Source organism: Kiritimatiellales bacterium, assembly GCA_041656295.1.
Lineage (GTDB): Bacteria > Verrucomicrobiota > Kiritimatiellia > Kiritimatiellales > Tichowtungiaceae > Tichowtungia.
The window spans coordinates 1-57,671 of the sequence record JBBADV010000014.1 but is presented as its reverse complement, the minus strand read 5'-3'; the positions used below and the strand labels follow the sequence as shown (position 1 = coordinate 57,671).

47 protein-coding genes, 3 tRNA genes and 1 riboswitch (1 of these 51 running past the window's edge) are annotated in these 57,671 nt (G+C 50.9%); of the genes, 26 read left to right on the top strand and 24 right to left on the bottom strand.

Annotated features, from left to right (window positions below; genetic code table 11):
• Positions 1-705: the 5' portion of an AGE family epimerase/isomerase gene (locus tag WC959_09465; protein ID MFA5689357.1), read on the bottom strand. It extends 450 nt beyond the left edge of the window; the window shows 705 of its 1,155 coding nt (coding positions 1-705); it begins with the start codon at positions 703-705; the stop codon falls past the left edge of the window.
• A 108-nt stretch (positions 706-813) separates the two neighbouring features.
• Between WC959_09465 and WC959_09460 the strand changes: the two genes are divergently transcribed.
• On the top strand, positions 814-1,905 hold the full coding sequence (locus WC959_09460) for a LacI family DNA-binding transcriptional regulator (protein MFA5689356.1): 1,092 nt from the start codon (positions 814-816) through the stop codon (positions 1,903-1,905).
• Between the two features lie 84 nt (positions 1,906-1,989).
• Here the strand turns inward: WC959_09460 and WC959_09455 are convergent, their stop codons facing one another.
• Positions 1,990-2,169 carry a hypothetical protein gene (locus WC959_09455; protein MFA5689355.1) on the bottom strand — a complete coding sequence of 60 codons (180 nt, stop codon included), beginning with the start codon at positions 2,167-2,169 and terminating at the stop codon, positions 1,990-1,992.
• A gap of 31 nt (positions 2,170-2,200) precedes the next feature.
• A riboswitch (TPP riboswitch) is annotated at positions 2,201-2,409 on the bottom strand.
• A 216-nt stretch (positions 2,410-2,625) separates the two neighbouring features.
• Between WC959_09455 and WC959_09450 the strand changes: the two genes are divergently transcribed.
• Both WC959_09450 and WC959_09445 read left to right on the top strand, forming a co-directional pair.
• Positions 2,626-3,612, top strand: coding sequence for an IS30 family transposase (locus tag WC959_09450; GenBank protein MFA5689354.1), 987 nt, complete (start codon positions 2,626-2,628; stop codon positions 3,610-3,612).
• A gap of 84 nt (positions 3,613-3,696) precedes the next feature.
• Entirely contained in the window at positions 3,697-5,151 is a 1,455-nt protein-coding gene (locus tag WC959_09445; GenBank protein ID MFA5689353.1) for a trypsin-like peptidase domain-containing protein, read from the top strand.
• Here WC959_09445 and WC959_09440 read toward each other — a convergent pair.
• The 4 genes from WC959_09440 to lysS form a co-directional block, all read right to left on the bottom strand.
• Positions 5,143-5,754 carry a DUF2062 domain-containing protein gene (locus tag WC959_09440; protein ID MFA5689352.1) on the bottom strand — a complete coding sequence of 204 codons (612 nt, stop codon included), beginning with the start codon at positions 5,752-5,754 and terminating at the stop codon, positions 5,143-5,145. The genes WC959_09445 and WC959_09440 overlap by 9 nt on opposite strands.
• A gap of 5 nt (positions 5,755-5,759) precedes the next feature.
• On the bottom strand, positions 5,760-7,670 hold the full coding sequence (gene speA, locus WC959_09435; protein ID MFA5689351.1) for a biosynthetic arginine decarboxylase: 1,911 nt from the start codon (positions 7,668-7,670) through the stop codon (positions 5,760-5,762).
• Between the two features lie 158 nt (positions 7,671-7,828).
• Positions 7,829-8,527: a hypothetical protein gene (locus WC959_09430; GenBank protein ID MFA5689350.1), complete on the bottom strand. Its 699-nt coding sequence runs from the start codon at positions 8,525-8,527 to the stop codon at positions 7,829-7,831.
• A 418-nt stretch (positions 8,528-8,945) separates the two neighbouring features.
• The gene (gene lysS, locus WC959_09425) at positions 8,946-10,391 is read right to left on the bottom strand and encodes a lysine--tRNA ligase (GenBank protein MFA5689349.1); all 1,446 of its coding nucleotides are present in this window, start codon (positions 10,389-10,391) and stop codon (positions 8,946-8,948) included.
• A gap of 164 nt (positions 10,392-10,555) precedes the next feature.
• Here lysS and pyrB point away from each other — a divergent pair, with 164 nt between their 5' ends.
• Positions 10,556-11,641 (top strand): aspartate carbamoyltransferase, encoded by a 1,086-nt coding sequence (gene pyrB / locus WC959_09420; GenBank protein ID MFA5689348.1) that lies wholly within the window; start codon positions 10,556-10,558, stop codon positions 11,639-11,641.
• A 62-nt stretch (positions 11,642-11,703) separates the two neighbouring features.
• Positions 11,704-12,630, top strand: coding sequence for an ornithine carbamoyltransferase (argF, locus tag WC959_09415; GenBank protein MFA5689347.1), 927 nt, complete (start codon positions 11,704-11,706; stop codon positions 12,628-12,630).
• Positions 12,631-12,667: 37 nt separating this feature from the next.
• On the opposite strand, the gene WC959_09410 is transcribed toward argF, so the two are convergent.
• Together WC959_09410 and WC959_09405 are read right to left on the bottom strand one after the other, a co-directional pair.
• Positions 12,668-12,898, bottom strand: a complete 231-nt coding sequence (locus WC959_09410) for a hypothetical protein (GenBank protein MFA5689346.1) — start codon at positions 12,896-12,898, stop codon at positions 12,668-12,670.
• 15 nt (positions 12,899-12,913) lie between these two features.
• Positions 12,914-13,228, bottom strand: a complete 315-nt coding sequence (locus tag WC959_09405) for a hypothetical protein (GenBank protein ID MFA5689345.1) — start codon at positions 13,226-13,228, stop codon at positions 12,914-12,916.
• A gap of 95 nt (positions 13,229-13,323) precedes the next feature.
• Between WC959_09405 and miaB the strand changes: the two genes are divergently transcribed.
• The 7 genes from miaB (at position 13,324) to WC959_09370 (ending at position 20,629) form a co-directional block, all read left to right on the top strand.
• The gene (gene miaB / locus WC959_09400; GenBank protein ID MFA5689344.1) at positions 13,324-14,640 is read left to right on the top strand and encodes a tRNA (N6-isopentenyl adenosine(37)-C2)-methylthiotransferase MiaB; all 1,317 of its coding nucleotides are present in this window, start codon (positions 13,324-13,326) and stop codon (positions 14,638-14,640) included.
• Between the two features lie 18 nt (positions 14,641-14,658).
• A complete protein-coding gene (prmC, locus tag WC959_09395; GenBank protein ID MFA5689343.1) occupies positions 14,659-15,591 on the top strand; it encodes a peptide chain release factor N(5)-glutamine methyltransferase in 933 nt (310 codons plus the stop codon).
• Positions 15,592-15,768: 177 nt separating this feature from the next.
• The gene (locus tag WC959_09390) at positions 15,769-17,088 is read left to right on the top strand and encodes a hypothetical protein (protein MFA5689342.1); all 1,320 of its coding nucleotides are present in this window, start codon (positions 15,769-15,771) and stop codon (positions 17,086-17,088) included.
• Positions 17,089-17,221: 133 nt separating this feature from the next.
• The gene (locus WC959_09385) at positions 17,222-17,992 is read left to right on the top strand and encodes an ABC transporter permease (GenBank protein ID MFA5689341.1); all 771 of its coding nucleotides are present in this window, start codon (positions 17,222-17,224) and stop codon (positions 17,990-17,992) included.
• Complete coding sequence (locus WC959_09380) at positions 17,989-18,759, top strand: ATP-binding cassette domain-containing protein (GenBank protein MFA5689340.1); 771 nt, start codon at positions 17,989-17,991, stop codon at positions 18,757-18,759. Before WC959_09385 ends, WC959_09380 begins: the two co-directional genes overlap by 4 nt.
• Positions 18,752-19,678, top strand: coding sequence for an MlaD family protein (locus WC959_09375; protein MFA5689339.1), 927 nt, complete (start codon positions 18,752-18,754; stop codon positions 19,676-19,678). The genes WC959_09380 and WC959_09375 overlap by 8 nt, the downstream gene beginning before the upstream one ends.
• A 222-nt stretch (positions 19,679-19,900) precedes the next feature.
• Positions 19,901-20,629, top strand: coding sequence for a hypothetical protein (locus tag WC959_09370; protein MFA5689338.1), 729 nt, complete (start codon positions 19,901-19,903; stop codon positions 20,627-20,629).
• Between the two features lie 20 nt (positions 20,630-20,649).
• Here WC959_09370 and WC959_09365 read toward each other — a convergent pair whose 3' ends face one another.
• Positions 20,650-21,051 carry a hotdog fold thioesterase gene (locus WC959_09365; protein MFA5689337.1) on the bottom strand — a complete coding sequence of 134 codons (402 nt, stop codon included), beginning with the start codon at positions 21,049-21,051 and terminating at the stop codon, positions 20,650-20,652.
• A gap of 64 nt (positions 21,052-21,115) precedes the next feature.
• On the opposite strand from WC959_09365, the gene WC959_09360 reads away from it, so the two are divergent.
• Genes WC959_09360 through WC959_09350 form a run of 3 tightly spaced genes read left to right on the top strand, consistent with a single transcriptional unit; the run spans position 21,116 to position 23,279 of the window.
• Entirely contained in the window at positions 21,116-21,619 is a 504-nt protein-coding gene (locus WC959_09360; protein ID MFA5689336.1) for a GtrA family protein, read from the top strand.
• A gap of 10 nt (positions 21,620-21,629) precedes the next feature.
• Positions 21,630-22,490 carry a hypothetical protein gene (locus WC959_09355; GenBank protein MFA5689335.1) on the top strand — a complete coding sequence of 287 codons (861 nt, stop codon included), beginning with the start codon at positions 21,630-21,632 and terminating at the stop codon, positions 22,488-22,490.
• A 12-nt stretch (positions 22,491-22,502) separates the two neighbouring features.
• Positions 22,503-23,279, top strand: a complete 777-nt coding sequence (locus WC959_09350; GenBank protein MFA5689334.1) for a DUF1961 family protein — start codon at positions 22,503-22,505, stop codon at positions 23,277-23,279.
• A 19-nt stretch (positions 23,280-23,298) separates the two neighbouring features.
• On the opposite strand, the gene WC959_09345 is transcribed toward WC959_09350, so the two are convergent.
• On the bottom strand, positions 23,299-23,913 hold the full coding sequence (locus tag WC959_09345) for a hypothetical protein (protein ID MFA5689333.1): 615 nt from the start codon (positions 23,911-23,913) through the stop codon (positions 23,299-23,301).
• A 408-nt stretch (positions 23,914-24,321) separates the two neighbouring features.
• Between WC959_09345 and era the strand changes: the two genes are divergently transcribed.
• The 5 genes from era to WC959_09320 all read left to right on the top strand — a co-directional run bounded on the left by era (position 24,322) and on the right by WC959_09320 (position 27,865).
• Positions 24,322-25,236: a GTPase Era gene (era, locus tag WC959_09340; GenBank protein MFA5689332.1), complete on the top strand. Its 915-nt coding sequence runs from the start codon at positions 24,322-24,324 to the stop codon at positions 25,234-25,236.
• Positions 25,237-25,541: 305 nt separating this feature from the next.
• Positions 25,542-25,880, top strand: coding sequence for a hypothetical protein (locus WC959_09335; protein MFA5689331.1), 339 nt, complete (start codon positions 25,542-25,544; stop codon positions 25,878-25,880).
• Positions 25,881-25,930: 50 nt separating this feature from the next.
• Positions 25,931-26,677, top strand: coding sequence for a hypothetical protein (locus WC959_09330; GenBank protein MFA5689330.1), 747 nt, complete (start codon positions 25,931-25,933; stop codon positions 26,675-26,677).
• A gap of 30 nt (positions 26,678-26,707) precedes the next feature.
• A complete protein-coding gene (locus WC959_09325) occupies positions 26,708-27,517 on the top strand; it encodes a hypothetical protein (GenBank protein MFA5689329.1) in 810 nt (269 codons plus the stop codon).
• Between the two features lie 261 nt (positions 27,518-27,778).
• Positions 27,779-27,865 (top strand) — tRNA-Leu (locus tag WC959_09320).
• 139 nt (positions 27,866-28,004) lie between these two features.
• On the opposite strand, the gene crcB is transcribed toward WC959_09320, so the two are convergent.
• The 7 genes from crcB to WC959_09285 all read right to left on the bottom strand — a co-directional run bounded on the left by crcB (position 28,005) and on the right by WC959_09285 (position 36,181).
• Positions 28,005-28,388 (bottom strand): fluoride efflux transporter CrcB, encoded by a 384-nt coding sequence (gene crcB / locus WC959_09315; GenBank protein MFA5689328.1) that lies wholly within the window; start codon positions 28,386-28,388, stop codon positions 28,005-28,007.
• Positions 28,389-28,484: 96 nt separating this feature from the next.
• Positions 28,485-28,778 carry a hypothetical protein gene (locus tag WC959_09310; protein ID MFA5689327.1) on the bottom strand — a complete coding sequence of 98 codons (294 nt, stop codon included), beginning with the start codon at positions 28,776-28,778 and terminating at the stop codon, positions 28,485-28,487.
• Between the two features lie 3 nt (positions 28,779-28,781).
• The gene (locus WC959_09305) at positions 28,782-31,631 is read right to left on the bottom strand and encodes a type I restriction endonuclease subunit R (protein MFA5689326.1); all 2,850 of its coding nucleotides are present in this window, start codon (positions 31,629-31,631) and stop codon (positions 28,782-28,784) included.
• Between the two features lie 57 nt (positions 31,632-31,688).
• Positions 31,689-32,279 carry a four helix bundle suffix domain-containing protein gene (locus WC959_09300; protein MFA5689325.1) on the bottom strand — a complete coding sequence of 197 codons (591 nt, stop codon included), beginning with the start codon at positions 32,277-32,279 and terminating at the stop codon, positions 31,689-31,691.
• A 156-nt stretch (positions 32,280-32,435) separates the two neighbouring features.
• The gene (locus tag WC959_09295; GenBank protein ID MFA5689324.1) at positions 32,436-32,885 is read right to left on the bottom strand and encodes a hypothetical protein; all 450 of its coding nucleotides are present in this window, start codon (positions 32,883-32,885) and stop codon (positions 32,436-32,438) included.
• A gap of 120 nt (positions 32,886-33,005) precedes the next feature.
• The gene (locus WC959_09290) at positions 33,006-34,208 is read right to left on the bottom strand and encodes a restriction endonuclease subunit S (protein MFA5689323.1); all 1,203 of its coding nucleotides are present in this window, start codon (positions 34,206-34,208) and stop codon (positions 33,006-33,008) included.
• Positions 34,209-34,594: 386 nt separating this feature from the next.
• Positions 34,595-36,181: a type I restriction-modification system subunit M gene (locus tag WC959_09285; protein ID MFA5689322.1), complete on the bottom strand. Its 1,587-nt coding sequence runs from the start codon at positions 36,179-36,181 to the stop codon at positions 34,595-34,597.
• A gap of 245 nt (positions 36,182-36,426) precedes the next feature.
• On the opposite strand from WC959_09285, the gene WC959_09280 reads away from it, so the two are divergent.
• From WC959_09280 to WC959_09260, 5 genes are all read left to right on the top strand, one after another.
• Positions 36,427-39,615 (top strand): DEAD/DEAH box helicase, encoded by a 3,189-nt coding sequence (locus tag WC959_09280; GenBank protein MFA5689321.1) that lies wholly within the window; start codon positions 36,427-36,429, stop codon positions 39,613-39,615.
• 146 nt (positions 39,616-39,761) lie between these two features.
• Positions 39,762-41,774: an ATP-dependent zinc metalloprotease FtsH gene (ftsH, locus tag WC959_09275; GenBank protein ID MFA5689320.1), complete on the top strand. Its 2,013-nt coding sequence runs from the start codon at positions 39,762-39,764 to the stop codon at positions 41,772-41,774.
• 608 nt (positions 41,775-42,382) lie between these two features.
• Positions 42,383-43,054 carry a TetR family transcriptional regulator gene (locus WC959_09270; GenBank protein MFA5689319.1) on the top strand — a complete coding sequence of 224 codons (672 nt, stop codon included), beginning with the start codon at positions 42,383-42,385 and terminating at the stop codon, positions 43,052-43,054.
• Complete coding sequence (locus WC959_09265) at positions 43,047-44,192, top strand: efflux RND transporter periplasmic adaptor subunit (protein ID MFA5689318.1); 1,146 nt, start codon at positions 43,047-43,049, stop codon at positions 44,190-44,192. Before WC959_09270 ends, WC959_09265 begins: the two co-directional genes overlap by 8 nt.
• 3 nt (positions 44,193-44,195) lie before the next feature.
• A complete protein-coding gene (locus tag WC959_09260) occupies positions 44,196-48,770 on the top strand; it encodes an efflux RND transporter permease subunit (GenBank protein MFA5689317.1) in 4,575 nt (1,524 codons plus the stop codon).
• Positions 48,771-49,367: 597 nt separating this feature from the next.
• Here WC959_09260 and WC959_09255 read toward each other — a convergent pair.
• The 6 genes from WC959_09255 to WC959_09230 form a co-directional block, all read right to left on the bottom strand.
• Positions 49,368-50,438 (bottom strand): choice-of-anchor Q domain-containing protein, encoded by a 1,071-nt coding sequence (locus tag WC959_09255; GenBank protein ID MFA5689316.1) that lies wholly within the window; start codon positions 50,436-50,438, stop codon positions 49,368-49,370.
• Complete coding sequence (locus WC959_09250; protein MFA5689315.1) at positions 50,369-52,819, bottom strand: InlB B-repeat-containing protein; 2,451 nt, start codon at positions 52,817-52,819, stop codon at positions 50,369-50,371. Before WC959_09250 ends, WC959_09255 begins: the two co-directional genes overlap by 70 nt.
• Positions 52,820-53,315: 496 nt before the next feature.
• Positions 53,316-54,107 (bottom strand): hypothetical protein, encoded by a 792-nt coding sequence (locus WC959_09245; GenBank protein ID MFA5689314.1) that lies wholly within the window; start codon positions 54,105-54,107, stop codon positions 53,316-53,318.
• A 46-nt stretch (positions 54,108-54,153) separates the two neighbouring features.
• On the bottom strand, positions 54,154-55,335 hold the full coding sequence (locus WC959_09240) for an aminotransferase class I/II-fold pyridoxal phosphate-dependent enzyme (protein ID MFA5689313.1): 1,182 nt from the start codon (positions 55,333-55,335) through the stop codon (positions 54,154-54,156).
• On the bottom strand, positions 55,304-55,783 hold the full coding sequence (locus tag WC959_09235; protein MFA5689312.1) for an Lrp/AsnC family transcriptional regulator: 480 nt from the start codon (positions 55,781-55,783) through the stop codon (positions 55,304-55,306). The genes WC959_09240 and WC959_09235 overlap by 32 nt, the downstream gene beginning before the upstream one ends.
• Positions 55,784-55,902: 119 nt before the next feature.
• Positions 55,903-56,730, bottom strand: coding sequence for a TorF family putative porin (locus WC959_09230; protein MFA5689311.1), 828 nt, complete (start codon positions 56,728-56,730; stop codon positions 55,903-55,905).
• Positions 56,731-57,051: 321 nt separating this feature from the next.
• Here WC959_09230 and WC959_09225 point away from each other — a divergent pair.
• A tRNA-Pro gene (locus WC959_09225) sits at positions 57,052-57,128 on the top strand.
• Between the two features lie 128 nt (positions 57,129-57,256).
• On the opposite strand, the gene WC959_09220 is transcribed toward WC959_09225, so the two are convergent.
• Positions 57,257-57,341, bottom strand: a tRNA-Leu gene (locus WC959_09220).
• Between the last annotated feature and the right edge of the window lie 330 nt (positions 57,342-57,671).

The following is a 57,671-nucleotide window of genomic DNA, read 5'->3' as shown; positions in this document are numbered from 1 at the left end:
TTCGATCACGTGTCCCGGAATGCAGATCCGGCCCCACGGTGAATCGGTGAAGGTACCTTGCAGCGACACATATTCCAGCACCGCATTTTTTTCAGGGATATAAAAATCGGTTAGAATTTCACGCGCCAGCGCTGCGCCGGCTTCAAAAATATCCTTTCGTCCGGCGGCCGTTCCGAGCCGGGAAAAGACGTATGAAAACAGCATTCGGATTCCCAGCACTTTCATTCCCGGCGGAATGGAGTAGGGCGCTGTTCCATAGCCATCCGGAATTTTCAACCGGGCTGAAACAGTTTCAAATGTCTCCAATGCAAGTTGAAGCGCCTGCATATTGCCGGTTGCTTTGAAGTATTCCCTCAGTCCCAGTATGACGAATCCATCAACATAGATACTGATGTCGCGCTCAAGAACAGTTCCGTTTTCATCCAGCCGGTACATCCAGCATCCCTGATTATCGCGTCCGTGTGTGGAAATATAATTAAAAATATGACAGGCAAAATGCAGCCAGTCAGGATTCTTTTCAATGCGGTTATAAAGAGCTGAAAATGTCCACAGCGCACGGCCCTGCGACCAGAGATATTTATCATGATTTACCGTGCGGCCGTTATCGTCCATTACATTACTGATTCCACCGTAAATGTGATCGATCGAGCGATCCATCCAGAATGGAATGATCTGTTCCAAAAGATATTCTCGATATTGACTCATGTTTTTCTTGTATGAGATAGTTAAATACTTGATTTGAGTATTATTTACGCGGTGAAGTCTAGGTAAAACAGATAAATTAATCGAGTAAAATATAGAAGAAAGAGTGAAATGAGCAGACCGACGATCTATACAATTGCCAGGCAATGCGGTGTTTCGCATGCGACAGTTTCTCTGGCGCTCCGGAACAGCTCTCTCGTCGCAGAAAAGACCCGGAAACGGATTCAGGCGGTGGCCGATGAGGTTGGATTCCGTCCGAACCGACTGGCGCTCAGTTTAAAAACAGGCAAAAGCAGAGTGATCGGATTTGTGCTGCCGAACTTTACCTATCCTTTTTATTCCTTAATCGCAGAATACGTTTTTCAGGAAGTGTCCCTCTTAGGATATCAGGTTCAGTTCGTGTTGAGCGGAAGCGATGTCAATCAGGAGTCCGATGCCATTGTTGAGTGTATGGACGCCAGGGTTGACGGAGTTATTATCTTCAGCGTGATTCCAACCAGAGAAAAAATTCCGCGCGGGCATGCGCTGCGAATGATTCAGAAAAAAAATATCCCATGCGTTACCGGTAACTATGTACTCGGGTTTCCTGGAGTTTCTTTGGATCACCATCAGGCATCGTTACTGGCAACCCGTCATCTGCTTGAACTGGGATATGAGGATATCCGGCTGTTGCAGCTCGGCGGAGATAAAGGGGCGCCGGTAATTCGTCACTCTGCATCTGAACAGTCTATTGAGGGCTTCCGGCAGGCATTAAAAGAAAAAGGCATCAAATATGATGCGTCAATGCTGATGTCACGGGCCATCAGGCATGAGGAAATAGTGAGAACTCTGCCTTCCGGCAGCGATGCGAACAGGGTGATGTTTATTGAATACGGACAGTATGAAGCGCTCGGAGTTGAAATGGCAGAACAGGCACTGGCAGAAAAAAAAGGACGGATGGGAATTGTCTTCGGCCACGATGCCATGGCCTGTGCCGTCTGGCGCTACTGTATAAATAAAGGGATTCGCATCCCTCAGGATGTCGGGCTGGTCGGACGCGGCGACATATTAACCTATATGATGCCTCTTACGACAATTGGATGGGACTATAAAGAACAGGCGCGCCGGCTGGTTTCTCTACTCGTCAATGACGTTGATTCATCCGGTAAAAATGAATTTGTCCGGCTTGAACCTTATCTTGCTGTAAGGGAATCAACCGGGTGAGGCAGATTCCATTGCAAGCATTGGTGACGTACACAAAAAACCGGACAGTATTCTGTCCGGTTTTTGTTCCTGAATTCCTGAGAGTTATTCCGAATGACTTTTCTGCAGCATGCGCATACGTTTGATGCGGAGTTTGGCTTCGGCTCTGCGTTTGGCGGGCATGGTTTTGATGGGGTGTTCGTGCTGCAGCAGTTCGCCGAGCAGGGCGGTGATACTGCCGTTGCCGGAATGTTCGTGGCTTTCGCCGTTTACTGTTATGAGCATAAAAAAACTCCCTCGTTCATAAAAGGGAGTTCTGCCAATGCGCGTCACTCCCTTTCGCCGGTACTAACCGGATCAGGTTCTGCGGGTATTATCTCAGCGCCACGAATACATTTAAAATTCGAAGCACGGAACTCGAAACAAATCCAAAATTCAAATCATCAAAACTTCAATTATTCGAATTTCAGGCTTCGGGATTCGTGCTTCCTGCCGTCAGGCAGGCGGGCACCCCGGGAACTGACGAGAAGACTGCCTGAACCGGCGCATGAAAGTAAAGAAAGAGCGCGCAAAATTTTTCTTCGGCGGTTACACGGTAGATTGTAAAAGCAAGTGTCCGGTTGGAGGCGTAGAAATTCCATGCCAGAATGAACCTTTCTTCATTCAACGAAAACAAAGGAAAGGAACACCGGCATGGAACAGGCAGAGCGTAGCACACCTCACCCGCGAAAAGGAAAACATTTGAACCAGGAAGAACGCATTCAGATTGAAGTGCTGTTGCGCGGCGGCGCAACAGCACTTCACATTGCCGAGTTGCTGGGGCGGTCGGAACGTACCATCCGGCGGGAACGGCGGCGCGGCTGGCTGACCTATCGTACCGGACGCGATTCTGCCGAAGAGCGTTATAATGCGGTACGGGGGCAGACGGTGTATGAACAGCGACGCAGAAAACCGGCGTCCGCCGCTGTCGATCCGCAGCTGGCGGCGTTTCTGGTGGAGCAGATTACGGTGAAGCGGTGTTCTCCGGCAGTGGCGGCATACCGGATGAAAGATGAGCCCTATGCAGTCTGTATGAAGACGATTTATAATCTGATTGATCACGGCAGGGTTCCCGGGGTGAGCCATGAATCGTTGTGGGAAAAGAGAATGCGTAAACGCCGGTACCGCCCGGTGCAGCGCATCCGTAAGCGCGCGGTGACTCCGGGACACAGTATTACGGACCGGCCGCCGGCGGTTGAAACCCGGACTGAGTTCGGTCATTGGGAAATCGACCTGATCGTCAGCGGGAAAGGCGCACTGCTTTCATTAACCGAACGCAAAACCCGGCGGTTGATCCTGCGGAAACTGAGAAACCGGAGTCAGGCGGCGGTGATTGGTGTACTCAATGACATCGAGCGACAGACGGGAGCTGAGGCGTTCCGGTGTATATTTAAAAGCATCACTTCGGACAACGGAGGAGAACTGCTTGATTATGCCGGAATGGAACGTTCCGCCGTCACCGGAAATCGGACGCATCTGTATTATGCCCATCCGTACAGTGCGTGGGAACGCGGCGGCAATGAGAATACCAACCGGTTCATCCGGCGGTTTATTCCAAAAGGAAGAAAACTGGGACGCATCAGCAGAAAACTGCTTCATGAAATCGAACGATGGATTAACACCTATCCACGTAAGATCCTGAATTTTGAAACAGCGGAAGAACGGTTCAACCAGGAAATCGCGGCATGAATCAAAAAGCTCCAACCGGACACTTGCTTTTACAATCTACCCTTCGGCGGTTACACTGTAAAGATCAGAGTTTGAAAGGACAGTATGAGAAAGCTGATTTCAGGAATTGCGGTATTTATTTTTGTAATAATCCAAAGCTCCAGTGCGGTGGATGCGCGTCAGGCGATTGTAAAAATATATACAACCTATTCATCGCCATTTTATTATACGCCGTGGAATATGTCCGGTCCGATGACAAAAACCGGTTCCGGCTGCGTAATCGCCGGGGAAAAAATTCTGACGAATGCGCACATTGTCAGCGACGAAACATTTATTCAGGTGCGGCGCTACGGCGATGCGCGCCGGTTTCGTGCGCACGTTCTGTTTGTTTCACACATGGCCGACCTCGCGCTGCTGGCGGTGGAGGATGAAACATTTTTTGACGGTATTGAGCCGCTGGAAATCGGCGGACTGCCGGAAACACAGGCGGAAGTGACGGTGCTCGGGTTCCCAACCGGCGGTGATATGCTCAGTACAACGAAGGGTGTAATTTCACGCATTGAGCACCAGAGTTATGTGCACAGTTCGTTCGCATTTCTCGCCGGTCAGATTGATGCAGCCATTAATCCTGGAAATTCCGGCGGACCGGTTTTGTCGGATGGAAAAATTGTCGGCGTGGTGATGCAGGGACTGCCATCTGCTGACAATATCGGCTACATGGTTCCGTCGCCGGTCATTAAACATTTCTTTACCGACATTGCCGACGGCCGGTTTGACGGTATCCCTGATCTCGGCCTTCGCACCGCCAAGATGGAGAATCCGGATTTAAAACGGAAATACGGCATGACGCCGGAAATGACCGGCGTGCTTGTGCAATATATTGTGCCCGGTTCGGCATGTGCCGGAATTTTAAAAACCGGCGATGTGATTTTTGAGATTGATGGGCTGCCGGTGGCCGACGACGGAACGATTGAGTTCCGCCCAAACGAACGGACCTCATTTTCGTATCCGGCAGAACTTTGTCAGGTGGGTGGAACGATACCGCTGAATATATTCCGTGCCGGCAAAGCACTGGATGTTACGATTCACTTTACACGCGCAGTTGATTCTGAAGTTCTCGTTGTGCGCGAGCAGTACGACGTTCAGCCGGACTATTATATTTTCGGCGGTGCAGTGTTTGTTCCGCTTACCAAAAATTATTTGCATTCATGGAATGACTGGTATGCCAAAGCGCCGAAAAATCTGGTGTACGCTTTGCAATATCAGGATCGTATTGAAGAGGACGAACAGGTGCTGGTTCTTATTCGCATGCTCGCTGACGACGTAAATATCGGCTATCACAGCTGGAACAACTGGATTGTCGAATCCGTTAACGGTATGCGTGTTAAAAACATGAAAGAACTCATCGCTGCCGTCGAGCAGAGCACCGGTGAATTCATTATATTTGCCGACAGCCGCAACAGCGAAATTGTACTCGACCGGGAGAAAGCCAAAGCCGCTGCTGCCGGCATTCTGCAACGTTACCGGATTCCTGCCGACCGCTCTGGAAATTTAAAGTGAATGATCCAGTTTTGTGAACGTGTCGCGCGGGGTATCACCGGACTGAACAGAAGGTTTGATATGCAGTTTCTTTTTTTGAATCCGCATACTGCGTGCGGTGCGGAAACGGTGTACGGCAAAAATGACGAGCGGATAGCCGATCAGTGAACAGGCAAGCGCAACGATGAATCCACCGAGAAACAGCGGCGGCAGAATACCGCGCCCCAGCTGCAGCGCTTCATACAGTATGGTGCGTGCTTCATCATAATTTTCCCACGTCAGATGATGTATGCAGTAGCTCAGAAACCGGCGCAGCGGTTTTTCATTGACCGGTGATTTTAGAATATGTGACCCGATCCAGTAGGTGAACGAATACACCGGCAACGCAGTCAGCGGATTCGTAATCCACACGGTGATCATCGCCGAAATTTTACTGCCGCGCAGTGCCAGTGCCAGCAGAAATGCCAGCATCATCTGCACGCCGAACAACGGCGAAAGTCCGACAAACAGTCCGATACAGAAGCCGAGCGCAATCTGCTCCGGCGTCGCATGCTGATAAACGGCAATGCGCAGATAATCTCTGATGCTGCGCGTACGTTTTTCATTTTTTTCCGGCAGTACCATCTACATCAATTTTCCCGCTCAAAATAGGTGTAGCCGCGCAGACCGCTTTCATAGGCATCCATAATTGCACGGCGTTCGCGCGCAGTCATACGCCCGCTTTTCACTGCGTTCTCCGCCATTTCACGCACACGGCGCACCATTTCCTTCGGTTCATATTCAACATAGGTTAACACATCAGCAACCGAATCGCCTTCAATTTCGCGCGCGTAATGAATGTGGCCGTCGGCATCAATGCGCACGCTGACAACATTTGTATCGCCCAGCAGATTATGGAGGTCACCGAGCGTTTCCTGATAGGCGCCGACCAGGAATACACCGAGAATATAATCTTCATCGTCTTTCAGTGCGTGCACCGGCAGTGTCCGGCGCACGTCGCGCAAATCAATAAAGCGGTCAATCTTGCCGTCGCAGTCGCAGGTGATGTCGGCGAGAATTGCTTCGTGCGCCGGTTTTTCCTGCAGGCGGTGAATCGGCATAATCGGGAAAAGCTGATCAATCGCCCACGAGTCCGGCAGCGATTGAAAGAGGCTGAAGTTACCGTAATAGACATCCGCGAGCGCATTCGAAAGGTGTTCGAATTCGTCCGGCACATATTTCATGGTTTTGAGCAGCCCTGTAATGCGGGTGAGGATGTGCCAGTAGATTTGTCCGGCCAGCGCGCGGTCGCGCAGTGATGCGCCGCCGCGTTTAAAAAATGCGTGCACTTCATCACGGTAATAAATCGCATCGTGATAGCACTCCTGCACATTTTTTACGGTCATATTCCGGTAGGTATCCATCAGATTGTGCAGCAGTTCGTGTGCATCCTCCGGCAGCGTTTCAGGCAGCGGATGCGTTTCAAACCGGCTGACGTCGAGTACATTAAAGAGCAGAATTGAATAATACGCCACAATGGAACGGCCGGACTCGGTGATGATGTCCGGATGCGGCGCGCCGGTTTCAGCGAGTACGCTCAGCAGTTCTTCAACGATTGCAGAGCAGTATTCTGCGGTAGAATAGTTGCAGCTGCTGGTAAAGTTGGTATGCGAACCGTCGTAATCCACCGCGAGTCCGCCGCCGAAATCAATCACGCCCATCGGTGCGCCTTCGGCCAGAAGTCCGGAGTAAATCCGGCTGCCTTCTTTCACCGCTTCGCGAATATCGCGGATGTTCGGAATCTGCGAACCGAGATGATAGTGCAGCAGTTTTAGGCAGTCGAGCTTACCGGCGTTGCGCAGCCGGTCGACCACATCAATCGCCTGCGCAGTGTTCAGTCCGAACACGCTGCGCTCGCCGCCGGATTCCGCCCAGTGCCCGCCGGCCTGCGTGGAAAGTTTCATGCGGATGCCGAGGATCGGTTCAATGCCCAGCTTCTCCGACCGCTCCAGAATCAGATCCAGTTCTGACGGCATTTCGACCACGAACACGCACTGGATTCCCATCTTCAGCGCGTACAGTCCGAGGTCGACAAACTCCTCATCTTTATACCCGTTGCAAATCAGATACGCATCCGGATCGCGCAGGAATGAAATTGCGGCGATCAGCTCCGCTTTACTGCCGGCTTCGAGTCCGTGATGATACTGCTCGCCGAACCGGCAGATCTCTTCCACGACCTGCTGCTGCTGATTCACCTTGATCGGATAGACGCCGCGATAGGCGCCGTTATACCCATACGCTTCAATCGCCGTTGCAAAACTTTCATGCAGGCGTTGAATGCGCGCATCGAGGATATCGCTCAGGCGCACCAGCACCGGCAGATCAAACCCGCGGTCCTGAATCCCGCGCGCGACATCATACAGACTCACCGACGCACCGCCGTTACCGGCCGGATGCACCGCCACTTCGCCCTGATCCGATACGCTGAAATATCCGGCGCCCCAGCTCTCCACACCGTAAAGTTCCGCCGATTTTTCCACCGACCATGTTCCGTTTTTCACCAGTTCCGGCCCTCCATAGCACACAGTTTTCTCACTCTGTATTTTTCAATTGAAGCGGCGAATATTTCAATAAAAGAGCACCGGTTACAATGCAAATACGCCAGAAGCCGGGAAAATTTCCCGGCTTCTGCAGTTCTGCGCCCACTGAAAGACCGGCGCTACATTTTAGTGAAAAACCGGCGGTAAAGCCCGAAAACCGCTCCGGCGGCAATCACTATCAAAGCGGTCGCCGGTTCGGGGATTGCAAAAGCTGTCAGTGCCAGTGAATCCGGCAGATTCTGGATCACAGTCATTGTCCCGCCATTCCAGGATACATTCAAATCCCCGGTGCTTTCCGCGGTTCCGTCCGCCAGCGGAGTAAAGATTCCGCCCAGCCAGTAAAACATCGCCAGGTCAATTCCGCCTAAATCAAATGTCGTCGCACCGGACAGAATTTCCTGATCTGTCCCGTAATACCCGAGTGAAATAAAAAAGCCGAATGATTCTTCGCCGCCAAAATCCGGTATATAATTCTCTTCTTCCGCGGAATCTTCCGGACCGCAGCAGTCTGCTTCTTTTTGTCCGACCGACCGCTGTCTGAGTTCGGTATTGCCGTCCCATCCTCCCGTGGTTATTTCATGAAAGAATGCCTCGACCAGATTGCCCAGCCACCCGCTGTTCCACTCTGTTATATGATCACCCAAATAAATCATCTCAACGGCCGGCATAAGAAATCCCGGTTCTTCACTTACATTTTTCCCGTTCACAGTTAATTCGGGAAAGTTTGTTACACCCCAGTTTAGAGTTGCCGCCGGCACACTAAGCACTGTTGCAGCACCGCAGAATAAAATAAGGCTTCCTAATTTTTTCCGTCTCATCTTCTCTCCTCTCTGAATAATAAATGGCAATTTATTCGATTTTGCGATTATGGTTAGGTAATGGATGAAAGCAAGTGGAAAAGCAATAAATTGAGTTGAAAGCGCAGAGGATTTTCTTATGGAAAAGATGGTTATAAACATTCCAGGTTAAAAACCGCCGGCGACATTGTATTTTCCATTGCACCGGGAAATTATAATCCGGCAGAAACGCTGTTTTTCCTGAACTGAATCAAACACCGTATAAATACTCTGTTCCGGCGCAAGCAGGTTGTCCGTACCGGCTTGTGCATTCAGCCAGCTATGTTCCGTTTTCCACCGTTAATTTTTTATGAATTGCAAAAGAGTAGAGTAGAGAAAAAATTTAAGCGGTACTTACCTTCGTGTTTTTTGTGCCTTATATCTTCTTTCGCGGTAAATGTTAGTCACTGACTGTTTTTATTCTCGGTTTCAGTTGCGGGAAAAGAATGACGTCGCGAATCGCATCCGAGCCGGTGAGCAGCATCAGCAGCCGGTCAATGCCGATGCCCATTCCGCCGGTCGGCGGCATGCCGTATTCGAGCGCCGCCAGAAAGTCCTGATCAATTTTCGACTGGTCACCGCCGCACTGCGCTTCAAACCGCCGGCGCTGTTCAAAAGCATCATTCAGTTCGCTGTACGCCGGCGCAATTTCTTTGCCGCCGATAATCAGTTCAAACACATCCACCCATGCCGGATTGTCGGCGCACGGATTGGCGAGCGGCACGAGATACGCCGGCAGGCGCGTCACAAACGTTGGTTGAATCAGCGTGCCCTCAATGGTCTTGTCATAAATTTCGTGCGTAATTTCGGCAAAATTCATCTCCGCCTCCAGCGCGACACCAAGCTCCGCCGCCTTCGCGCGCGCGCTGTCGATAGATTGCTCGAACCAGCCGGCGCCGAGTTTTTCTTTGATCAGATCGCAGTAGGCGATCTCTGTCCACGGCGTTTGCAGATGAATCTTATGGCCGTTCCAGGTGACCTCTGTGCGGTTGAAAATTTTCTCCGCCAGATGCACCACGAGATTCTGTACCAGCTCCTGCATCGAGCGCATATCGCCGTACGCTTCATAAATTTCCAGGACCGTGAATTCCGGATTGTGCGTGCGGTCAAGCCCTTCATTACGGAAATTCCGGTTCAGTTCAAACACCTTGTCCATGCCGCCGACAATCAGCCGTTTCAGATACAATTCCGGTGCAATGCGGAAATACATATCCGCACTCAGCGCTTTATAGTGCGTTTTAAACGGGGTTGCCGCCGCACCGCCGGCAAGCTGCTGGATCATCGGCGTCTCCACCTCATCATAACCGCGCGCGGCGAGAAACGCGCGGATTTCACTGAGCATTGCCGACCGTTTTTTAAACAGATCCATCACGTCCTCATTCGCGATCAAATCCAGTTCGCGCTGCCGGTAGCGCGTTTCAATATCCTGCAGGCCGTGAAACTTTTCCGGCATCGGCAGCAGCGATTTGCTCAGCAGTTGCCACTCCGTTACACGAATCGTCTGCTCCTGCGTCTGCGTAATAAACGTTTCGCCGGAGACGCCGATAATATCGCCGAGGTCGAGCAGTTTAAATGCATCGAACGCCGCTTCGCCGATCAAATCCTTTTTCAGCATCAACTGAAAGCGCGCCGAGCCGTCGGAAATATGTGCAAACGCCATTTTTCCCATTTTACGCATCGCCATAATCCGGCCGGCGGCACGCACCGTTTGACCCTCTGCAAACGTTTTGTGGAGTTTGTCCAGCGTCGCCGTGCGCTGAAACGCCGTGCCGTATGCCGGATATCCGGCGGCCGCAAGTTTTTCCATATTCTCAATCCGCTGACGGCGGTATTCATTATCCTGCATCAAAATTCTCCCAGTCAAAAACAGCATACCTTAATTGTGAAATGCCGGTGGCGCAATGCGGAAATCATAGCGTATACCCGCTGCCGGTTATAAAGTTTTCTCTTTTTTTGACTTCCGGCGGGTTTTAAGGCATAAAACGCCGGAAGTCACGAAAGCGAGGGCAGATGAATCAGCAGTGCGGTTTAAAGGGTATGGCGTGGGAAGAATTTTCCGGGCTGACGTCGGTAGAGAAAGCGCCGTACTTTACACGCAACGGCCGGTCGTTCCACGCTCTGGTCGCACAGCAGTTTTCACGGCCGATGCTGGAGAGTCTCTGCTCGCTCGCTACCGAAATCCGCATGATTGCCAAAACACGCGAGGGGGCGGGCTTTCTGCAAAAGCAGCTGTTCGACAAACGCGCAATGCTCTATTTTGCTCAGCCGTCCACGCGCACCTATCTTTCCTTTGCGGCGGCGTGTCAGGTGGTCGGACTGGATTGCATGGACGTGCGCGATTCATCGACATCCAGCGAAGTGAAAGGCGAGTCGCCGGAAGATACCGTGCGCACCTTCAGCTCCTATGCGGATATGATTATCATGCGCCATCCCGCCGGCGGGTTTGCGGAACGGATTGCATGGATGCTGTCGAACACCTCCCGGCCGGTTCCGGTGATTAACGCCGGTTCCGGTAAAGACCAGCACCCGACCCAGGCGCTGCTGGACATTTACACGCTCGCACGCAGTTTTGAAAATGCCGGCGGCATCGACGGTAAAACGATTGCGTTTGTCGGCGATCTGAAACGCGGCCGTACCGTGCGGTCGCTGGCATGGCTGCTCACGCAGTATCAGGATGTCAAAGCATTCTTTGTGGCACCGCCGGAGCTGCAGATCGGCGACGATATTCTCATGCAGCTCACCGCCGCCGGCATGAAATATGAGATCTGTTATGAGTTTGACAAGGTGATTCCGGAAGCCGACGCAATTTATCTGACGCGCATTCAGGACGAGTGGGATACGGATAATGAAAGCTGCGCCATCGATACGAGCAGCTATCACTTTACCAAAGAGCATTTGACTGTTCTGAAACCGACCGGCGTAATTATGCACCCGCTGCCGCGCCGTGCCGAAATTGATCCCGCCGTGGACAACGATCCGCGTGCCGTTTACTGGCGGCAGGTGCGCAACGGCATGTGGATCCGTTCCGCGCTGATTCTTAACGTGCTCGGTTGTGATCAGGCGGTAAGAGAGAAGGCTTTAGACTTCAGACGTTAGGCCTTGGAAAACTTGAAATCTAAAGCCTAAGGACTAAAGTCCAAGGCCTTCTGGAGGTAATAATGAGACACTTAATTTCACTGAAAGACTGGACGCCGGCGGAAATTCTCGACGTACTGAAACTCGCCGGCGCAGTCAAAGCGGCGCCGGAAAAATATCAAACTGCACTGGCGCATAAAACACTGCTGATGATTTTTGAAAAACCGAGCCTGCGCACGCGGCTTTCGTTTGAAATCGGTATGACGCAGCTCGGCGGTCATGCGATCTATTATGACATGGGCACGTCGCCGATGGGCGGCGGCAAAGAAACCATCGAAGATTCAATCCGGGTCATCAGCCGCATGTGCGACATTGTGATGGCGCGTCTGTTTAAGCATGAGGATTTATTGAAGATGGCAGAATACGCCACAATTCCGGTGATTAATGCGCTGACGGATGACAGTCATCCGTGCCAGATTCTGGCTGACCTGCAGACGATTCAGGAAAAAAAAGGCCGGTTGAAAGGGCTGAAACTCGCCTATCTCGGCGACGGTTTTAATAATGTTACGCATTCGCTGATGCACGGCTGCACTAAAGTCGGTATGAGCATCAGCATCGGTTCGCCGGAAGAGCAGATGCCGGCAGTGGAAGTGATTGAATCGGCAACCCGGTTCGCCGGCGAATCCGGTTGCGAACTCGTCGTTACTGACGATCCGGTGGAAGCCGTTAAAGATGCCGATGTGGTTTATACGGATTCGTGGATGAGCTATCACATTCCGAAAGAGGAAGAGGCCGTGCGCATTAAACTCTTCACACCGTATCAGGTCACCGGCGAACTGATGCGGCACGCCAAGCCCGATGCAATTTTTATGAACTGTCTGCCGGCCATGCGCGGTTATGAACAAACCGCCGAAGTGATCGACGGCCCGCAATCCGTTGTCTTCGACGAAGCCGAAAACCGTCTTCACGCCCAAAAAGCTGTGATGCTCACGCTTTGCGGGAAAGCGTGATAATGTAGGACAGGCTGGAAGCCTATCCTACATTGAGTTATTCTATTTTATTTAGTTGAGCCTTACACGTTGAACAGAAAATTTTTGCAACATCATCTCGATAATCCTTAATATCATAAGGTGCTCCGCATTCAGGACACCTTGTTCGACCGTCATTAATAATGACTTTGTCTGGAGCTGTGAATTCTTGTTTTTTATCAGGATTAGGATGTCGAAACAGCGAAATTGTGAATCTTGCTAAAAAACCTGTTATTAATTTTGCAATCATTTGATTCCTTCAATGTTACTCAATAATTTTCATTTCCATACTCCAACCACCTCGAGAAGTTTTTACTCCTTTGTGATCACGTAATGATTCAAGTATAAAAATAATTCGTCCAGCCCATGGGTCATTTTCTTTGATTTCAAACGAAACGATTTTTCCTCCGAAAAATGATGGTTCCATCTGTTGTTCATGAAAATATATGTCTGCACCTATAAATTCAGGCGCTCGTCCAATTGATATGTTCCAGAATCCGCTTTTATATGTAGAAGATCCTTTTTCAACGGGACATGGTCTGAGCTTTGGATCTTTCTGAATTAGGTGTATAGCTTTCATCTTGTCCCAATTTGTTTCTGGTAAAATAACGGCAATCCATCTACAACAGAATTCTTTGAAGCTCAATCTATAAGACAAAAAAGATTTTACAAAAAATGACTGGAACATATCACATTTGGACGATTGGATGTCAGATGAACGAGGCGGACAGCCGGCATCTGGCGTCGCAACTTGAAGCGCTGGGTTTTGTTGAGACGCGTAAAGCGGATGACGCGGATATTGCGGTGCTGAACACCTGTGTGGTGCGTCAGCAGCCGGAAGATAAAGCGGTGGCAAAACTGACGGCACTCGGCGGCGTGAAAACGGCGCGCCGGCGCGGCATGATTATTGCTCTGATGGGCTGTATGGTCGGTAAACGCGAAGCGGAGAATTTAGCGGATCGTTTTCCGTTTGTAGATATCTTTATGGCGCCGTCGCAAACCGATGCGCTGATTGATTTTATTCTGCAGCACGATCCGTACAGTCATCTGAGCCGCGCGCAGGTTGAGCTGGCGGATTACCGTCTGCCGGCGGTGAACCGTGACAAAACGGTGACGGCGTTTGTGCCGGTGACGCTCGGCTGTTCGCACGCGTGTTCGTATTGCATTATTCCGTACCGGCGCGGGCCGGATCGCAGCCGTGCGCCGGAAGAAATTCTGTCCGAAGTTCGTTCGCTGGCGGAGCAGGGCATCAAGGAAGTAAATCTGCTTGGGCAGATTGTTGACCGTTACGGTTTTGATCTCGGCGACGGAATTAATCTCGCGTGGCTGCTGAAAGAAGTAGCAAAGATCGACGGAATTCTGCGCGTTCGTTTTCTCACGAGTCATCCGGCGTATATGGACGATGAACTGATTCGCGCCGTGGCGGAAACAGAAAAAGTCTGTCCCTATTTTGAACTGCCGTTTCAGGCGGGCAGCGACCGGATTCTGGAATCCATGCGGCGCGGTTATACGCAGGCGGAATACCGCGCAATCATTCAGCGCATTCGCGAATTTGTGCCGGACGCATCAATCAACACCGATGTCATCGTCGGCTATCCCGGCGAGACGGAAGAAGATTTTCAGGAAACGATGAAACTCGCGGAAGAGTTGCGGATGGATATGCATCACATCGCGAAATATTCACCGCGCCCGCGCACGCTGTCGGCACGCATGAAAGACGATGTTCCGGCGGACGAAAAAGAAAATCGGCGTGTGCGACTGGATGAACTCGTCACACGGATCAACGCTGAAAAATCGGCGGCGCTGCTCAACACGACGGTGGAAGTTCTGGTGGAAGAATTTCAGGAAAATAAAAACCGCTGGCGCGGCCGTACGCCGCACAACAAACTCGTCTTTTTTGAAGCATCAGAGAATTGTTTGGGCGAACTGGTAAACGTTAAAATTGACTGGACGGGGCCGTTTTCCCTGATCGGAAAAAGAGTGAATGATTAAAAATTTCCGGCACATCGAATGAATCTGACTGAATCCATAAAACAACTGGAAGCCGCCGGACACGGAAATGCAAAGCGGACCGCAGAGGAACTGGCGGCGTATCTGTTGAAATGCAAACCGCTGGAGGTTTATTTTTGTGAATGTTCGCCGGAACAGACAGTCGAATTTGAATCGCTGATTGCGCGCGCGGTTTTCTGTGAGCCGGTGCAATATATTATTGGTCATGTGGATTTTCGCGGTCTAAACATTAAATGCGATGCGCGCGCGCTGATTCCAAGAGCGGAGACGGAGCTGCTGGTTCAGGCTGTTCTGGATAAAGTAGACGCGACGCCCTCGTCGCGTAACGTGCGCAGGGAACGCGACGAGGGCGTCGCGTCTACTTTGCAGATTGTCGATGTAGGAACGGGAACGGGATGCGTGGGGCTGTCGCTGTTGAATGAAATTCCAAACGCAAACGTTGTTGCGGTAGATATTTCACCGGACGCGGTGTCGCTGGCACAAGAGAATGCGACGGCGCTGGGATTTGAGGAGCGTTTTACGGCGGTACAGGGGGATTTGCTAAAAGTAGACGCGACGCCCTCGTCGCGTTCCCTGCGCACGTTACGCGACGAGGGCGTCGCGTCTACTTTATTTAAAGAAAAATCCATCGACGCCGTTGTTGCGAATCCGCCCTATATTTTTTCGGCGGTGTGTATGACGCTGGATCGGTCGGTGCGCGATTTTGAACCGCGCCTGGCGCTGGACGGCGGCGCGGACGGAATGGATCTGATTCGCAGACTCATGCCGCAGGCAAAAGCGGCTTTAAAGTCCGGTGCCGGAATTTTTCTGGAATTCGGTTACAATCAGGGCGACGCAGTGCGCCGGTGTTTGATTGAAAACGGTTTTCAGCGGGTTGAAATTAAACAGGATTATGCCGGATACGACCGGATTGCCATCGGTTTCGCACCGTAAAAATTTAACCGCGGATAAAACGGATTTTATAGGCAGAAAACGGGAGAAAGAATTTCACCACTAATTTACACTAATCGGCACTAATAATTAGTGTAAATTAGTGGTTAGAAAAACAGGACAACTCCGCCGGTTAAAAATAATTTTGCATTATTTAAGAACGTGTTACTCTGTCGTGAGATGAAAAAAACGGCGTTGTTGTTATGCATGGTTTTTGTCGCCGGCGCACTGCCGGCGGGAACGCTGTTTCCGTTGTATGCAAACGTAGCAACAAACGGCGGGACCTTCTTTGCGGTACGTCCGTTTTATTCGCATGCGACGGTGCCGGAGGGTGAGATCCGTGATTATTTGTGGCCGCTCTATTCGCGTAAAGAGTTTAAGGAGGAGGCGGCATCGCGTGCGCTGATTTTCTGGTTTACGCATAATTTTGAAAAGAGCAATCAGAACGATCCGCGTATCCGGCGCTGGCTGCTGCCGGTTTATTTCCAGGGGCGTGATGCCGCCGGTGAAAATTATTTTGCGCTGTTCCCATTCGGCGGAACGATTCACGAGTTTTTAGGACGCGATGAGATTTCGTTTGTGTTTTTTCCGGTGTATGCCAGGAGCCGGATCAACGAGGTGAAGACAACGAGTGTATTGTGGCCGGTGATTTCGCATACGCGCGGCGATGGAATTGCGCGCGACCGCGTATTCCCGTTTTACGGACAGTCGTCGCTTGCCGGAAAATATGATAAAAAATTTGTGCTGTGGCCGTTTTGGACGTCGGCAGAGTATTATTATCCCGGCAATGAGGGTTCAGCATGGATTCTGTTTCCGCTTTACGGTCGCGCGAAAACGGAGATTGAAAGTACGCACTGGATTGTGCCGCCGTTCTTTCGTTTTACGGACGGGGAGAAGCAGGATAAAGTGTACTGTCCCTGGCCGTTTTTTCAGCGCGTAACGGATGAGCGCTGCAGTAAATTATATGTGTGGCCGGTGTGGGGGCGCCGGGAATATCATCGCGGCGAAGACCGGCGGACATTTTTTCTCTGGCCGGTTTTTTTCTCCGGCAGACAGAAGGAAGCGGATTTGATTTATATCCGTCATCGCGTCGTGCCGGTCTTCTTTTTTGAAAAAAGTGTGCTGTGCGATGAAACGGTTGCACTGGATGAGTGTCCCGAAGTTTCGCGTTACTGGCACGTCTGGCCGCTGATGAGCCACCGGCGCACCGGAACATCATCACGCTTTCGTCTGCTCGAACTCTGGCCGGTCCGCGACACGCCGCCGGTGGAGCGCAACTGGGCGCCGCTATGGACATTGTACCGGCGGACAGATGATGCCGGAACCATTTCAACCGATACGCTCTGGTTTCTCTGGCACAGCGAAAAAAAACCGGCAGACGGAGAGAAGGAATGGTCTTTACTGCGAGGGCTGGCAGCGTATAAAAAGGATACAGAAAACCGGCAGGTGCGTCTGCTGTGGTTTTTGCGTTTCGGCGGGAAAGAGACCGGAACAGAATGATTTTTTACAAAGAAGCAGGAAAGATAAAACCATAGAATACACAGAAATTCAGAGAAGTTGATCTCTCTGGGTAAAAAATTTGAGCAGGATGCATACAGATAAAAAATCGGGAATCGGGAATCGGGAACCGGAAATGTTTTCCCGGCTGGGGCGTGATGTGCTGCAGGCGTGTCAAGGCGCCGGCGCGGCGATACTGATGCTGGCTTCGGCAGCGGCCTATATTCCTACCGTATTTCATCCGCGTGCGCGCCGTGAAGCGGTCATGCAAATGTATGTTGCAGGAATTAAAAGTCTCGGCGTAATCACAGTGGTGGCATTCTTCACCGGAATGATTCTCGCGTTGCAAACAGGATTGATTCTCCGGCAGTACGGACAGGAAGTGAATATCGGTATGCTGGTGATGGAAGTGATGATTCGCGAGATGGGACCGATGATGGCGGGGCTGATTATTGCGGCAAGCGTCGGGTCGTCCATCGCGGCACAGCTCGGAACAATGGCGGTGTCGGAAGAGATTGCGGCGCTGGAAGTGATGTCGATTGCTCCGAACCGTTTTCTGGTGATGCCGCGTCTGGTGGCACTGGCAGTGATGATGCCGCTGCTGACGGTCTACACAAACCTGATCGGGCTGCTCGGCGGCGGTGTAGTGGGCAAAACGCAGCTCGGCGTGGCATTCCAGGCGTATATGGATAATGCGATTCAATACGCAGTGAATAAAGATTTATATACCGGACTGTTTAAAGCGACGATGTTCGGTGTGATTATCGCTACGGTGGCGTGTTATCAGGGAATGACCACGCGCAACGGCGCGGTCGGCGTCGGTCGCGCAACGCGGTTGTCGGTGGTGATTTCGTTTCTGCTGATTCTGATTATCGGCTATATGATCACACGGATATTTTACGTATGATTGTTTTTGATAAAGTTACAAAACGGCTCGGCGGGCGGAAGGTGCTGGATAACGTCAGCTTCGAAATCCTGCGCGGTGAAACCTGCGTGATTGTCGGACTTTCCGGCGCCGGAAAAAGTGTGACGCTGAAACACATGGTGAAGTTGATGACGCCGGACAGCGGTGAAGTCCGGATCGGCGCTGATATAATCAGTGCGGCGCGCGGCCGGGAGCTCGAGCGCATCCGCCGCCGGTTCGGGTTTCTGTTTCAGCATGCGGCGCTGCTGCAGTGGATGAGCGTATTTGAAAACGTTGCGCTGCCGCTGCGCGAAAAAACAAAACTGACCGAAGAGAAAATTTCGAAAACGGTGCAGGAGAAACTTGCGCTGGTGAATATGCAGGACGCCGGCGAAAAAATTCCGGCGGATCTCTCCGGCGGGATGCAGAAGCGCGCCGGACTCGCGCGCGCGATCGTGATGGAACCCGAAATTATCTTATATGACGAACCGACCTCCGGACTCGATCCGGTCATGTCGCGCCAGATTGATAAACTGATCGACAGCCTGCGCGCAAAACTCGGCGCAACCAGCGTGGTTGTCACACACGATTTGCAAAGTGCGCTCTCCATCGGAACGCGCATTATGATGATCGACGGCGGGAGCATCGTGGAGAATGCCGTGCCGGCGGATTTTATTAACTCGAAAAATGAAACCGTGCAGCGGTTTCTCGAATCTCAATATATCCTGCGCCGCGGCGACTGGGAGAAAGGAATGCAGACCCATGCCTAAAAACAGAACGTTAAACATCGAAGTGCTGGTTGGATTTTTCGTGTTCCTCACTCTGATTGTGCTGGGCATTTTTACAATCGTGCTCAGCCGGAAGAATTTTTTTAAAGAGTATTATCCGCTTGCAGTGCACTTTGAAGAGATCGGCGGACTGCGTCCCGGCGATAATGTATTTTTGCGCGGCACCAAAGTCGGCGTTGTAAAAACCACTGATCTCACACACGGCGGTGTATTCGTTCACGCCGATCTCGATGTTGCAGTGCAGCTGCGCACCGGCTACCGGATTGAAATCACCGATTCATCGCTGCTCGGCGGGAAGCAGATGAAAATTTATGAAGGGCCGCTGACTGCGGGGCCGATCCCGGCGGATGCCGGCGTGTACGGTATAACGCCGGTAAATGTGTTTGACGATCTCGGTATCGCCGTTGCTGAAATTAAAGATATGATCAAAGACGTCAGTGCCGGCGAGGGCACGCTCGGCAAACTGATGAAAGATGATCAGGTATATAATAATCTCAATGCAATTACTGAAGATCTCCGGCAGGTCAGCGAACGCCTCGCCGCGGGCAAAGGAACGATCGGGAAGCTGCTTTCCGAAGACGAAACGCTGTACGCCGATCTGCAAACCACCATGGGGAACGTCCGCGAAATCACCGATAAACTGAAATCCGGTGAAGGCACGCTCGGAAAATTAATCCAGGATGAAGAGGTCTATGTCAATATTCACAGCATGCTGGCGAATTTCAGCAAGATCAGCGACGATCTGGCAAACGGCGAGGGCACGCTCGGTAAACTTATGACCGACGATTCCATCTATATTGAAGCGCAGCAGCTCCTCGCCGAACTGCGCGCCGCCATTGACGATATGCGCGAAACTTCACCGGTCACTACCTTCAGCACCATTCTTTTCGGTGCATTCTAATGCCGGACAGGCATCCTGCCTGTCCACGCCGGCGCAGAAAATGTGGCACAGGCATTCCTGCCTGCGCAGGGCAGACAGGAATGTCTGCCCCACAACTATGCATGCGCGGACAGGCTGGACTCGAAGAGTGGCTTTCTGAAAGAAAGTAGCGACAGCAGGGAGCGGCAACCCTGTCTTATATTTTTCTATCACTCGCATTTCTTTTTAAGTATAGAGATGTGAATGAAATTTTCCAATATAACCAATATTAAATTCCGGCGCATCATTACTCCGGTTTTTGCCGGTACCGGAATTGTTTTGTTTTGCATTTATTTGTTTCAACCCGGTACGCCGGAAATCCGCATTGCCGACCTTTCACCGGAAATGAATTTTAAACAGATTAAAATCCGCGGTGAAGTTTCCGGACAAGTCACGCAATTGAAACGCGGCGGGATTATTTTTGAAGTGGACGACGGCACCGGTGTAATTGCTGTTTCCGGCGGCAGAGCGGTTACGTCATCGTTACGGCATGCCGGAAAAATTCCGCAGCACGGTGACCGGGTTGAAGTGACCGGCAATCTGAATGCCGCTCAGGATTTTGAATACAGTTTATGTTTGTCGGCGGCAGAGCAGTTTATCCTGTATCGCCAAGCGCTGCCGGACATCGTCCCGCCGCCGGAACTTCAGCTTGCAGAAATTATTCCGGCACTGGAGGGAAAAACGGTGGCGGTGCGCGGCGTATTGACATCCGTTGAAATTTCGCTGCCGCATTCACGAATGCCGTACCGTTTACTTATTGAAAGCGCCGGAATTTCTGTTCCGGTTGTGTTCTGGGACGACGTAATGATTGTGATGGGCGACCGGCTGCCGGCGCCGGGAAAAATGATTCGGGTTTGCGGGCGTGTGGAGCTTTATAAAGAGGAAATTCAAATCAGACTTTTCCGCGCCGACGGGTTGCAGGAAATAAAGTAGACGCGGCGTTTCCGCCGCGTCTACTTTACTTTATGCAGCGTGTATGCCGTGCCGGTAAACAGCGCAATGAGATCGCCGGATTGTTCATTCACGATTTCCACTTCGTAGAGCGATACCGTCCGCCGCCGGCTCACTTCGCGGACATGGGCAGTCAGCATATCGCCTTCTTTTGCCGGCGCGAGAAATGACATGCTCGTCTGTAATCCGACCGACGTTCGATCATCCGTATTCGATGCAATTGCAAAGGCGTGATCCGCTAAGGTGAACACTGCGCCGCCTTGAATGATTCCGAGGCCGTTGAGATGTTTCGGCTCAACAGTTAATCGTGCCGACCATGTTCCGTTGTCACAAAGGAACCGTTCAATTCCGACATGTTCAATAAACCGGTCATGCTTCAAATGTTCTGCGAGTTCTGTTGTCATACGAAAAACTATAGCGCAGAAAAATGGATCGTCAACCCGCCGGAGAACCGGCAGACTTCGCGCCATGAAAAAAAAGGTCACTGAGTTTTTAGCCAACAAAGACAACCCGGTTGTGCAGTTTATTAAGTATGGCGTTTGCGGCGGGATTGCCACGGCGGTGGATATTTTCATTTTCTTCATTGCCGCCTGGCTGATTTTTCCGGCGCTGACGGAAAGCGATCCGTTCACGGCGCTGCTTCGCCGGGCGGGGTTCGATATTCAGCAAATTTCCGAACATCTCCGGCTGCGGAATTACTGGATTGACAAAATCATCTGTTTCATCTTTTCAAATCTCACCGCCTATATTCTGAATGTACTGTTTGTGTTCAAAGCCGGCAGACACAAACGGCATCACGAATTTATGCTGTTCTACGGTGTTTCGCTGATTTCTTTTTTTACCGGCACATTTGTCGGCGACGTTCTCATCCGGTTCTTCGGACTCGCCACCACATATTCGTATGTCGCTGCAATGATTTCTGCACTGCTCGTCAATTACGCCGGTCGTAAGTTTTTTGTTTTTAAAGGATAAAAGAGTGTATATGAAAAACGGGATTCGATTCATTTTTGCATTGAGCGTTTTGGGAATTATTCCGGCGTGTGAACGGCGAGAAAAATCGGTTGAAAAAGGAGCGGTGATGAACGCAGATGAAAACGCGGTGGTTCAGCAGGTAACGCTGACGGTGGCGGAAGGAAAACGGCTGATTGCTAAAGGCCTCGCAAAATATCCTCCCGTGCAGGACAAGCTGAACAACGGCGTAGTGATTATTACGCGCGGCAGTTCAAATTCGTATCTCGTCGAAGAAATCCTGTACACCAATCTGGCGCGCGGTGTGTTTATGACCGGCCGGATTCAGCCGGCGAATTCCAAACCTGTCGCGCCGGACGGCGAACCGCTCGGGGAACTGATTTTGCGTAATGGTGCGGTTGATCCGGATGCAACATTGATTGCCGGACTGCGTTCGATGCAGAAGGGCGACATTATTTTTAAAGGCGCGAATCTGGTCAATTATCGTGAAGGCAAAGCCGGAGTGTGCATCGGCCATCCGACCGGCGGCACGATGGGCATGTTTCTGCCGTTCATTGAAAAACCAGGCATTCGTCTGATCATCCCCGTCGGACTCGAAAAGCAGACGTCGCAGAATCTGGATGAGCTTGAAAAAATCAGCCGCGCGGACCGCGATGCCAGTGGAAAAATTCCGTGGATTAAAGTTCTGCCCGGCGAACTTTTCACAGAAATCGAAGCCATCAAACAATTCGCGAATGTTGATGTCTATCAGCTCGCTTCCGGCGGTATCGCCGGTGCCGAAGGCGCGGTGACGCTCGCCATTAAAGGTTCGCCGGAAGAAGTTAAAAAAGCACTGGCTGCCGTTTCCACCGTGCTCGGCGAACCGGTGTATTAATTAGGAATGAAGATGGAAGGGTTTATTTGCTGTTTGGTGCTGATTGCCGGAGTTATTTTCAGCGATAATACGATGGAATTTAATCAAGCGAATGATGCGCAGTGGGTGCAGGTGTTTGCGGATGACTGCACCGGCGACTGGAATGACAAGTGGTTTCTTGACGGAGAGATTGCGTCTGTTGAAAATTCAACTGACGGAATGAAACTGGCTGCCGGCCCGCAGTTTTTAAATGATGCACATCACATGGTTCTGTGGACGAAGCAGGAATTTTCCGGCGACATTAAAATTGAATTTAATTATACAAAACTTGATTTTGAAACGCGCTGCGTGAGCATTCTTTATTTTCATGCCACCGGCAGCGGGGATGGGCCGTATGCCAAAGATATTACGAAGTGGAATGAACTGCGCCGGATTCCGGCGATGAAAATGTATTTTAATCATATGAATCTTTATCATATCAGTTTTGCCGCGTTTCCGAATTTCGGCGCTGAGCGCGAGCAGTATATTCGCGGCCGGCGTTACATTCTCTCCGGTGCCGGACTGAAAAATACCGATCTGATCCCGGACTATTTTCCGCAAGATTTTTTTGAACCGGGTGTGAAACATCACATTACGGTAATCAAATGCGGCAAAGAAATTTTCATGCGTGTTGAAAATCCGGCGCAGACGCTTGTTTGCAAAATGAGCAATCCGGATCTGCCGGATACGAATGAAGGCCGTATTGGACTGCGCCAAATGTATATGCGAACGGCATTATTCAGCGATGTTAAAGTCTATCAGGTTGAATAATTTCCGTTTCAAGTTTCGTTTAACATGACTGACTGTCTTTGTGATTTGAATGAAATTTTCCCCATCGAACGATAAGCGCATGATATTCGTTGAAAAGCTGAACATCTTCAGGAAGCTGCGCGGTGAAAGTTCCGGCGACGGCATCGTAAGGCAGCTTTGATTCGGCTTCAAATCCGTGGGCGGCGAGAAACCGGCGCGTATAAGCATCAACCACAAACACCGGACGTTTGGCGGCGTAGAGCAGAATGCAGTCGGCTGTTTCTTTGCCGATGCCTTTTACGGCGAGCAATACTGCACGCAGCTCATCGGTTCCAAGTTTGAAAAGCCGGTCGAGTTTACCAGTGTAATTTTCATGCAGTAACGATGCAAAATTTTTTAGACAGCCGGCTTTCTGATTAAAATATCCGGCGGGCCGAATCCACTCGGCCAGCTCCGGCACCGGAATTTTATAGAGCGTTCCCAAATTGAGTGCGCCGTTCCGGTGCAGATTTGTGATGGCGCGCTCGACATTTTTCCACGCGGTGTTTTGCGTGAGAATGGCGCCGGCGATCATTTCGGCGCGTGTGCGCGCCGGCCACCAGTTTTGCGTACCATATTCGTTCAGCAGTTTTTCGTAGAGCCGCAGAAGTTTCATGTGTATTGATTTTATGTTATTTTAATTAACCGCAGATTGAACGGATATAAACGGATGGAAACAAGGCAGAGATAGAGAAAAATTTGCCGGGACATACAAAATTTACACGGATTTTAATTGCGTCAGTGCTCAAGAAAAAAATTGAGCGTTGAGAATTGAATGTTGAACATTAACGATCTTTTTCCCCTTTGTGTCTCTGGCGCAGAAATTTTCCACGCAAAGTCGCAGAGCTTTTGGCGGGTAGGGCGGCCGGGCCTTGGCCGCCATAAATTTGAATCATTCAATAACGCTCAAACGCGCCCGGAGGTCGCGTTCCGCCTTTGTTTCTTTGCGGTTCTGCGTGCAGAAGTTTCGTGTACGTTGATTTTATACTGTCCGGCGCGGATGCAACGTGGCATGTTGTTTTGAATGACAGAGATACAGCATGAAATTTTAAAATCCGGTGTTATTACGGTAGTCGGACGGACTAACGTCGGTAAATCAACCTTACTGAACGCGCTGGTCGGTGAAAAAGTGAGCATCGTCAGCGATACGGCACAAACGACACGCAATGTGATTCGCGCGATTTTAACGGAACCGCGCGGACAGCTCGTTTTTCTGGATACGCCGGGCGTGCATAAGGCAGAAGGCGAACTGGGCAAGAACCTGAATAAAATGGCGCGCGCGTCAGTAAACGGCGCCGATGCGGTCTTGCTGGTGCTTGATGCATCTGTTGCACCGCGTCAGGAGGATGACGGCTGGATGCGCCGGTTGATGAAGGACGACGTGCCATGTTTGATTCTACTGAATAAAACCGATGCCGGTGCAAAGCATTTAGAGGGATACAAAACACTATGGTGCGACATTGCCGGCGAAAAAAACAGCCTGATGTCTCCGGTATGGATCGCCGGTTCGGCGCTGAACGGCGGCGGGCTGCCGGAGTTAACATCCGCGCTGTTTTCCGCCATGCCCGAAGGTCCGCCGCTTTTTCCTGAAGATATTTTAACGGATTATCCGCGTAAGCTGAATATGGCTGATGTGATCCGTGAAAAATATTTTGAACGCCTGCATGATGAACTGCCGCATGCGCTGGCGATCTGGGTTGAAAGCATTCATGAAGCGCCGGAAGAGTGGACGGTGGAAGCGGACGTGCTGGTAGAGCGCTATTCGCAGAAGGGCATTGTGATCGGCGAAAAGGGGCGGCTGTTGAAAAGTGTTCAGTATCAGGCGGCCCAAGAGCTTTCCGAAATGTACGGCGTGCCGGTGAAGGTCAAACTTTGGGTCAAAGTCGAAAAAGAGTGGCGGAAAAATTTTTGGATTCTTCGTAAACTTGGTTATGCGTAGAAGGTTAGATTAAAGAACGTTTAGAAAACCGGCAATGCCGCCAACGCCAAAATCGCAAATAATAAATGCAAATTGATAGTTTCTCGCAAAAACCGCAAATTTTTAGAATATTTTGGCTGAAATTGCCGAAAAATGATTAAAAACGGGGACAAGGGGAGATGTGTTAAAAAATTCCGGGGGATAATTTTGTTTTTAAATTTTCTCATAACAGTTATTTAGATATTCACCACTTGATTTCTTATTGACTTATAGATGATTTTAAGGTTTCTTGACGTTAATGCGATCATTTTTAAAGGAGATGTGTGATGAAGTTATTGATTAAAGTTGGATTATCAGTTGCGGCTCTTTTACTGGTTTACGGTTGTGCTTCTAAGAATGCAGTCTGCCGTCTGATGCCGCCGGAAGAAATGAACGGCCCGTTCCTGCGGTATAAGGATCTGCCGGGCGAAAAGGTTTTTGTTTGCGCAGTTGATCCGAGCGGTGCATGGACGTTTGCATACGATTACGATCGTGCCACAACGGAAGAAGCGGCCAAAACTGCTGCTGAACGTTGCGATGTACAGCGTGAAAAAATCGGTGTACTGAACAAAGGAAAACTGTACGCCGTGAACAATGAAGTGGTTTATTTTGATTTCTGTGATTAATTCAAACGGACTTCTACTCTGAAAGCCGGCTTCGCGCCGGCTTTTTGTTTATGACAAAAAAGAAACAGTGGAAAAAAACTTCACCGGTAAAAGGGAAGCAATCCGTCAAGAAAAATATCCGGTTCCATATCTATTCTGTGCTGATGCTGCTGCTGGCTGCTGCACTGCCGGTTTCAGGAATTGCCATTCATATTGCCGCCGGAAAGGCGGGGCCGAAATGGCTCAACACAAACGTCGGCTTGAGATTTGTCCTCATAAATCCGTTCACTGCCACCGTGCATCTTTATGGATTAACAATTCAAAATCCAGAGGACTACAGTTCCGGGCCGGCAATGAAATTTGGACATTTAAGAGCTCATTTTGCTGTCACATCATTTCTTGCCGATACCATCGTTGTAAAAAAAATCTATTCATTCCGCCCCGAAATCACATACGAAAAATCGCTCTGGTCAAGCAATCTGAGCGCACTGCAGGACAATCTCAAGCAATCCATAAAAGAATCAGGAAAAACCGGCGCGGTATCGAAACGGATTATCATTCGCAATGTAGTGCTTGATCAAGCGGCGGTGCACGTTACAACACGCTCCACCGATTCCCATCTGGTACTGCCGCGCCGGACAATTACTTTTCAGGATATTGGCGGAAGCGATTACAAAACACCGGTGGAAGCGGCGGCAAGTATTTTCACTTCCATCGGGAATGCCGCAACGGATGCGGCTTCGTCAGCGGGGCAGTCAGCAAAAGATGCCGCCGGAACAATCAAAAAAGAAATTGGAAACTTTTTCTCCGGAGAATAGAGTATCCGGAGATATCATTAAGGAGTTCATATGAAAAAAATTCTGGCTATCACCGGTATCATTCTCGTCGTTCTGATTGCTGCCGTACTGCTGTTGCTCGGAACCATCATTAAAACCGGCGTAACAACTGTCGGACCGAAAATTATCGGTGTACCGATTGAACTGCACAGCGTTTCAATTAATCCGTTCACCGGCACCGTGAACCTGAAAGGCCTCGTCGTCGGCAACCCGGCAGGATTCAACACACCGAGTGCGATGGAACTCGGCGAATTTAAAATCAATCTTTGCACCAAATCACTCTTCAGCGATACTATCGTTATTAAAGAAATTCTGATCCGCGAACCGGGTGTTACCTATGAACGCGCGCTGCGCGGAAGCAATCTGAGCGCGATTCAGGATCATCTTGCATCTCCCGAAACCGTGCCGGCAGAGGAAACTGCCGCTGCAGAAACACCGGCAGAAAAAGCCGCGCCGGCAAAAAAAGTGATTATTGAAGATTTCCAGCTTAACGGTGCAAAAGTGAATGTGTCCATCACCGCCGCCGGCGGGCGCCGGATAACCTTGCCGCTGCCGCCGGTGCACCTGAAAGACATCGGCAAAGAAAAAGGCGGCGCAACGCCGGTGGAAGCCGCCAAAGAAATTTTCAGTTCCGTCACGCACGCCATCACACAACTGGTTGCATCCGCCGGCGATCTCACTAAAAACATCGGCAGCGCCGCTTCTGATGCTGCGAAAAGTGCCACTGAAGTCACGAAAGACGCGGCCAAAGGTGCGGTGGATGCAACCAAAGATGCCGCCGATTCAATCAAAAAAGGCGTTGGAAATATTTTCGGCAAATAAAAGGTGATGGAAAAATTCTTCTGATCTCCGCCGCGTTCTGCCCGTTCTTGTTATTGCCGTATTTCTTTGGCACACCCTGCCGAAAAATCCGGATACGCTGAAAACATGCCGGAAAAAGAACAGCGAAAAAACAAACAGCAGATCAATCCGGTTGAACACTCCGGTTTGCGCACTGTTCGGATTTAAAATTAAAAACCGACAACATATCGCTTGCTCCGGCGGAGATGAACCGCTACGTTTTGCGCTTTCCTTTAGCTTCATGCTCGGGTGGTGAAATTGGTAGACACGCTAGCTTGAGGGGCTAGTGGCAGCAATGCCTTCAGGGTTCGAGTCCCTGCCCGAGCACCATGGTTAAAACGCTTCGATTTTTTTTAAATGCCGATAAAACGGATTTAAAAGTTAATCCGGCAGAGAACCTCACGCACCCGTCATTGCTTCCGGACTGAACACGCCGTCCGCACATACCGAAAAACTATGTTATAAAAACTTACATCAGCGCACCCAGCCGCCAACCGCCCCAGACCGCCAGAAAGCCGAGTCCATTACTCAGCAGCAGATTTAAAATCATACCTGCATACCGTCCCTGTTCCGCCAAAAGCAGTGTGTCGTATGCATACGTTGAGAATGTTGTGAACGCGCCGAAAAATCCTACCGTCAGAGCCAACTCCAGTTCGCGTATCACCGGGAACCGGCCAGACAAACAGCGTACCGCAAAACCAAGCAGCAGGCAGCCCAGCAGGTTTACCGCCAGCGTGCCGACCGGGAAACCGGCAGCGCGCCCACCGAAAAATGCGTGTGTCGCAGAACTCAGTGCGTAACGTGCAATCGCGCCGAAAAATCCGCCGATTCCAATAAACAGAATTAGTTTCATTGGTGTTTTTGCCCTTTAATTAATTGTTCAAGCTGTGCCAGCTCTTCGATTTCATCCGTCGTTAAATAATTTTTTGCCATGATAATATCTTGCTTGCTAACAACAGTTCCTTCCCATGACGTCAGCCCCATATTCGGTTGCACCGCACGGATAGTTTCTACCGTCCAGGGCAGTTGTTAAGAAATCCTTAACAACTAGAGTTTCATCCAACTCATTATCTTTAAATATGTTGGATATATGCATACTGATGTTTGGAACTGAGGCGGCAAAAAGTTCTGCCAACTGATTCCGGTTCAGCCAAACATTGCCGTCCTGCGCATATAAAGCGACAGAAGCTTTACCGCCTTTGGTTGTATAAATAATCAGATTCTGTTTTTCGGCAGAATTCATTGTTTAAACCCCGGTTAAAAAGGTCTCAATAAAACTAAAAATTTTATCCAGAATGCGCGTGGCGGTTTTCGCGCGGTCGCGCAGGCCGGGCCTGGTTTTCATCATTTCAACAATCTCGTCGCGCAGTGGGCTCTTGCCGGTAAAGAGATAATCGCTAATAATTTTATCGAGTTTTTCAGTGTTTAAATTTTCATCGCCGGCGAGTTTTTCAAATGCGCGCGCCTGTTCTCTTTCCCAGTAAACTTCAAACGCTTCCGGAATCTCGGACGGATCGCCGATCTGCGGCAGATTTTTCTCAATAAAGCGTTCGATCAGTTCGCGTTTACTGCGCAGTTCCGCCTCGCTGTTCAGCAGTTCCAGAATCTTCTGTTTTTTCTCCGCCTGTTCAACCACCGGCGCCTCTTTCAGTTCCGCCAGCAGCCGCAGGATATAGGCCACATTAATCTCATCGCGATGGATCAGTTCCAGCTCAAAATCAATATCCTGCAGGATCGACACCTTTTCTTTTTGCAGCGCCAGCGTCACCTTGTCATGCAGATCGAGATATTTGCTCTTATAATCCTCAAACAGCTGCGCCGTCATCGACAGATCATCAAAGGTAAACTGGGTGAAGCTTTTTAAAATATTCAGCAGGCGGATCAGCGTCCGGAATATTTTAATAAACTCCAGCTCCTGCTCCTCATCCTGCAGTTGAGAAACGCTGTTCACCGACGGCGCAACGTGGATCAGTTGTATATATGCCTCATTAAACCGCCTCACGTACTCTTCATACGGATCAATAAAAATTGTTTCCGGCGGGTTATTATCCGCAAAGAGCCGGACGGCGTCATCCGCATGCTGTTTCAGGTTGCGGAAGCAGACGATATTGCCCTGCGATTTCAGCTCCTTACACAGGCGGTTTGTGCGTGAGAAGGCCTGAATCAAACCGTGGTATCTCAGGTTTTTATCCACATAAAGTGTATTCAGCCGTTCGCTGTCAAAACCCGTCAGAAACATATTCACCACCAGCAGGAGATCAATCTGACCCTCTTTCATCCGGCGGGCGACATCGTTATAATAATTATAAAAAGAATTTGCATCTCGGGTCGTATAATTAGAGCCGAACAGGCGGTTATAATCGCCGATGAATGTTTCCAGCGAATCACGCGAATGTGATGTTTTGTATTCATTGCCGGTTTCCAGCAAATGCAGCTCCGTCTCATCATCCTGTATCGGAAACGCGGCGGCGTCCTGATCCTCCTCATTCGCCTGATAAGAAAAAATGGCTGCGATCTTCAAATTATGCCCGCCGGATTTTTTCAGCGCATCAAAGGCGGCGTAATAGTTAATCAGCGCCGGAATCGACGACACAGAGAAAATCGCATTAAATTTACGGTTGTGCGTCTTCCGGCTATGATTTTCAGCAATATATTCAACAATCGCCTCCATCCGCTGCGGCGCGCCGAAAACCTCTTCCTCGTCAATCGCCTCCACCGCCACATCCGTAATGTCACCGTTCCGCTGCCGGAACGTCTTCATGTATTCCACCGAAAACTTCAGCACATTCTCATCGCGGATTGCATCGGTAATCACATAGCTGTGCAGCCGCTCCTCAAACAGATCCTTCGTCGTCTGCCGTCCGACTTCAGCGCTCATTCTGTTCTCTACAAAAATCGGCGTGCCGGTAAAACCGAACATCTGGCAGCGCGTAAAAAACTGCTTAATCGCCTTATGCGTATCGCCGAACTGACTGCGGTGGCATTCGTCAAAGATAAAAATAATCCGCTGATTGCGCAGCGGCCCCATCAGCGAACTGAACCGCTTGTTTTTAATCGCTGTATTCAGCTTTTGAATCGTCGTCACAATCAGCCGCGTATTATCCGTAAACTGCTTTACCAGCGTCTGCGTATCATTTGTCCCGTCAATACTGCCCCGGCTGAAACTGTTAAACTCCCTGATCGTCTGATAATCGAGATCCTTGCGGTCCACCACAAACAGCACCTTATCCACCTTTGGAAAGGTCGTCAGAATCTGACTCGTCTTAAACGACGTCAGTGTCTTCCCCGAACCGGTCGTATGCCACACATAGCCGAAGCCGCGCCCGTGCTGCACCTTCTCAATAATCGCCTCCGTCGCATACACCTGATACGGCCGCATCACCATCAGCATCTTCTTCGACTCATTCAGCACCAGAAACCGCGTCACCATCTTCGCCAGATGACACTTTTCCAGAAACTGATCCGCAAACGCCGACAGCCGTGCCACCGCCTTATTCTGCTTATCCGTCCAGTAAAACGTCTGCTTAAAACTGCGCTGATCCACACGGTTGTTCGCATAATACTTCGTATTCACCCCGTTGCTGATCACAAAAATCTGAATGTACTGAAACAGCCCCTCGCCGCAACCGTACGAATGGCGCTCGTAGCGGTTAATCTGATTAAACGCCTCCTTCAATTCCAGCCCGCGCCGCTTTAATTCAATCTGCACCAGCGGCAGACCGTTAATCAGAATCGTCACGTCATACCGGTTTTTGTAGCGCCCCTCCACCGTCACCTGCCGCGTCACCTGAAAGCGGTTCTTGCACCAGTCATCCTGATCCAGCAGTTCAACCGTCCTCTTCTCATTGCGGTCATTCGTGTAGACAATCCGGTCGCGCAGCGTCTTCGCCTTTTCAAAAATCGACCCCTTGCTCAACTGGTTTAAAATCTGGCGAAAATCGCCTTCGCTCAACACAACATTATTATGCGCCTCAAGCTGCATTTTCAGATTTTTCAACAGCGAGGCTTCATCGCGCACCTCAACCGGCTCATAGCCCGCTTCAACCAGCTTCCGAACCAGCCCGTCCTCTAAAATCTGTTCCGGTTGTGTGGTCATACATTCTTTCAAAAGACGAAAACGACCCAAGCGGCGAAAGCCGCGCTCCCTATTATCTTAGTTATTTCCGTCATTTTTCTTCCGCCAGTTCCTTTTCTGCTCATCCCGCACCTGAATGCGCGCGCGCGTCATCCGCTCGCGCAAGCCGCCTTCTTTCAGGAAATCCTGTTCCAGCCGCCGGATCTGCTGATCCAGCAGATACGTTGTCACCTTAATCAGCCCGGCAATCGCGTTGACGCGGATGGCCGGATCCTTGTGCTCCACCGCCGCGCGGAACGTTTCATAATCCGCCTCCGGCTCGCGGCACAGCACACTCAACCGTTGGGCATAGCGGTGCTCCTTGTCCCACTCCGCAATTCCGCGGTCACGCATAAAATCGCGGTAATCCTCCAGCAATTCCTCCAGACTCGCACGCGCAACATTTGTCAGTTTCAGCTCGGTTTCCTTTGACGTGCCGGACGCCGCACTTCCCTCAATAATATTCTGCTTACCACTGCGCGCCGCCTGCACCATCTGATCAATCGTGCGGTCATACCGGTCGAAAAACTCGCGGCAAAACCGGCGCGTCGCCTGATACACCACCAGCGACTTACGGTACGACTGCAAATCCTGATAGCCGCCGTGCGGAGGAATAAACCCCTCAGCCACAATCGTTCCTTTCCAGTATCACCGCCATTTCACTCCTTTATGCCGCTCACACAAACATTCTTTTCCTAAAATTCGTGCAGTTGAAAAATTCATTTTCCAACCCGATATTCGCCGTGTGAAATAATAAACGATCTCCTTTTCAGTATCACCGTCACTTCAGTTTTTTATGCCATTTTTTAAATTTTCCGGTTCATTCTGGAATTCCATTCGGCGCATTAAACCGGTTAATTTGTTTTTAAATCGTTCCATCGCTTTTATCGCATCACGAATTCCAGAACGGCCCAATCCTAATGCACTATCTGCGTTTTGAAAATCAGCAACCAGTTGTGACATCTCTTTATTGTCCGGAATCAATTTTTTTAACGAAATCCATTTGCGCTTAAACTGATCTCGCTGACTACAACATTCTACACCATTTCTTAACAACCCCAAAAGCTCTTCTATGTAATCAAGCATTTGATCTGTTTTCTTTAACAATTCTTCTTTTTCGTGCTTTTTTCGCTCTTCAGCAACTTTTTTACGATCCAGCCAGCGATCCAACCGAATAGCAACCACTGTTGTGAAAATTGTTATAACTCCTGTTAGAATAGCAGTTCCAACTTGCATTTCATTTTCTCACTAATAACTAATCAACAAATAACCAGCAACTGGCAGTAAACTACAGTGTCTCCTTTTCAGTATCACCGTCATTCCAGTCCATTATGTCACTTTCATCCAACAAACTGCTTACACAAACATCTTTTGCAAAAGCCCTTTTTTAAACTCGCGCGCTTGTAAAATCCGTTTTTCGACCTGTTCAATTTTTCGATCCATTGCAGAAAGACAATCCGCGATTTTTTTCTGTTCTTGAATGCACGGCATTAAAATTCTAATTGATTCCAGATCTCTCGAATTGATTGCAGGGTAGCTCGTCCCCGTACATCGCAAGAGAACTTTTCGGACAAAATCTTCAATATGAAGCCAGTGGTAAAGGAACATTTTATTTTGGTTTGTTCTTAATTGGGCATATCCTGTCGATGCAACGAACCCGCCTTTGCGATCAAAGAAAAAGTTATTTTTTTGATATGGCCGCACCAATTGAAAAAGGATATCTCCTTTTTTCAACACACGCTGAGCTCGGCTGGGCGCATTTTCTTTTCTCACTTGATTTTCTTGGATTAATAGCCCGCCAACAACACTTTCCAAATCAATATATATAAAACTATCTGGGAAACCATCAGTATATGGATTTACCTCAGCAACATCCCCCAACCGTTTTTCTTCCCAATCGGGGAAAGGCCGGCCATTATCGTCGGTGAAGCGGAGAGTTTGACTGAACAGTTTTTGCATCAGCCCTTTTTTATACTCTTTCAATAAATTCCGTTTTTTCTCCAGCCTCTCAATCCTTCGATCCACCGCAGAAAGCAACGCGGCAATTTTTTGTTGTTCTTGGAGAATAGGAGGGAAATCCCATTGTATATTTAAAAATGCAGATTTACTAAGCACTCGATTTCGCCCAGCACCTCCGGGGGAAATTAATTCCAATACAGACCGAAACCGTTTTCGAACAAAAACTGACCGAAAAAAATCTCTACAAACAATGTCATTATTAAATACATAAGTCGGGAATCGATGAGAAACCAATCCGCCATCATCATATTTCCCTGCAATAGCAATTGCACCTTCCCAGGCAAAAGTAATGTTTACAATAAGATCTCCTTCGCGCACTTCGAAAAGCTTCTCCATCGCTACTTTTGTAGGATCAAAATCATTTTTTTGAAAAGTCCCTTTTGCATGACTTCGTACACCAATGGATTTGTATAAAGCAGTTGGCTTGTTCACTTCCCGAAAAGTTGGAATGAGAAATTCTGATAAGGATTTATTTGTCCACTCTCCCTCAAACTCAGGAAAGCGGAGTTCAGGAACTTTTTTTTGTGCGTTTTTGTGCATTCTCGTGGCTAACTTTCTCTCTTCAAAAATCCTGTTAATCCTGTCTAAAATTTTCAGTTTTTCGTGTATTCAGTGGCTTGATTCCATTCATACGTGCGGCGGTCAAGGGACTGACCGCCCTACCATTTTTCTTCGCGTTTTTTGCGATCTTCTGTTGGATAATTCTTCATTTGCGTTCATTAACGTTCATTAGCAATTGGAATCTTCGTTTTCCTTTGTTCCCTTTTGTAAAAAACTCTCATCTGTTTATATCTGCGTCATCCGCGGTTAAAAATTCGTTGTTCATAATCCTGTTTATCCCGTTAATCCTGTCTAAAATATATTCTGCGCATGCGTGCGGCGGTCAAGGGACTGACCGCCCTACCATTTTTCCTCTCTCAATCCATTCAAAACGGCGCCGGAATGCCGAGCTCTTTACAGAATCCCGCAATTTCACGATCCGTTTCAACCATACGCTCGTCCAGTTTTTTCAGTTCTTTTGCCACCGCCTCCAGATCCACCGGCGCTTCCTCTTCAAAGGTATCCACATACCGCGGGATATTCAGATTCCAGTCGTTCTCCTCAATTTCCGAGAGCGAGGCTTCAACGCTGAATTTATCAATCACATTCCGCTCGCGGTAGGTTTTCACAATCAGATCGACATCTGCGTCGCGCAGTACATTCTGGTTTTTCACCTTTTCAAAATGGCCCTCGCCGCTGGCGTCGATAAACAGAATGGAATCATCTTTCTGCCGGCATTTTTTAATCACCAGAATACAGGCGGGAATAGATGTACCGTAAAACAGATTTGCCGGCAGTCCGATGACCGCATCCAGTACATTCAGCTCCTGAATCATGTGCCGGCGGATTGTGCCCTCCGCGCCGCCGCGGAACAGAACGCCGTGCGGCAGAACGCACGCCATGGTTCCGTTGTCGGCCAGCTGATAGATCATGTGCTGAACAAATGCAAAATCCGCTTTACTGGTCGGCGCCGGCGCGCCGTATTCACAGAACCGTTCGTCGGTCAGGTGCAGCGGATTATTTTTGCCTTTCCAGTTGGCGGAAAAGGGCGGATTGGCAACCACCGCTTCAAAACGGAAATTTAAATGTCGCGGCGCTTCGAGCGTGTCCTCCTGCTGAATATCAAAATCGCGGTAATGCACACCGTGGAGAATCATATTCATACGGCAGAGGTTGAAGGTGGTGCGGTTCATCTCCTGTCCGAAAAATTCCGCCACGTCCGCCTCTTTCGCCACGCGCAGCAGCAGCGAGCCGGAGCCGCAGGCTGGATCATAAACCGACCGCAGTTTGTTTTTTCCGGTGGTAACAATCCGCGCCAGCACGGTGGACACCTGCTGCGGAGTATAAAACTCGCCGGCTTTTTTGCCGGCGCCGGCGGCAAACTGTCCAATCAGATATTCATAGGCGTCGCCGAGAATATCGGCGCGGGTATCCTCCAGCTTAAAATCAATGCCGTTCAGATGCGACAGCACCTTCACAATCAGTTCATTCCGCGCGGAAACGCTGCGTCCGAGCTTGGTTGACTGCAGATCAATATCCTCAAACAGCGCGTTGAAATCGTCTTCGCTCTCCGTTCCCATTGTACTCTGCTCAATATGCGTCAGTACATTTTCGAGGTCGTCGAGAATATAGTTCGGAGCGGACTCATCGCCGGCGGATTTTTCCGCGCGGGAACTGCCCCGTTCCACCAGCGATTCAAACAGCTCTGCCGGTTTCAGAAAATAGCCCAGCGTTTCGAGCGATTCATCGTGAATGGCTTTTAAAAGATCATTGTCTGTCAGATTCCGGTACTCTTCCGTTTTTTCGCCTTTCAGCAGTTTGTTGGCATATAAACACTGTTTTTCTGACAGATATTTATAAAAGATAAATCCGAGAATATAATCGCGAAACTCGTCGGCATCCATTTTGCCGCGCAGTTCATTCGCAATACTCCACAGCTTCTGCTCCAGCTGCCGCTTCTGATCTCCTGACATATAGGCTCCCATTCTTAAAACAATGCAGCCTTTATACCAGACCGGCCGCGCCGGCGGAAGTTTTCAATCCACAGGGTTATAACGCCGGAAAACGGCGAAAACAGAGCAGGCAGGGGAGCGGCAGAGGTGATTTAAACACATTTTACTGTCCGGCAAGTTTTTCAATCTTTACGCAAAAAACGGCTCGTATTTTTTGTCCGGCTGAAGACAATGGTTACCTTTTGTTACGAGGTAAAAACCGTAGAATGAAGCTGCCGTTTACACAGAAAATTCTGCAGGACTGGGCGGGATGGAAAGCATACCGCGACGGCAAACTGCTGTTTGAACGCGGCGTGGTAGACAGCGTGGAGTTTGATCCGCCGTTTGTTTCCGGCGAACTGGCGCTCGGTATACGCGGCATGCGCAGCAGGTTTGAAGTCCTGCCGGACGGACTGGTGGATAATCTGTGCCCGTGCCGCGACAATCAGGAAAAGGGTTTAATCTGTGTGCATCTGGTGGCGCTCGGCCTCGCCGCAATCCGGCAGTACAGCGATCCGCTGCGTGAAGAAAAAGCGGCGCGCGAAAAACGTCAGGCGGAACGGCAGAGGCAGTTTGACGAGTCGCAATATATTCAGCGCGTGCCGGCAGATTCGCCGAAGGCAGTTTCGGCGATTCTGCGGATTGAAATGGAAGGTCACTGGCGGACGGCGGCAGAAGGGGGGCGTTTCCCTATGCTCTGTTCCGCAAATTATCAGGGTCACATGATGCCGCTGAACGATGTTCCGCGCGATCTGCCGCTGTCGTTCACACCGCGCGACGAAAATCTGCTGTTCGTGCTTGAAGATATTGTTGAAGGTCCGGCGCAGGGACAGTTTACCGCGGCTGAAAATGATTTTATCAATCTCCTGCAGCTGTTCATCAATAAACCGCTGTTTGTACAGGGACAGGAAAAACCGCTGACGGTATCGCCGGAAATTGCGGCGACGCGGCTCAGCGTTCTGCTGGATGAAAATACCGGCGAGTTGAATCTGTCGATTCAAACCGATGTACCGGACAGCGGTGAAAAACCGCTGTTCATTATCGGCGCCCGCGCCGGCTGGGTTTTTTCCGGCGGGACATTCCGGAAAATCGATGCACTGCTGCCGCCGCCGCTGCGCGGAATTTATCATCAGGCTGCGCGCATTCCGCGCGCCGCTGTTCCCGGTTTTATCCAGCAGGAATTTCCGGGGCTGCAGCTTTTGATTCCGGTAGACACCAATATTTCGCCGGATCTGTTTATCCTAAAACCGGCGGAGCCGCGTTTCCGGCTGGTTGTCAGCGGCAGCCGTGCATCGCTCTCCGCCAGGCTTTATGCGGAATACGGGGCCAACACGCTCATCGCCGCGCGTGAAGAGCCCGCCGGACATTTTGCTGTCCCGAGCGCCGCCGATATTATGGAATATCAGGTGCGCAACATCGACGCCGAAAAACGCGCGCTCGATCAGCTGGCTTTTTCCGGTTTTCGCGGACATCGCGGCGATCTGCTTACGTCGGTCGTCGGCACGCGCGAAGTGCTGAATTTTCTCGGCGGCGCGGTGCCGCGCCTGCGCCGTTACGGCTGGCGTATCGAAATGGAGGGACGCATTGCGCCGTTTATGGACGAAGCCGAGTTTACATTGCCGGTCATTCATATTCACGAATCCGGCAACGGATTTTTCGACGTCGGCTACGAATATGAAAGCACCGGCGAACAGAGTTTAAGCGAAAGCGAAATTCAGCGCGCCCTGAATATGGGCGATGCTTTCGTTGAGAAAAACGGGCGTACCGTTCTGCTTGATATTGATGCTATTGAAACTGCCCGCGATATTTTTCGCGACTGTGCAGTGGATGCCGCCGGCGCCGGCGGTTTATTCCGCATGAACGATATTTATGCCGCTTATGTGCAGGCGTCGCTCATGTCGCTCGACGGCGTCGACGTCGAGGCGCCGCCGGACTGGCGGCTGCGCGCCGAAAAACAAAACCGTGAAGAAAAAATCACACCGGAACCGCTCGGTGAAACGCTGGAAGAGATCTTACGCCCGTATCAGAAAGAGGGCGTCTACTGGCTGCGCTTTCTTGAACGCAGCGGCTTTGCAGGAATTCTGGCCGACGAAATGGGTCTGGGAAAAACACTGCAGACATTAACCTGGCTGCAGTTCGAGCGCATTAACGAAGCCGCGCGCGGAAAGCCGGCGCTCATTATCTGTCCAACGAGTCTCGTCGATAACTGGGGGGAAGAGGCGGCGAAATTTACACCGCAGCTGTGCGTGCTGAAAATGCAGGGCGCCGACCGGCATGAGCACATCGGAAAAATCGGCAATGTCGATCTCGTTATTACATCCTACGCATTACTCCGGCGCGACCTGGATGAATATCTGAAATATGAATTTTCCGTTACGGTGCTCGACGAAGCGCAGCACATCAAAAACCGCACGACGCAAAACGCGGTGGCGGCTAAAAAAATCCGCGCGCTGCATAAACTCGTACTCACCGGAACGCCGATCGAGAACAGCGTTGCCGACCTGTGGTCGATCATGGATTTCCTGATGCCGGGCTATCTCAGCAATCATAAAGCTTTTCGCGAACATTATGAATTGCCGATTTCTCACGGCGGACCGGACGGCAGTCTCGCGCAACTGAAACTCCGGCGCAAGCTGCATCCGTTCCTCATGCGGCGGCTGAAAAAAGAGGTTGCCAAAGATCTGCCGCCGAAAATCGAACGCGTTGCATTCAGCACGCTCAGCAGGGATCAGTACATGGTCTATCGCGAGCTGCTCGAACATGCGAAACGTAAAATCGGCGATATGGTCGCGGCGCAGGGGTTCAACCGTTCGCGCATGCAGATTCTCAAAACGCTGCTCCGCCTGCGCCAGACCTGCTGCCACCTGGATCTGCTGAAACTGCCGGATTTGAACAGTGAATTTCCGTCGGCAAAGATGGAGCTGTTTTTTGAACTGGTCAACGAGGCGCTCGATGCGCAGCACCGCATTCTCGTCTTCAGTCAGTTTACATCCATGCTCGGAATACTGCGCCGCGAGTTTGAAACGCGCGGTCTGAAATACTGTTATCTCGACGGTGCAACCCAGGACCGGCAGCGCATGGTGCATCAGTTTAATACCGACCGCTCCATTCCGGTATTTTTAATCAGCCTGAAAGCCGGCGGCAGCGGACTGAACCTCACCGGCGCCGACATGGTTATCCATTATGACCCGTGGTGGAATCCGGCGGTGGAAGATCAGGCCACGGACCGTGCGCACCGTATCGGTCAGAAAAACACCGTTTACAGCGTAAAACTTATCACCAAAGATTCCGTTGAAGAAAAAGTTCTTGAAATGCAGAAACGTAAAAAAAGTGTCATTGATGCCACTTTGAAAAAGGACAGCGACTTTACCCGCAGTCTCACCTGGAACGATGTTCAGGAGCTGCTGTCGTTATAAACTTTACAACGGGCGTCACCGTATTTTTATTTAGAAGTGCGCGCAACGCTGTGCAGCCATTCCGTGCGGTTTTTATTTAAAAACGCGGAGTTCGTTGATTTACCGGAAACCCGGTGATACAATCCCCGTTTATTTTAAGGAATTTTATGGAAAAAAAGATCGAGACCCCGCAAACAGAAAAACGAGATAACCCCAAAAAGCCGCCGCAGGTGAAAGCGCCGGTGCCGATGCGCAATTTTTTCACCATCTTTCTGGTTATCATGGGCATACTGATGTTGCTGCAGATGTTTACGCCGTCAGATCAGCAAAGCCGGATGTCCTATAATCCCGATTTTGTCGAACTGGTGAAAGACGGGCGCATTCGCAACTGCGAAATTATGCGCACCAGTAACGGCGATTTTATCACCGGCGAAAAAACCTCTCTCGACGCCAAAACCGGCCGTCCTGAAAAATTCCGTGTCGATGTCGTTATTACGCCGGATCTGCTCAATATGCTGCAGGCGAATAATGTGACATTTAAATTTCGCCCGGATTCGCAGTTTATGCAGATTTTCTGGAATGTCGTCCCGTTCGTGCTCGTCTTCGGGGTGATCTATTTTTTCCTGTTCCGGCAGATGCGCGCCGCCGGCGGAAAAGCGATGGGTTTTGGCAAAAGCCGCGCCAAACTGCTTGTGAAAGGCGATAAAAAACGGATCACTTTTGCCGATGTCGCCGGCGCTGAAGAAGCCAAAGAAGAGTTGCAGGAAGTGGTCGACTTTCTGAAAAATCCGAAACGCTTTCAGCGGCTTGGCGGACAGATGCCGAAAGGGCTGTTACTCGCCGGAGCGCCCGGTACAGGAAAAACGCTGATCGCCAAAGCGGTCGCCGGCGAAGCGGACGTGCCGTTTTTCTCTATCAGCGGTTCCGACTTTGTTGAAATGTTTGTCGGCGTCGGCGCCAGCCGCGTGCGTGATATGTTCGAGCAGGGACGCAAACATGCACCGTGTATTATTTTCATCGACGAAATCGATGCTGTCGGCCGCAGCCGTTTCACCGGCATCGGCGGCGGACACGATGAGCGGGAACAGACGCTGAACGCTATGCTGGTTGAGATGGACGGCTTTGATACCACAGAAGGTGTCATTATTATTGCCGCCACCAATCGTCCCGACGTACTCGATCCGGCGCTGTTGCGTCCCGGACGTTTTGATCGGCGGGTGTATATTGACATGCCGAACCTTGTCGGCCGCGAAGAAATTTTTAAAATTCACGTCAAAAAAATCAAACTTTCCGAACAGGCGGATCTTAAGAGAATTGCGCGCGGCACACCCGGATTTTCCGGCGCCGATATCATGAACCTCGTCAACGAAGCGGCGCTGCTTGCCGCGCGGCGCGGCGCTGAAGCAGTTGAACAGGCCGACTTTGAAGAAGCGCGCGATAAAGTTGCATGGGGACGCGAGCGCCGCAGCCACATGCTTGATGACGAAGAGAAAAAATTAACCGCCTATCACGAAGCCGGGCACGCCATCGTCCTTGCCAAAACGGAAGAAAGCGAGCCGCTTCATAAAGTCACTATCATTCCGCGCGGCCGCGCTCTCGGCGCTACCATGCAGCTGCCGGAAAAAGACCGTTATACACAAGGCCGCAAGCGCCTTATGGGAATGCTCATCGGCATGATGGGCGGCCGCGCGGCTGAGGAGCTCGTTTTCGGCGACGTCACCACCGGCGCGCAGAACGACATCGAACGCGCCACGCGCATTGCGCGTGCGATGGTTTGCGAATTCGGCATGAGCGAAACACTCGGGCCGCGCAACTACGGCGCCAATCAGGAGCTCATATTCCTCGGCCGTGAAGTCAACCGCACCGAAAATCACAGTGAAAAAAAGGCGGAAGCTATCGACGAAGAGATCGATAAAATTCTGACTGAAGCTCACACCACCGCGCGGCAGATTTTAATAGATCATCGCGAGCGCCTTGAACAGATTGCCGAACTGCTGATCAAATATGAAACACTCGCCGGCGAGCAGGTTATGGAAATTCTGGAAACGGGACTCGTGCCTGAAGATCTGCTTAAAAGCGGTAGCGATGCGCAGCCTGAGGTTCCGCCCGCCGACCTTGAAACTCCGCCGGATGCCGAAGTCACCATTGCGCCGGAAGAAAACGGATCGCCGGACAAATAAAGTAGACGCGGCATCCCCGCCGCGTTCCGTCGGGACGGTTGTTTTGCTTTTAACGCCGGAAACTGTTTAGTTTTTTGACCGGATAACAGGATCAAAATAGAGGATGGGCATCTCCTGTCTCGCCGAAGCTTTAGAGCGTTTAATTTTTATTGTAACCGCGAAAGAACGCATGGAACGCAAGATTTTTGTGAGTTTTTGTGGCTATGACTTTTCTTGATTTGCTCTAGCGAAGGAAGATGCCTGTCCACATACGCAATATTCTCATTTCCATTCGTGTATGAATGCGGCGGGGACGCCGCGTCAGTTTTCACCGCCGGAATTTTATGCGGTCGAAGACAGAACACCACGGCTTTAGCCGTGGATGAATGAGCCTCCTGAATGCCGCGAACGCAAAGTTTCGCGGCGTTCAGGTCAGCTCCGACAGGAGCTGTAATGAAATTAAGAACCCCGGGTTTACCCGGGGGTATCTATTCAGCAGTTATCGATGCAGTGCGGCTTTGGCAGTAAGTTCACCGGCGATTTTACCAGATATTAAAAATTATTCTTGTTATACATACCTGAATGTATGTATAAACCCGGCTTTATTTTTCAGGTGAGAAGGAGCATGCATGAAGAGGACGAAAGCGGAAGCGATGGCGACGAAGGAGAGCGTGTTGAAGTCGGCTCTCGTGCTGTTCAGTGAAAGAGGTTACACCCGCACAACGTTCACTGATATTGCCCGCCGGATCGGTATGACGCGCGGTGCAGTATACTGGCATTTTGAAAATAAACAGACGCTGCTGGCGGAGCTGATAGATCATATGCATGCACAGAAGCAGGAGCGGGTGGGCCTCAATGCGGCAGATATCCGTTCGATCTCAGATTTCCGTGCGGCGTTTGTTGCGTACGCAAAACTGTTGACGGATCCGGTTATCCGCAAATTTGAATTTTTCCTGAATTATCAAATGGAATGGTCGGAGGAGCTTTTGACGCAAACGCATGAGATGATGGCAAAACTTCGGAATGACCCGCTGGATGAATTGAAAAAAAGTTTGTCGGCACCGGCGATCAAAGCGCAGCTGCGGCCGGATGTGAATCTGGATCATCTGGTGATCACGCTGGCATCGTTCTGGGTAGGTCTTTCAAATATTTATCTGGGACATTCCGGTGAGGTGAATTCCAACGGGACAAAAAGGAACGGTACGGCGTTGCTGGATCAAATGGATATCGAGAAAGCGGCGGCGGACGGGTTTGATTTGATTATAGGGTCAGTTTTAAAGAAGGAGTCTGAGCATGAGTAAGAAGAAGGCGGTTTTAACGTACGGCAGCACAGCCGTGATTTCACTGGCGGCCGGCTGGGGGCTGCATCGTCCGGTTTCAAGCATGGTTTCCGGCGACACGCCGGCAATGCCGGCAATTCAGATTCCGGCGGTAACGGCGGTACAAACAAAAGAGGAGCTCATTAAACCGGCGGCGGAATATATCGCCGTAGTGGAGCCGGTTCAGCGCGTCGGCGTTCGCACTGAGGTCCCGGGATACATTGAAAAGGTTCATTTTACAGAAGGCGCACTGGTGAACGAGGGCGACCTGCTGTTTACGATCGATCCGTCGCAGTACAAAGCTGCCGTCGGTGTGCGCCGGGCAGAGCTTGCGCGGGCAGAGGCGGAGCTGAACCGCGCCGAAAAATATTATAAGCGCGTGATGACGGCGGATAAGCGCAGCGTTTCGCAGGTGGATATTGATACGGCGGAAAGCGATCTGTTCAGCGCCAGAGCGGCGATTCAACAGGCGGAGGCCAATTTGAATCTGGCGCAGATTGATTTGAATTATACGGAAGTGCGTGCGCCGGTTAAAGGGCGTATCGGTGTGGCGATCTTCACCAAAGGAAATTACGTCACTTCCTCTTCCGGCAGTCTCGCGAACATTGTTCAGTTTGATCCGGTGCGTGTAACATTTTCAATGACCGACCGCGAATATCTTGCATTCCTCCGCGCCGATCTTGCCGGTCAGGGTCATCTGCGCACAGCTACCGTCCGTCTGCCGGACGGCACGATGGCGCCGGGTGAAGGCAAAAAGGATTTTGACGATAACGCGATGAATCCGTCCACCGGAACCATTGCGATCCGCTATCAGTTTAACAATCAAGACGGGCTGCTCGTACCGGACGGTTATGTAACAGCGGTATTGCACAACCCGAATGATGAAAAGGGTATCATGATTCCGCAGCGCGCCATCATGACCGGCGTAGACGGCATGTTTGTGTTTCTGGTGGATGCCGACGGCGGCGTTTCGTCTGCGCCGGTGACTGCCGGAAAAGCGATCGAGGGGCGCGTAGTAATCACCTCCGGCTTAAAAGCCGGTGACCGCGTGATTGTTGACGGCCTGCAGAAAACAGGGCCCGGCGGAACAGTGAAGGTCTCTCTCATTGAAGGGAAATAAGGTATGATTTCAAGAGTGTTTATTGAACGTCCGCGTCTCGCGGTTGTGATTTCAATTGTACTGATGCTGGCCGGCGGCCTGGCGATTCTTACACTGCCGATCGCCCAGTATCCGCAGGTGACACCGCCGCAAATTGTGGTGTCAACAACCTATCCCGGCGCGAGTGCCGAGGTGGTGGCCGACACGGTTGCCGGTCCAATTGAAGATGCGGTGAACGGCGTGGACGGGATGATCTATATGTCGTCCACCTCCGACAGCTCCGGTTCGTATACGTTATCGGTTTCATTCGAAGTCGGTATGGACGAAGACATCGCGATGGTGAAGGTGCAGAACCGCGTTTCGCAGGCGGAGCCGCTGCTGCCGACGGAAGTCACACAGCAGGGCGTTACAGTTCGTGCACGTTCTTCAGACATGCTCGGGTTTCTCGCGCTGCGGTCACCGAATAAAACCTACGACGAGCTTTATTTGAGCGACTACGCCTACCGCATTATCAAGCCGGCGCTCGAACGTATTCCCGGCGTCAGCAGCGCACAGGTGTTCGGTCCGAAATACAGCATGCGCGTCTGGCTCGACTCCGACCGCCTGAGCGCGCTGGGACTCGGCTCCGGCGATGTGCTGAACGCGATCCGTTCACAGAACATTCAGGCGTCCATCGGTTCTGTCGGCAGCGCGCCGGACAACGATGGAACAGCGCAATCGGTATATATTCTTCAAACCCTCGGCCGGCTGAACGATCCGGCGGAATTTGACCATATTGTTTTGCGCACCGGTGAGCATGGCGCAACAGTTTATATGAAAGATGTCGCACGCGTTGAAAAGGGCGCCGACTCCTATCTGAATCGCGCCCGGTACAACGGCGAAACATCGGTGGCGATGGGTCTGACGCGTTCAACGCAGGCCAATGCGCTCGAAACCATGACGCTCATTAAGAACGAAATGGAATCGCTGAAAAATATGTTTCCGGATGATATGGAATATATTCTGCCGTATGACGCCACGCGCGTGGTGCGCGTCAGTATTCGCGAAATCGTTTACACGCTGCTGATTACTGTTATACTTGTTGTCGGTGTCTGTTATCTTTTCCTGCAGGACTGGCGCGCCACGCTGATTCCGACGCTGACCATTCCGGTTTCACTGCTCGCAACCTTTGCGGTGCTGATGATGTTCGGCTACAACATTAACACGCTGACATTATTCGGGCTTGTGCTCGCTATCGGTGTGGTGGTGGACGACGCCATCGTGGTGGTGGAGCGCGTATTGTATTTGATGGATGCCGAAAAGCTCGACCATAAAACGGCGACCATCAAAGCGATGGAGCAGGTGACCGGTGCGGTGATTGCCACCACGCTTGTACTGCTTGCGATTTTCGTGCCGATCGGTTTTGCCGGCGGCATCACCGGGAAAATTTATCAGCAGTTTTCTGTCGCAATTTCGGCGGCGGTCTGTTTCTCAACGGTGAACGCGCTCACGCTCAGTCCGGCACTCTGCGCGACCATACTGAAGGTGGTAACGCCGAAACAGCACGGTCCGCTGCGCTGGTTTGAAACGGCGCTCAACAAAACGCGCAGCAAGTATGTTTCCGGTTCTATGCGTCTGGCACGGCACAAATTTTTAGCTGTCGCCATCATGCTCTGCGTGTTTTTCGGTATCTGGCAGTATTCAAAAATTATCCCGGCCGCTTTTCTGCCGGACGAAGATCAAGGCGTGCTGCTGGGCTCCATACTGCTGCCGGAAGGTGCCAGCCGTTATCAGACCGAATCCGTGATGAATGAATTTATCGGCGGAATCCATAACGAGCCGGGCATCGACTATGCGTTGCGGGTTACCGGCTTCAGTCTGCTCGGCGGCTCCGGTGAAAACGTCGGATTTTTTGCCATCGGATTGAGCGACTGGGATGCGCGTAAAACTTCCGATCTGCAAATTGGTCCGCTGCTGATGAAATATCAGCAGCGCGCCTCCGCCATTCCCGGCGCGCAGATTAACCTGTTTACACCGCCGGCCATCCCCGGTCTCGGCGCGCAGGGCGGACTCGATATCCGGCTGCAGTCCACCGCTGATATTGATCCGCAGAAGCTCGACTCCGTGCTGCGCAGTTTTCTCGTCGCCTTGAATCAGGCGCCGGAACTGCAGCTTGCTTTCAGTACATACGCCGCGAATACGCCGCATCTGTTTCTGGAGATTGACCGCGTGAAAGCGCAGCTGATGAAAGTCAGCGCACAGGATATTTTCTCGACGCTGCAGAACTATTTCGGATCGCGTTATGTTAACGATGTCAACTTTGACGGCCAGGTGAATAAAGCCATCGTACAGGCCGACTGGGATTTTCGTAATCATGCCGATGACATCGACCGGCTTTATGTAAAAAGCGTCGCCGGCAGCATGGTACCGCTCGGCAGCGTAGTAACCGTCCGGCCGATGGCTGCGCCGCGACTCATCGAACGCTACAATAAATTTCCCGCCGCAACCATCAATGCGATTGCCGGAAAAAATATCAGCAGCGGTACGGCGATGGCTGCCGTACAGCGCGTAGCCGGTGAAGTTCTGCCGGAAGGCTACACCTTTTCGTGGTCGGGCTTGAGTTATCAGGAAGCCATCACAAACGAAGGCTTCGGTAACATTCTGCTCATTGCGATGGCGTTTATCTTTGCGTATCTCTTCCTCGTTGCACAGTATGAAAGCTGGTCGATTCCGCTGCCGGTCATGATTTCGGTGACCACCGCATCCTTCGGTGCCCTGTTGGGCCTGCATCTGCAAGGCCTGCCGCTGAGTATTTATGCCCAGCTCGGCCTGATTCTGCTCATCGGGCTCGCCTGTAAAAACGCTATTCTGATTGTCGAGTTTTCAAAAGACAAGCGGGAGGAGGGGCTCTCCATTATGGATGCCGCCGCCGACGGTGCACATCAGCGGTTCCGCGCGGTGTTAATGACGGCGTTCACCTTTATTCTCGGCATGTGGCCGATGGTGGTCGCCACCGGCGCCGCATCCGCCTCGCGCCGGGCGATCGGCTCGACCGTGTTCTGGGGAATGCTCATTGCAACCTGTTTTGGTATCGTGCTGATTCCGCCGCTCTATGTTCTCTTCCAGTCAATGCGTGAAGGCGTACACAACAAACGCGCCGGCAGGGTATTGAAAGAGGGTGTCGCGAAACTGCGCTCAAAAGCACACCTGCTCATCATTCTGCTCGTACCGTTTCTCTTCGGCGGCTGTCTCTCCGTCGGACCGGACTATAAAGCGCCGGAATGGCAGAGTACCGGATTAAACGAACAGCCGGATGCGAGCATTGCCTCGCTCACCCACTGGTGGACGACACTCAACGATCCGCAGCTCACACAGCTCATTGGCGAAGCACTCATGAATAACCGCGATCTCACCGCCGCCGTCGCATCCGTCCGCGCCGCCCGCGCGCGGCTTGGCATCGCCCGTGCCGCTTACGGACCGGTGCTTGACGGCACCGGCAGTGTCATGCGATCGAAAACCAGCGATTATGTTGCACATACGCATGAAAACGATCTCTATCATGCCGGCTTTGACGCCGCATGGGAAATTGACATTTTCGGAGGAACGCGCCGGTCGGTTGAAGCCGCCGTTGCCGCACTTGAAGCGGCGGACGCCGGCCGCGACAGCGTTCAGGTTTCTGTCGCCGCTGAAACCGCGCAGAGCTACGTCATGCTTCGCGCAAGTCAGCAGCGGCTGCGCGTCGCCCAAAACAATCTTGAAGTTCAGCAGCAGACCTATGAGTTGTTAAAATCGCGTTTCGACAGCGGACTGATAGAAGAGCTGCCGCTGCACCAGGCGCGGTATAATCTCGAAAGCACGCGCGCCGCCATCCCCTCGCTTGAAACGGCTGTCGAGCAGAGTTTGAACGCTCTCGCCGTACTCACCGGCGCCATGCCCGGCACACTGCACGGCCGCCTCGGCACGGGCGGTGAAATTCCGGTCGCGGCACTCGGCGACGTTTTCGGAATCCCGGCGGATGCACTGCGCCGGCGCCCGGATGTGCGTAAAGCCGAACGCGAACTGGCGGAACAGAGTGCCCGCATCGGCGTTGCCAAGTCCGAGTTTTATCCGAAACTCACCCTCAACGGATCCATCGGGCTCGAATCGATAAAAATGGCTGACTTCGGTGATTCCGGTTCCGATTTCTACAGCATTGGCCCCGGAATCCGCTGGGCAATTTTCCGCAGCGGATCCATCCGCAACAACATCAAAGCGCAGGAAGCTGTACAGGAACAGAAACTTGCGGTCTACGAAAATGCCGTGCTGCGCGCCGTACAGGAAACACGCGATGCACTGACCGGTTTTGAAAAAGAACAGCTTCGCCTGCAGTCACTCAGTCATGCGGTCGACGCCGCACGCCGCGCTGAAGAACTGGCCGTTAACCGTTACGACAACGGGCTCGTCGATTTCCAGTCTGTGCTGGATGCCCAGCGCTCCATGCTTACCTTTGAAGATCAGCGGGTGCAGAGCCGCAGTGCTGTAATACAGAACCTCATTCAGCTGTATAAGGCGCTCGGCGGCGGCTGGCAGCCGCTTGAAGGCGAACCCGGCGCGAATAAAAAGGTTGCCAAAACAGAATAGATTTTGTTTCATACCATCCCCGAAAGCCGCGTTTCCCCACGCGGCAAAACCCCGGCCGGAGGGCGCAATGCCCTCCGGCACTTTTTTTTTAAAATCAGATACCGGAGTTAGAGGTTCTTCGTTGTGTGCGTTCGTGCCGGTTAGAGAGCTTTCCGTTTAATTTGCCGCTTTCATTATTGCGCGCCCGCCGGACGCGCCTGCAACTATCGAATTATAAAATTAGAGTGTATTCAGAAAAATTATAGCCGCAAAAAACACAAAAATAAAAATTGGTCCGCAGATGACGCAGATAAGCGCAGATGTTTAAACCACGGGATACACAACACACACGGAAGTTTTGCAGAAAGCATCAGGCATCAGGGATTGCAGAGCGGCAGAGTCGTAGACGCAGCGCCTTCGCCGCGTTCCGTGTTCAGGGTTTTCAGTTTACAGTTGAGAATTGAAAAGTTCTCAGTGCGCGCTGCGGTTTATCTCTCATTCGGCCATAATTATTTTGCGATTGTTGCGCGTTTTTGCGGCTATACATGAATTTAAAATGCTCTGGAGCCGCGGGCGTTGACCGCGGCTCCGGTGCGGTAAATGAAAAGGTATGCGTTTTTATTCCGGTAATTCCACATGTACACGGAAGAAACGATAGGGTGAATTCGTTGCCGATGTCGGATGCCATGCACCGGTTAATGTCTCACACCCTTCGATGATATATCTGCGGGCAGAGCCCAAATCCGGCTCCCAGTAAATTTCAATATCGTCGGCATCAATGCGTTTAAAATACGCATTGAAACAGGCCTCCTGATCCCTTGGATTCACGCCGGAAATATAGTCGCGCCACACTGGATAACCTTTCCCGCAATCCATTTCTGCAGCCGCTTCGTGATTTCCGTTGAGGGCCAGACCGTATTGATCCAGCCAATAATGAGGGACGGGTACGGGTGATGTTTCGGTATATGCGACGAACTCATAGGCACCCATATCCACTGTGCCGTCCTGTATGCGCGGATTGCCGGCAAGGTCAACATCACCCGCAGCAAATGCATTGTTTCCGGCATTAATACACGGCGAATCCGCCTGCAGATAAAGAGTGCCGCTGTCCGCACTGACAAAGAGCGGATCGGCAGCCATATTGCCGTTTCCGGCAGGCAGCGGTGCAGTGCAGGAATAATCAAACACACTGTAATAATGGTTGCTGCCGGTATTGGCGGAATTCCCCCAGACAATACTGTTATTCAGCGTGCTGGACATCGCGCCGCCACCCCAGTCTGCTGTATTGCCAAACAGCGTACAGCCGGTTAAGTCACACTCATATACTCCGCCGCCATCATAACCGGCGCTGTTTCCGCTTAACAGACAGTTATAGAGCCTGCTGTAATACGCGCCGCCGCCGAATTCTACAGAACGGTTCCTCGATAAAATACAGTTGTGCAATGTGCCGTACATCGCGCCGGCGCCGTTTTCCGCACGTCCATTGCGTAACGTGAAACCGGACAGCACTGTATTGGTATGACCCTCTGTTGACCCCAGCGTCGCGCAACGGTTCGCATTACGTCCATCAATCATCGTATGCTGCGCACCGTTGACGCTGCGGATGGTAATGGCTTTATTCACTGTTGAAATCGGGGCATAGGTGCCGTCTGCCACAACAATTTCATAACCATCCGCAGCAATATCCACTGCCGCCTGAATCGTTTTCTTAGCGGTTGCCCGGCTTCTGCCGTCGCCGCTATCATCCGGACGGGCTGCATCAACATACAGTGCAACCGCCCACTGTGCATAAAGGGTATGGTCGGCAGTGTATCCATCACGGTGACGGCGATCACCTGTTCACCGTCTGCCGGAGAGGTAAACCAGCCTTTAAATGCATACCCGTTACGGACAGGAACAACGGGAAACACGTAATTGCTGCCGTAGATTTGTGTTACAGCCTGGCTCGCCGGACTCCCGCCATTAGCATCAAAAATAACCGTATATGTGTCCACCACCAACCAATAAGCATACAAAGTGTGAGCGATATCCGCCGTTACAATAGAGTTTGCCACAATAAACGTTCCTTTGCCATCGGGCTCTGTATACCAGCCATCAAAAATATAACCGAAACGAGCAGGTGCAGGCAGTTCTCCATATTCAAACCCTCGTGCCACTCTCTTATTTTCAGGAGATGTCGTGCCGCCTTGGCCGTCGAAGACAATTGTATAAGAACAATACTCATACGCGCCCATATCCACACGATTGTTATGAATGCGCGGACTGCCGATTAGGTCGACGTCACCAACGACATGGGTATTTACACCTGCATCAATACACGGCGATTCCAGTCTTAAGCGGAAGTCCCCATTTTCTGCATTCACAAATAGTGGATCTGTGTCAATATTACCTGCTCCGGATGGCAGCGGTGCGGTGCAGGAATAAGAAAACGTACCGGAAGAATAGTTGCTGCCATTCGGAGCCGAATTTCCCCAGACAATACAATTATTCAGCGTCCCCTCATGCGCCCCGCCACCATTATAAGCCGTATTCCCGCTCAACGTACAATTATTCAGCGCCCCGTAATACGATCCCCCGCCATCAGAAGCTCCATTTTCGCTCAGCGTACAATTATTCAGCGTCCCGTAATACGTCCCGCCTCCGTAGTAAGCTGTATTCCCGCTCAACGTACAATTATTCAGCGTCCCCCCATACGACCCGCCGCCATCCCTGGAATGCCCGTTCTGCAGCGTGAACCCATCCAAAACGGTATCAAGGTGAGTGTTCGCTAATCCCAGTGTCGCGCAGCGATTTGAATTTCCGCCATCAATGACCGTATGTTGTGCACCGTTAACGCTGCGGATGGTGACCGCTTTATTAGCCGTCGAAATCGGCGCATAGGTGCCGTTCGTGACCATGACTTCATCGCCGGTCATCGCTGCATCAACCGCTGTCTGAATTGTGCGAAAAGCAGAATCCCAGCCGGCGCCGGAACTGTCATTTCCAGCCCCGGAAACATACCAGTACCGGCTTTGGGTTACCGCTACCGTGAATGTGCGGACGCCATCGCTGATCACAAGACTTCCGCTACGACGAGAAATACCAGGATTTGACTGTACATCGAAGATGATCACTCCATCGCCGGTTCCGCTGGCCTGCGTAAGTGTAATCCACTCCGCCGTGGTGCTTGCGCTCCAGGCACTGCCGTCCTGTGCGTAAACCGGCAGCTGAACTGTTTCGCCCCCGACTTCGGTTACGAGCTCTGACTGCGCGGTAAATAACCACTCCGTCACACTGCCGGCGAAGGCGCCCATGTTCACCTGCCCATTCTGAATCATCGCGTTGCCGTCCATATCCACAGCGCATTGCACCAGCTTTGTATTGCCGGCGTTGATACAGGGCGAACCGGATTGAAGACGGTAGTTATCGGTTAGACGTGGATCTGCGGCAATATTACCTGCTCCGGATGGCAGCGGTGCGGTGCAGGAATAAGAAAAAGTACACCCATAATGGTTGCTGCCATGCGGAGTCGAATTCTCCCAGACAATACAATTATTCAGCGTCCCCTGATACGCCCCGCCGCCATTATAAGCCGTATTCCCGCTCAATGTACAATTATTCAACGTGCCCCTATACGCCCCGCCACCATAAGAAGAAGCTGCCGTATTTCCTGTCAGCACACAATTGTTCAACGTCCCGCAATACGACCCGCCGCCAGAACTGGAATACCCGTTCTGCAGCGTAACCCCGTCCAAAACAGTGTTAAAATGGTTAGTGGCTGATCCCAGTGTCGCGCAGCGATTTGAATTTCCGCCATCAATGACCGTATACTGCGCACCGTTGACGCTGCGGATCGTAATGGCTTTATTAGCCGTCGAAATCGGTGCATAGGTGCCGTTCGTGACCAGGACTTCATCACCGGCCACGGCGGCATTAATTGCCGCTTGAATTGTCTTTTTTGCAGCTGCCCAGCTCCGTCCGTTTCCGGTGTCATCCGCACGGTTTGCGTCCACGTAATATGTCGCCGCAGAGCACACACCATGAACGAAGATACTCAGACAAAGAACCCGGATTGATTTTAAAACAATCATTATTATTTCTCCCGCTTTGTTTTCTTGACGAAAAAGTACTCTTTCATCTGTGATGAGTACACTTTAAAATGTGCATTATAACCGTGTTGTATCCCAGGCTGTTACCCTCGTACACTCTTCACAAAGGAACCGTAAGAGCGTTTGTTTGACACAAGCATCGCAGGCGTTTGCGCCGCCGGGTGCCGCTAGAGCATTTTAAATTCATGTATAGCCGCAAAAATTGCAAAATACTTATGGGCAGAATGAGAGATAAACCGCAGAGCGCACAGAGAACGTTTCAACTCTCAATTGTAAACTGAAAACTCCGAACACGGAACGCGGCGAGGGCGCCGCGTCTACGACTCTGCCTCTCTGCTAATCCCTCTTCTGCAAAACTTCCGTGTGTTTTGTGTATCCCGTGCTTTTAACATCTGCGCTTATCTGCGTTATCTGCGGACCAATTTGTATTTTTTGCGTCGATAGTTTTTCAATATTCGCGGTTAGCGCCGGGAAAATTTTAATGACCGGCTTTTGCGTGCTGCTTGAAAAATTTGACGATGAGTTCCGGCGCTTCCTTTGGAAATTCATGTCCGCCGGGATGGATTAATGTAATCAGCGGAGTGCCGGTTTCTGATTTATACATGGTGCCGGTCAGATCGCCGGCAGAGTCCCACGGCTCACTTTCGCCGGTGCATTTGTTGATTATTTTCAGGTTTTTTAACATCCACTCCTGCCATTCATATTTTACGAGCGGATCCGTCCGGCCGGCAATGTGAAGCACCGGTGCCGGTTTTATTCCCGACAACGCTTCCGGATTCAACGATCCGGACGGAGCAAGCGCGGCGAATAAATTTTCACGTACGCTCCAAAGCAAATATGTAAATGCGCCGCCGTTGGAATGCCCCATCGCATAAACGCGATTTTTATCACTCGAAAATTCCTCTTTCAACGTTTTAAAAACGGCATCAAAAAATTTCAGATCGCGGTCGTCATGAATTCCGGAACGATTCTGCCAGCCGGATTTTTTTCCGTCGGGATCGGTCAGTTTGCCCGGCGTCGGTACGCCCTGCATGTAAACAATAACGGCCTCCGGCCAGAGTTCGTGAATACGGAAATTTTTTACCGCGGTTTGCATGGTGCCGCCGTGTCCGTGAAATACAAACACCACCGATACCGGATTGTTTGTTTCCGCCGGAATCCAGAGTATTGCTTCGCGCCGCAATCCTTCAATGTTCCATTCACGGTTTTGGAATTCGGCACTGCCGCCGCCGGCAAAAAGAAGAACCGCAAGCATCAGTTCTTTTTTCATTTTCCATTTTCCTGAACACGGCTGTGTGTGAGCCGTCAATTTCATTTTATAACCGTTGTATAAACCGGTTGATACGAACCAAAGCCTCTTTGATGTCGTCAAGCGCGGTGGCATAACAGCAGCGGACGCTGCCTTCACCGACGGCGCCGAAAGCGGTGCCGGGAACAACGGCAACGCTCTCTTCTTCGAGCAGCCGGAGCGCAAATTCTTTCGAGCTGAGTCCGAATTTACCAATCGATGGAAACATATAGAATGCTCCGCCGGGCAGAAGACAATCGATGCCCATGTCCTTAAATGCGGCATGCATGAAATTCCGGCGCACGCAATAGCTGTCGCGCATTTCGGCAATATCCTTTTCCGGATTTTTAAGTGCTTCGACCGCGGCGCGCTGACTGGTTGTCGGCGCACACATCATGGTGTACTGATGAATCTTCATCATCGCTTCAATCAGTTCCGGCGGCGCACAGGCAAACCCGAGCCGGAAGCCGGTCATGGCCCAGGCTTTTGAAAATCCGTGCAGATACACGGTGCGCTCGCGCATGCCGGGAACGGAAATAAAACTGTGATGCGTGCCGTTATAGGTCAGTTCGCCGTAAATTTCATCCGACAGAACAATCAGGTCATGATCGATGGCGAACGACGCAATGTCTTCGACCTCGCTTTTGGACAGCACGGTGCCGGTTGGATTTGTCGGAAAGTTGACGATTAAAATTTTACTCTTCGGCGTCACCTTTTCTTCGAGCATTTTGCGCGTAAGCTTAAATCCGTTCTCCGCCGGTGTTTCAACGTTTACCGGCACGCCGTACGCCAGCTGAACAGCCGGATTATAAGAGACAAAACACGGTTCGTGATAAAGCACCTCATCCCCGGGATTAATCAGTGCGCGCAGCGCAATATCCATCGCCTCACTCACGCCGACCGTAACGAGAATTTCATTCTCCGGATTATAGGTGACGCCGGTGAATGTTTTTACATAGCCGGAAATGCCTCTGCGCAGACTCGGCAGCCCGAGGTTAGATGTATAACTCGTGGAGCCTTGCTCCAGCGACGTGATTGCCGCTTCGCGAATACGCCACGGCGTAACAAAATCCGGCTCACCGACACCGAGACTGATGACATCATCGCGCTGACTGACAATATCAAAAAATTCCCGGATTCCGGAACGCGGCAGACCGCGCACGAGAGAAGCCGTGCGATTACGGAGAGATGCTGGGTCGTTCGTTTTCATCAGGGGTACGCATTAAAATGTCATTCTTTTTATATGCTTTCAGTACAAAGTGCGTGCTGGTGCCCACCACGCCGGGCAGCGGCGACAGTTTTTCACTTACAAAACTGGCGACTTCATTCAACGTTCTGCCGCTGACGAACAGCAGTAAATCGTATCCGCCGGACATGAGAAAAGCAGAACGCACCTCCGGAAACCGGCTGATACGTTCCGCATTACGGTTGAATCCGCCTTCGCGTTCCGCCATCAGGCGCACCTCAATCACGGCTGTCACAGAGGTATCATCCAGCTTTTCATCATCGATCAATGTCTGATACCCCAGAATGATACCGGCCTTTTCATAGGCATTCAGTTTCGCATCCACTTCGGCGGCACTGCTGCCGAGAAGCTTGGCGAGATTCTCGGAAGATTCCCGCGCGTTGTTTTTTATCAGGTTAAGCAGTTTATCCATCTCATTCTCCGCTACATTAGGCCGTTATATTAATGAGACCGGCCGGCGCGTCTACATTAATCACACAAATAAAAAAGCGCCCCGGAAATGAGGCGCTTTCTGATTCTCTTCCGGTTTGTTTAGAATTTATAGGAAAGAGAGATTCCGCCCCAGACAAGATTGTCTGTTGCGTCATAATGTCTAGTACCATCTTTATTCTTACCGTGCTTATAAGAACCGTCGAGAACGCTGTATTGCAAACGCGCACCCAGCGTCAGGTCTTCGGTCAGGGCATATTCAGCGGCAACGTACGCATTATAATCATTCCAGCCGGAACTTACGCTTTCACCGTACTGTTCGCGCGCCCATTCAGCTTCGGCGAGGCCAATCGAACCGCCAAGAGTCATGTTCAGTGCATCGCTTAACTCGAAAGTATGTGAGAGGCCAAAAGAGCCGTACCAGCCCTGTGCCTGATCACAGTCATAATAGATTTCAACCGTCGGGTTCAAAATAATGCCGTAGAACGTGGAAGAAATGAAGAGTTCCGTTGTGTCTTCCCAGTCGTCGTTACCATCCTTACGATTTACCTGCCCTTCAGATTCCGGAAAGGTAAAATGAGTCAACCCGACAGTGATATCAAAATCATCGGTGTTCACCGGAATTTTATAGCCGAGCGTAAACTCAACTTTCGTAAAGTCTGTATCTTCACGGTTCTTTTTGCCGACGATGTTGTAGTTCGCCCAGATATCAAGGAAGAAGCCTGCTTTTTCAATCGTGACCGCCGGCTGAGCAACCAATGAATCATTAACGACCTGTCCGCGCCATACGTATGCGGAAAACAGATCAACGTTTGCAATTACTGCGACATCTGCTTTTTGTTCAACAATAATCGTGTCCTGAACGGGCACATTCTGCTGTGCAAGCGCAACGCCTGCGGCGATAACTGTAGCTGCTAGAAGTTTCTTCATCGAAACCACTCCTCTCCTGATTAAGGTTCCTCTCCTGTGCGCTGCACACCCCGTGTGTACAGACTGCGTATAAATTATGAAAAACCCTAACATCGACACAGTGCTATTACAAATCTTTTATACAAAAAGCGCACGGAGTTTTTCAGTTTTATTGCCGGTACCCATGATTGAGATGTGATTTTTTACCTCGCAAGGCACCTGATCAAAGTTAAAAACGGAATTTAGTTTCATTCAGCTCACGGTTTTAAAAGTAAAAATGAACTGTTAACAGAATGCTTGCAAAACATCACCGAACAGATATTATGCGCGCTTCTTTTTCGACGGGGTGTGGCTCAGTCTGGTAGAGCGCTACGTTCGGGACGTAGAAGTCGCAAGTTCAAATCTTGTCACCCCGACCAGTCTCTGTTTTTTCTTAGAAAAGTCGCATTGATCTAAAGAATTCATCTTTTCGCTACAACGATTTGCTCCGAAATAGAATAAAAAACAGTGGAAATGAAGCAGGAAATTATGTTCTGAAGAAGATGAATGGTGCGCTTGAGAGGACTCGAACCTCCACACCTCGCGGCACAAGAACCTGAATCTTGCGTGTCTACCAATTCCACCACAAGCGCGTTTTCTGTGAATAGAAAGTGCATACTTAATCAGGAAGAGGGCATAAAGTCAACGGTTTCAAAATGGTTTCTTATTTTATGGGAAAAGGGGTAGATTGTAAAAGCAGGTGTCCGGTTGGAGCTTTTTGGTTCATGCCGTCGTTTCCTCGTTGATACTGATTCATAGTTCAGCCCGGGACCCTGCCGTGACTGATCAGATTATAAACGTATTGCCTCATATAAAAAAGACACCGAAGGGGTGCTGATTTTTGATCGTTGACGGGCATGGGGTAGTTCTTTCGTTATGGTTTGTCAAGCGGCGGTTTTCCCGGCCTGTTTTTTCAGTTCTTC

Bases quoted from the DNA above. Each gene is read 5' to 3' on its own strand.
- argF (MFA5689347.1), top strand. From the start codon at position 11,704: ATGAGACACTTAATTTCACTGAAAGACTGGACGCCGGCGGAAATTCTC.
- crcB (MFA5689328.1), bottom strand. From the start codon at position 28,388: ATGAAACTAATTCTGTTTATTGGAATCGGCGGATTTTTCGGCGCGATT.
- WC959_09250 (MFA5689315.1), bottom strand. From the start codon at position 52,819: ATGATTGTTTTAAAATCAATCCGGGTTCTTTGTCTGAGTATCTTCGTT.
- WC959_09260 (MFA5689317.1), top strand. From the start codon at position 44,196: ATGATTTCAAGAGTGTTTATTGAACGTCCGCGTCTCGCGGTTGTGATT.
- WC959_09410 (MFA5689346.1), bottom strand. From the start codon at position 12,898: ATGATTGCAAAATTAATAACAGGTTTTTTAGCAAGATTCACAATTTCG.
- WC959_09385 (MFA5689341.1), top strand. From the start codon at position 17,222: ATGTTTTCCCGGCTGGGGCGTGATGTGCTGCAGGCGTGTCAAGGCGCC.
- WC959_09305 (MFA5689326.1), bottom strand. From the start codon at position 31,631: ATGACCACACAACCGGAACAGATTTTAGAGGACGGGCTGGTTCGGAAG.
- WC959_09430 (MFA5689350.1), bottom strand. From the start codon at position 8,527: ATGAGACGGAAAAAATTAGGAAGCCTTATTTTATTCTGCGGTGCTGCA.
- WC959_09240 (MFA5689313.1), bottom strand. From the start codon at position 55,335: ATGAAAACGAACGACCCAGCATCTCTCCGTAATCGCACGGCTTCTCTC.
- ftsH (MFA5689320.1), top strand. From the start codon at position 39,762: ATGGAAAAAAAGATCGAGACCCCGCAAACAGAAAAACGAGATAACCCC.
- WC959_09245 (MFA5689314.1), bottom strand. From the start codon at position 54,107: ATGAAAAAAGAACTGATGCTTGCGGTTCTTCTTTTTGCCGGCGGCGGC.
- WC959_09405 (MFA5689345.1), bottom strand. From the start codon at position 13,228: ATGAAAGCTATACACCTAATTCAGAAAGATCCAAAGCTCAGACCATGT.
- WC959_09330 (MFA5689330.1), top strand. From the start codon at position 25,931: ATGACAAAAAAGAAACAGTGGAAAAAAACTTCACCGGTAAAAGGGAAG.
- WC959_09335 (MFA5689331.1), top strand. From the start codon at position 25,542: ATGAAGTTATTGATTAAAGTTGGATTATCAGTTGCGGCTCTTTTACTG.
- WC959_09375 (MFA5689339.1), top strand. From the start codon at position 18,752: ATGCCTAAAAACAGAACGTTAAACATCGAAGTGCTGGTTGGATTTTTC.
- WC959_09310 (MFA5689327.1), bottom strand. From the start codon at position 28,778: ATGAATTCTGCCGAAAAACAGAATCTGATTATTTATACAACCAAAGGC.
- WC959_09345 (MFA5689333.1), bottom strand. From the start codon at position 23,913: ATGAAACTTCTGCGGCTCTACGAAAAACTGCTGAACGAATATGGTACG.
- WC959_09370 (MFA5689338.1), top strand. From the start codon at position 19,901: ATGAAATTTTCCAATATAACCAATATTAAATTCCGGCGCATCATTACT.
- WC959_09280 (MFA5689321.1), top strand. From the start codon at position 36,427: ATGAAGCTGCCGTTTACACAGAAAATTCTGCAGGACTGGGCGGGATGG.
- WC959_09285 (MFA5689322.1), bottom strand. From the start codon at position 36,181: ATGTCAGGAGATCAGAAGCGGCAGCTGGAGCAGAAGCTGTGGAGTATT.
- WC959_09295 (MFA5689324.1), bottom strand. From the start codon at position 32,885: ATGCAAGTTGGAACTGCTATTCTAACAGGAGTTATAACAATTTTCACA.
- WC959_09360 (MFA5689336.1), top strand. From the start codon at position 21,116: ATGAAAAAAAAGGTCACTGAGTTTTTAGCCAACAAAGACAACCCGGTT.
- pyrB (MFA5689348.1), top strand. From the start codon at position 10,556: ATGAATCAGCAGTGCGGTTTAAAGGGTATGGCGTGGGAAGAATTTTCC.
- WC959_09325 (MFA5689329.1), top strand. From the start codon at position 26,708: ATGAAAAAAATTCTGGCTATCACCGGTATCATTCTCGTCGTTCTGATT.
- lysS (MFA5689349.1), bottom strand. From the start codon at position 10,391: ATGCAGGATAATGAATACCGCCGTCAGCGGATTGAGAATATGGAAAAA.
- WC959_09445 (MFA5689353.1), top strand. From the start codon at position 3,697: ATGAGAAAGCTGATTTCAGGAATTGCGGTATTTATTTTTGTAATAATC.
- WC959_09355 (MFA5689335.1), top strand. From the start codon at position 21,630: ATGAAAAACGGGATTCGATTCATTTTTGCATTGAGCGTTTTGGGAATT.
- WC959_09265 (MFA5689318.1), top strand. From the start codon at position 43,047: ATGAGTAAGAAGAAGGCGGTTTTAACGTACGGCAGCACAGCCGTGATT.
- WC959_09235 (MFA5689312.1), bottom strand. From the start codon at position 55,783: ATGGATAAACTGCTTAACCTGATAAAAAACAACGCGCGGGAATCTTCC.
- WC959_09440 (MFA5689352.1), bottom strand. From the start codon at position 5,754: ATGGTACTGCCGGAAAAAAATGAAAAACGTACGCGCAGCATCAGAGAT.
- WC959_09365 (MFA5689337.1), bottom strand. From the start codon at position 21,051: ATGACAACAGAACTCGCAGAACATTTGAAGCATGACCGGTTTATTGAA.
- WC959_09390 (MFA5689342.1), top strand. From the start codon at position 15,769: ATGAAAAAAACGGCGTTGTTGTTATGCATGGTTTTTGTCGCCGGCGCA.
- era (MFA5689332.1), top strand. From the start codon at position 24,322: ATGACAGAGATACAGCATGAAATTTTAAAATCCGGTGTTATTACGGTA.
- WC959_09460 (MFA5689356.1), top strand. From the start codon at position 814: ATGAGCAGACCGACGATCTATACAATTGCCAGGCAATGCGGTGTTTCG.
- WC959_09380 (MFA5689340.1), top strand. From the start codon at position 17,989: ATGATTGTTTTTGATAAAGTTACAAAACGGCTCGGCGGGCGGAAGGTG.
- prmC (MFA5689343.1), top strand. From the start codon at position 14,659: ATGAATCTGACTGAATCCATAAAACAACTGGAAGCCGCCGGACACGGA.
- miaB (MFA5689344.1), top strand. From the start codon at position 13,324: ATGACTGGAACATATCACATTTGGACGATTGGATGTCAGATGAACGAG.
- WC959_09270 (MFA5689319.1), top strand. From the start codon at position 42,383: ATGAAGAGGACGAAAGCGGAAGCGATGGCGACGAAGGAGAGCGTGTTG.
- WC959_09290 (MFA5689323.1), bottom strand. From the start codon at position 34,208: ATGCACAAAAACGCACAAAAAAAAGTTCCTGAACTCCGCTTTCCTGAG.
- WC959_09230 (MFA5689311.1), bottom strand. From the start codon at position 56,730: ATGAAGAAACTTCTAGCAGCTACAGTTATCGCCGCAGGCGTTGCGCTT.
- WC959_09455 (MFA5689355.1), bottom strand. From the start codon at position 2,169: ATGCTCATAACAGTAAACGGCGAAAGCCACGAACATTCCGGCAACGGC.
- WC959_09350 (MFA5689334.1), top strand. From the start codon at position 22,503: ATGGAAGGGTTTATTTGCTGTTTGGTGCTGATTGCCGGAGTTATTTTC.